This window comes from Pseudomonas sp. A0308 (genome assembly GCF_044218815.1).
Classification (GTDB): Bacteria; Pseudomonadota; Gammaproteobacteria; order Pseudomonadales; family Pseudomonadaceae; genus Aquipseudomonas; species Aquipseudomonas iridis.
On record NZ_CP162581.1, the window covers coordinates 2,406,014 to 2,463,684 of the forward strand.

Consider the following 57,671-nt stretch of genomic DNA (forward strand, 5'->3'; position numbering starts at 1 on the left):
GTCGCCGGTTTCTGCTTGCTGCTTAGCCTGGATGTCCGATTCGGTCATCACGTTCAGGGTCCAGCCAGTCAACTGGCTTGCCAGACGCACGTTCTGACCACCACGACCGATGGCCTGAGCCAGATTGTCTGCGCCAACGGCGATGTCCATTGCATGGGCATCTTCGTCAACGATAATTGCCGCAACCTCGGCCGGGGACATGGCGTTGATCACGAACTGAGCCGGGTTGTCGTCCCACAGGACGATATCAACACGCTCACCGCCCAACTCACCCGACACTGCCTGGACGCGCGAACCGCGCATACCGATGCAAGCGCCTTGCGGGTCGATGCGTTTGTCCTTGGAGCGGACGGCGATCTTGGCACGCGAACCCGGGTCACGGGACGCAGCCATTACTTCGATCAGACCTTCAGCAATTTCCGGCACTTCGATGCGGAACAGCTCGATCAGCATTTCCGGCGCGGTACGCGACAGGATCAGCTGCGGGCCGCGGTTCTCGGTGCGGATTTCCTTGAGCAGCGCACGCAGACGCACGCCGACACGGAAGGTTTCGCGAGAAATGATGTCTTCACGGGCCAGCAACGCCTCGGCGTTGTTGCCCAGATCGACGATCACGTTGTCGCGAGTCACTTTCTTCACGGTGCCGGAGATGATTTCTCCCAGGCGTTCGCGATAGGCGTCGACCACTTGAGCGCGCTCGGCTTCACGCACTTTCTGCACAATGACTTGCTTGGCAGTCTGTGCAGCAATGCGGCCGAACTCGATGGAATCGATTTTTTCTTCAACGACGTCGCCAACGTTGGCACCAGGATGCGTTTCGGCAACCTTGCTCGGCCAGGTTTCGATAGCCGGATCGTCAAGATCATTCTCTTCGACGACCGTCCAGCGACGGAAAGTTTCGTATGCCCCGGTGTGGCGGTTAATTTCCACACGCAGGTCAACTTCGTCTTCAAAACGCTTTTTGGTAGCAGTGGCCAGAGCCAGCTCCAGCGCTTCAAAAATTACGCTTGCCGGTACGCCCTTTTCATTGGATACCGACTCAACAACCAGCAGTACTTCTTTGCTCATCGTACGCCTCGCCTTTCGCAAGCCATTGGATCCGCGGGATCCGCGTCTCAGTCAAAACTGGGAATAATGTTGGCCTTGTCGATCATATCGATCGGCAACAGAAACTCATGGTCATCTACCTGCACCACGACATCCTGTTCTTCTACACCGCGCAGAAGGCCCTGAAAGTTGCGTCGACCTTCAAAAGGCGAGCGCAGCTTGATCTTCACTTGTGCACCGACAAACTGGGCGAACTGCTCGATAGTGAACAGTGGGCGCTCCATGCCAGGCGAGGAAACTTCGAGGGTGTATTCAACGGTGATTGGATCTTCAACATCCAGGACTCCGCTGATCTGACGGCTGACAATGGCGCAATCGTCCACCAGCACACCGCCCTCTTTATCGATATAAACGCGCAACATCGAGTGACGACCTTGAGCCGAAAACTCAATACCCCAGCATTCATAGCCTAGGGCCACGACCACCGGGGCCAGCAAGGCCTGCAACTCTTCTAGCTTGCTCGACACCTGAACCCCCTAGTGCATGTATGTGCATGCTATGCAGAATAAAAAAATGGGCGAAACGCCCATCCTTGAAACGCCGTCGAACAGCGGCGTTGAAAGTGTCCAGCTAACAAAAAGCCCCTTAAAAGGGGCTCTTTAAACTGGTTGCGGGGGCCGGATTTGAACCGACGACCTTCGGGTTATGAGCCCGACGAGCTACCAGACTGCTCCACCCCGCGACAAAGCTGGGGCGGAAGTATACGACCGATCCCTTATAGGGTCAATCTACCTTCCACCTGCAAGAAAGCCCGCAACAGCGGGCTATCCTGACTAATTGGTACCGAGAAGGGGACTCGAACCCCTACACCCTATGGGCACAACCACCTCAAGGTTGCGTGTCTACCAATTCCACCACCTCGGCAAAACTACAATGAAACCCTTCTTACTTTTGCTCTTGAGCTGGAGGTACGTCAGTCGCTGGAGAAGCCGACTTTTGCTCTTGAAGCACCGGGACATCATCAGAAGCCGGTTGTTGCTTAGGTACTTCCAACACTGCTGGATCTGGCAAACCTGCTTGAGTCAGCTGATGAGCTTTCTCTTTAGCAAAGTAACCTAACCCCAAGCTGGTTATGAAGAAACCGGCGGCAAGTATAGCAGTAAACTTACTAAGAAAGGTAGAGGAACCTTGGCTTCCGAAGACAGTATTTGAAGCACCTGCTCCGAAAGACGCGCCAGCGTCCGCACCCTTACCCTGCTGCAGCAAAACCAGAGCAACTACGCCCAATGCACCCAGCAGATGAAAAACGACTACGACTGTTTCCAGCATTTTTTCAGTTTCCCGCGGCGCGACAGATCGCACCGAACTCATCTGCATTCAGGGAAGCTCCACCAATGAGCCCCCCATCGATATCCGGCATGCCGAACAGTTCGACCGCATTGGCCGCCTTCACGCTGCCGCCGTATAGAAGCCGCACACCTCGTGCGACTTCAGAATTCTCTGCCGCCAACTGCTCACGAATGGCTTTATGCACATCCTGAGCCTGCTGCGGCGTTGCGGTCAGCCCGGTACCAATGGCCCAGACCGGCTCGTAAGCTATTACCGCCTTGGCAAAAGCACCTACACCCAGCTCCTCAATAATGCTGCCCAGCTGACGCCCGACAACCTCAAGAGTTTTACCGGCTTCGCGCTGCTCAAGGGTTTCCCCTATACACAACACCGGAATCAAGCCACATGCCTGTGCCGCTGCGAACTTGCGATTCAGCATTCCGTCTCGCTCGCCCATTATCTGACGGCGTTCGGAGTGCCCGACAAGCACCAGGGAACAACCTGCATCCACCAACTGACTCGGCGCAATCTCACCGGTCAACGCACCTTGCATGGATTCCACCGCAGAATTCTGCGCACCGACCGAAATCGACTTGCCTTTCAAGCCATCAATCACTTGATTGATATGCAAGCAAGGCGGGAATACTGCGACATCAACACCGCTTGGCAAGGCCAGATGACGAAGGCCATTGATCAGCTCAGCGACGCTGGCGCGGGTACCGTGCATCTTCCAGTTACCAGCTACCATAGGGCGACGCATGCTGTACCTCGTCGGTCAAAGTGGGCGCAGATGTTACCCAACACAATCATGGCTTGCAAGCCGTATCAGGCAGAAACTTCAGTTACCAGTTTCGCCAGTTCTTCGGCATAGCCGCGAACAAGGGTTTCGTCCTCGCCTTCGACCATCACGCGCACCAGAGGCTCTGTGCCGGACTTGCGCAGGAGCACACGTCCACGCCCCGCCATTGCCTGGGTTACGCGCGCACTGGCTTCCTTGACTGCCGGATGTTCCAGAGGGCTTTCGCCACCGCCGAAACGCACATTGATCAGCACCTGAGGGCACTTGCGCAACGCTTGGCGAGCTAGCGCCAGGCCTTCGTTACGCGTTTTGAGCGCCATCAGCACTTGCAGAGCCGCAATGATCGCGTCGCCCGTCGTGGTGTGATTGAAGCAAACGACATGTCCAGAGTTTTCACCACCGACCAGCCAATTACGCTCCAGCAATTCAGCGATCACATGGCGATCGCCGACATTGGCACGAATGAATGGAATAGAAAGATCGGCGAGCGCCAATTCCAGACCAAGGTTACTCATCAGGGTGCCGACCACGCCGCCCTGCAGCTTTCCACGCTCATGCAAATCACGCGCAATGATGAACAGCAACTCGTCGCCATCGACGATGGCGCCGGTGTGATCGACCATCAATACTCGATCGCCATCACCATCAAAGGCGATGCCCAGGTCAGCGTGCTCTGACAATACTGCCGCCTGCAGCTGACCCATATGGGTCGAACCGCAGTTGTCATTGATATTCAGGCCATTGGGTTGGGCCGATAGAACGACAACGTCTGCACCAAGCTCACGGAAAACGCTTGGAGCAACCTTATAGGTGGCGCCGTGGGCGCAGTCGATGACAATTTTCAGCCCGGAAAAAGTGGTGCCGGTAGGCACACTGCTCTTGCAGAATTCAATGTAACGGCCTGACGCATCGTTGATCCGCGACACCTTGCCGATCTTGCTCGACTCGACCACGGTCATCGGGGTGTCGAGCAGCTCTTCGATCATCAACTCCAGCTCGTCCGGAAGCTTGGTGCCTTTTCCGGAGAAGAATTTGATGCCGTTATCATCATGCGGGTTGTGCGAAGCACTGATCACAATGCCAGCCTCAGCCTGGAACGTGCGCGCCAGGTAAGCAATGGCGGGCGTCGGCATTGGACCGAGCAGCATGACATCGGCACCCGCCGATGTCAGACCAGCCTCGAGGGCCGACTCGAACATGTAGCCGGAAATTCGCGTGTCTTTGCCGACCAATACCTTGCAGGCACCCATCTTGCGGAACGCCATGCCGGCAGCCCAACCAAGCTTGAGCATGAAGTCAGGAGTAATCGGATATTCACCGACTCGACCACGAATGCCGTCAGTACCAAAATATTTCTTGCTCATAAGTGCTCCATCATTCTTATTCGGCTGATTCGACGGCCGCGATCATTCGTACGACATCTATCGTTTGCGCCACATCATGGACACGCAATATACGCGCACCCTTGACCGACGCCAGTGCAGCCAGAGCCAGACCACCATACAAACGCTCGCCCACAGGACGATTCAATGCATGCCCGATCATGCTCTTGCGCGAAACACCCACCAGCAAGGGGCGGCCCAGCTCATGCAGGGCTTCCATATGTTTGAACAAACTTAGATTGTGCTGCAAGGTTTTGGCGAAGCCAAAGCCGGGATCAAGGATGATTCTATCAGCCGGAATACCTGCCAATGCACATCGCGCCATGCGCTCGGCGAGAAACTCGCCCACTTCCCGAGTAACATCATCGTATTGAGGATTGTCCTGCATATCACCCGGCTCTCCGAGCATATGCATCAGGCAGACCGGCAAACCGGTTGCCGCTGCCGCATCCAGTGCCCCATCACGCCGTAGCGATCGCACATCGTTGATCAACCCTGCTCCCAGCCGCGCGGTTTCGCGCATCACGGCAGGTGTCGACGTATCGACCGAGATGATCACGTCGAGTTCGCGATTGATCAGCTCGACAATAGGCGCCACGCGCTCGAGCTCTTCCAGCGGTGACACCGCGCGCGCACCAGGGCGAGTGGATTCGCCGCCAACATCAATTAACGTCGCGCCAGCCGCAACCATGGCTTCGGCGTGACGCAAGGCCTCGTCGAGCTGGTTATATCGGCCGCCATCGGAAAAGGAATCGGGAGTGACATTGAGAATGCCCATGACATGCGTCTGGGCCAAATCAAGAACCCGGTTGCCGCAAGGCAACCGGGTCAGGGACTGAACAGAAGTCATTTCAAACCTTAAACGTCAGCAGCCGGGCCGCCGATCGGTGTTTCCGGACGCTCATCCTGGACAACTGGCGGCGGCGGTGTACCGGTACCCCCCGACCAATCGCGAGGCTCGCGAGGCGTACGGCCAGCCATGATGTCGTCGATCTGTTCAGCGTCGATTGTCTCGTACTTCATCAAAGCATCAGCCATCGCATCGAGCTTGTCACGGTTGTCCGTGAGGATCTGCTTGGCCGTGCCGTAGCACTGATCAATGATACTGCGTACTTCGGAGTCGATCAGCTTGGCGGTATCACCAGAGAAGCTGGCAGCCTGGCCACCACCGCCGCGACCGAGGAACACTTCTCCCTCTTCTTCGGCATACATCAGCGGACCAAGTTTTTCCGACAGACCCCACTTGGTCACCATGTTTCGCGCAATCTGACTTGCACGCATGATGTCGTTGGAAGCACCGGTGGTGACACCGTCGAAGCCCAGGGTCATTTCTTCAGCGATACGACCGCCGTACAGCGAGCAGATCTGACTGATCAACGCACGCTTGGACAGGCTATAGCGATCCTCTTCCGGCAGGAACATCGTCACACCCAGTGCACGACCGCGCGGAATGATCGAAACTTTGTAGACCGGATCATGCTCAGGCACGACGCGACCAACAATAGCGTGGCCAGCTTCGTGATAAGCGGTGTTCTGCTTTTCTTTTTCGGACATGACCATCGACTTGCGCTCGGCGCCCATCATGATCTTGTCTTTGGCCAGCTCGAATTCCTTCATCTCGACGATGCGCTTGCCGCTGCGCGCAGCGAAAAGCGAAGCTTCGTTGACCAGGTTGGCCAGATCGGCACCGGAGAAGCCCGGGGTACCACGCGCGATAACACCTGGAGCGACGTCGTCACCCATCGGCACTTTACGCATGTGAACCTTGAGAATCTGTTCGCGACCACGGATGTCCGGCAGACCAACCACAACCTGCCGGTCGAAACGGCCCGGACGCAGCAGCGCAGGGTCGAGTACGTCAGGACGGTTGGTTGCAGCGATCACGATGATGCCGTCATTCATTTCAAAGCCGTCCATCTCAACCAGCAACTGGTTGAGAGTCTGCTCACGCTCATCGTGACCACCGCCCATGCCGGCACCACGATGGCGACCGACGGCGTCGATTTCATCAATGAAGATGATGCAAGGAGCGTGCTTCTTGGCCTGCTCGAACATGTCACGGACGCGGCTCGCACCGACACCAACGAACATCTCGACAAAGTCAGAACCGGAAATGGTGAAGAACGGCACCTTGGCCTCGCCGGCAATTGCCTTGGCCAGCAAGGTTTTACCGGTACCCGGAGGACCGACCATCAGTACACCGCGAGGAATTCGACCGCCCAGACGCTGGAACTTGCCCGGATCACGGAGGAACTCAACCAGTTCACCAACTTCTTCCTTGGCTTCATCGCAACCGGCAACGTCAGCCAAAGTGGTTTTCACCTGATCTTCGGACAGCAGGCGCGCCTTGCTCTTGCCAAAGCTCATCGGCCCGCCCTTGCCACCCGCACCGCCCTGCATCTGGCGCATGAAGAACATGAACACCGCGATGATCACCAGGATCGGGAAGCTGGCGACCAGAAGCTGGGTCCAGATGCTTTGCTGCTCAGGCTGCTTGCCTTCAACCACAACGTGGTTGTCGACCAGATCGCCGATCAGGCCATTGTCCTGAATAGCCGGACGAATGGTCTTGAAGCTGTCGCCATCGCTGCGTTTGCCGGTAATCACATAACCATCAACGGCTACGCGCTCGACCTTGCCATCCTTGACCTGCTGGATGAAGTCGGAATAGTTGAGGGTCTGCGGCTCGTTAGGGCTGGAGAAGTTGTTCATCACCGTCACCAGGACAGCCGCGATGATCAACCACAGGATCAGATTCTTTGCCATATCGTTCAATTAACTACCCTCTGAAGCAAGCTCCGCTACTGGCGCGCGCTTCGCATGATATTCACCGGCCTAACTTACTACATTACCTACAACTCTGGCAGGCGCCGTCTGTAACCCTTTGTGAAACACTTTCTACACAATATTCGTTAATGCGTCCGGAGCGAAATGCGAAAAACCTATCGCCCTGGTCGAATCACGTCACTTTACTCGCTGCGGCCGCGATATCCCCAAGCCAGCATGTATTGCTCTCTGGAGCTGCCCCGTGACGAGTCCGGCTTGATCATCTGGATCTTGTCGAACTTCTTGCGAGCGTCCTTCAGGTAAACATCGAAACCTTCGCCCTGAAAGATCTTGATAACAAAATTACCACCCGGCTTGAGTATCCGCTCCGCCAAATCAAGAGCCAGCTCGCAAAGGAACATGGCTTTGGGCATATCCACTTCAGGCGTACCACTCATATTGGGGGCCATATCGGAAATCACAAGGTCCACTTGCGAATTACCCACGGCTTCAAGGATGCGCGCGAGCACTGCGTCTTCGGTGAAGTCCCCCTGAATGAAAGTCACGTCAGGAATACTGTCCATCTCCAGGATGTCCGAGGCGATCAGACGCCCCTGACCACCGATCAGCCGGCTAGTGACCTGAGACCAGCCACCAGGCGCCGCACCCAGGTCGACAACGCTCATGCCAGGACGGATCAGCTTGTATTTCTCCTGGACCTCCAGAAGTTTGTAACTCGCACGCGAACGGTAGCCATCCTTCTGTGCCTGCTTCACATAGGGATCATTGACATGTCTTTTCAGCCAACCAAGGCTTGTCTTGGAACGCGCCATTGGGCACCTCGATGATAAGGGTCGTGATTAGTTGGGCGGATCCACGAACCCTCGGGTAAAATGGCCGCCATTTTACAGAATCCAGACGAAAGGGTCAGATTATGCCGCTCACTCCAGAGCAGAAGAAACAGTACAAATCCATTGGCCACCATCTGAAACCAGTTCTGACTGTGGCTGACAACGGTTTGACTGAAGGTGTGTTAGCCGAACTTGAACGCGCTTTGGCGGATCACGAGCTGATCAAAATCAAGCTCAACATCCTCGATCGCGAGTCGCGCCTGGCGTCCATTGCAGAACTGTGCAAGGTCGGCAAGGCTGATCTGGTTCAGGTCATCGGCAAGATGGCACTGCTTTACCGCAAGAACTTCAGCGTCAACAAGCAGCTGTCGAACGTTCATCGCTTCAAGTGATGACAAGGGTCAAGGGTGTGCTTCGCGCACCCTGCCACTCCATCCCGGTACCGGTTGCATCACCAGCACCAGCCCGGAAAACCCCAGCACCAGATAACTGAACACCTGCCAGCGCTGCGCATCAGGCCAGCCGACACGCACTGCGACATACATCGCACACGCGTACAACGCCATCAACAGTACCTGCCCGCGAAAATCCCGCCATAGACTGGCAAGGCCTTCGGCCTGTAAAAGCACCAAAGCCTGAAATATCACGCATGCAGCGGAAAAACCCACCACCAGCACTTCAAATGCACTGGCAACTTCGTCGATCAACAGCGGCGCCAGGCCAATCTTGACCAACGCCGGCTGCAAACCGAAATGAATCAGCCAGAGACCGCCAACCCACAACATCTGGGTCAGCTGCCAAAGCATGGCGCCCGCATGCAGCGGGCGCCCGGTTTCAAATGTGACGGACTTCGACAATCTCGTACTCGATAACGCCGCCTGGCGTTTTCACGGCGACCGTATCGCCCTCTTCCTTGCCGATCAAGGCGCGGGCCAGAGGCGAACCGACCGAAATCTTGCCGAGTTTGAAGTCAGCCTCATCCTCACCCACGATGTGGTAAGTGACGCTTTCATCAGTCTCGACGTTGGCGATTTCGACGGTGGTACCGAAGATCACTTTGCCGGTATGAGGAATGGTCGTGACATCAATGATGACCTGATTCTGAATCCGGCCTTCGATGTCACGAATCCGCGCCTCGACCATGCCCTGCTGTTCGCGGGCGGCATGGTATTCCGCGTTCTCTTTCAGGTCACCCAACTCGCGGGCCGTCCCGATGTCCTGGCTGAGCTTCGGACGGACGACCTTGGTCAGGTGAGTGTGTTCTTCTTCCAGGGCTTTCGCGCCCTGAACTGTCATTGGGTACTTGGTTATGCTCATGCCTTCAATCCTGCGTGTAGATCCTGCAAGCGACGCACGGTCTTTTCCGGACCGAATTTCAGCGCTTCACAGATAGCTTCGCCAGCAGCAATGGTGGTGGTGCAGTAAATCTTGTGCTGCAAGGCATTACGACGAATGGAGTAGGAATCGGCGATCGACTGGCGACCTTCGGTGGTGTTGATGATCAGCGTGACTTCGTCATTCTTGATCATGTCGACCACGTGCGGACGACCCTCGGTCACCTTGTTCACACGACGCACTTTCAGGCCTGCGGCTTCGATCAGCTTGGCAGTACCGGCAGTGGCAACCACTTCGAAGCCCAAGTTGATCAGATCACGGGCCACGCCTGCAACCAGTGGTTTGTCATCGTCACGCACACTGATGAATGCTGTGCCACCGGTTGGCAGCACTTCGCTCGCGCCCATCTGGGCTTTGGCGAATGCTTCACCGAAGGTGTCGCCGACACCCATCACTTCACCGGTCGACTTCATTTCAGGGCCGAGGATCGGGTCAACGCCAGGGAATTTGGCGAATGGGAACACCGCCTCCTTCACGCTGTAGAAGTTCGGGATGATTTCTTTGGTGAAGCCGATTTCTTTCAGGGTTTTACCCGCCATCACGCGAGCCGCGATCATGGCCAGGGAAACGCCGATGCACTTGGATACGAACGGCACGGTACGGGAAGCGCGCGGGTTGACTTCGATGACGTAGATGTCTTCGCCTTGCAGCGCCAACTGCACGTTCATCAGGCCGACAACGCCCAGCTCCAGGGCCATTTTCTTGACCTGTTCACGCATCTCGTCCTGGATGTGCGCCGGCAGCGAGTACGGAGGCAGCGAGCAAGCGGAGTCACCGGAGTGAACGCCAGCCTGTTCGATGTGCTGCATGATCGCGCCGATGACCACGTCTTTGCCGTCGCAGACCGCATCCACGTCCATCTCGATGGCGCAGTTGAGGAAGTGGTCGAGCAGCACCGGGCTGTCGTTCGACACTTTCACTGCGTCACGCAGATAGCGCTTGAGTTCTTCTTCTTCGTAGACGATTTCCATCGCACGACCGCCCAACACGTAGGACGGGCGAACCACCAGCGGATAACCGATCTTGGCCGCAGCGCGAATGGCTTCGTCTTCGCTGCGCACGGTAGCGTTTGGCGGCTGACGCAGGTTCAGGCGCTCAACCATTTGCTGGAAGCGCTCACGGTCTTCGGCACGGTCGATGGCGTCAGGGCTGGTGCCGATGATCGGCACGCCAGCGGCTTCCAGGGCGCGAGCCAGTTTCAGCGGGGTCTGGCCGCCGTACTGGACGATGACGCCTTTCGGCTTCTCGACGCGGCAGATTTCCAGCACGTCTTCCAGGGTTACCGATTCGAAGTACAGACGGTCGGAAGTGTCGTAGTCAGTGGAAACGGTTTCCGGGTTGCAGTTGACCATGATGGTCTCGTACCCGTCTTCGCGCAGAGCGAGGGCGGCGTGTACGCAGCAGTAGTCGAACTCGATGCCCTGACCGATACGGTTTGGACCACCGCCGAGGATGATGATCTTGTCGCGACCCGACGGCGCTGCTTCGCATTCTTCCTCGTAGGTCGAATACATATAGGCGGTATCAGTGGCGAACTCGGCAGCGCAAGTGTCAACGCGCTTGTAGACCGGGAACACTTCCAGCTTGTGACGATGAGTCCGCAGGTTCTTCTCGGTAACACCCAGCAGCTTGGCCAGACGCTGATCGGAGAAGCCTTTGCGCTTGAGCTTGAACATCAGGTCGCGGTCGATCGAGGACAGACCGAGGGTCTTGACCTTCTCTTCTTCCTTGATCAGATCTTCGATCTGCACCAGGAACCACGGATCGATCATGTTCATGCCGAAGATGTCTTCGACCGACAGACCGGCGCGGAACGCGTCAGCCACGTACCAGATGCGCTCGGCGCCCGGCACGGTCAGTTCGCGCTTGAGGATGCTCATGCTTTCCGGGTTGCTCAGGTCGAGCTTCTCGTCCAGGCCGCAAACGCCCACTTCCAGACCACGCAGGGCTTTCTGCAGGGATTCCTGGAAAGTCCGGCCGATAGCCATGACCTCACCCACCGACTTCATTTGCGTGGTCAGGCGTGCGTCGGCTTTCGGGAATTTCTCGAAGGCGAAGCGTGGCAGCTTGGTGACGACGTAGTCGATCGACGGCTCAAAGGACGCCGGGGTCTTGCCGCCGGTGATGTCGTTCGACAGTTCGTCGAGGGTGTAGCCCACAGCCAGTTTGGCGGCGACTTTGGCGATCGGGAAACCAGTGGCTTTCGAGGCCAGAGCCGAGGAACGCGATACACGCGGGTTCATCTCGATCACGACCATACGGCCAGTGTTCGGGCAGATACCGAACTGCACGTTGGAACCGCCAGTCTCGACGCCGATCTCGCGCAGTACCGCCAGGGAGGCGTTACGCAGGATCTGGTATTCCTTGTCGGTCAAAGTCTGAGCCGGGGCAACAGTGATCGAGTCACCGGTGTGCACGCCCATCGGGTCGAAGTTTTCGATCGAGCAGACGATGATGCAGTTGTCCTTTTTGTCGCGGACAACTTCCATTTCATATTCTTTCCAGCCGATCAGCGATTCGTCGATCAGCAGCTCTTTGGTCGGCGACAGGTCCAGACCACGAGCGCAGATTTCTTCGAACTCTTCACGGTTGTAAGCAATACCGCCCCCGGTGCCACCCATGGTGAACGACGGGCGGATGATGCACGGGAAGCCCAGGGTTTCGAGAACCGCGTTGGCTTCTTCCATGCTGTGGGCGATACCGGAGCGCGGGCACGCCAGGCCGATGGATTTCATCGCCTTGTCGAAACGCGAACGGTCTTCAGCCTTGTCGATGGTGTCGGCGTTGGCGCCGATCATTTCCACACCGAACTTCTCCAGAACGCCTTCGCGCTCCAGGTCGAGGGCGCAGTTCAGAGCGGTCTGGCCGCCCATGGTCGGCAGCAGTGCGTCTGGACGCTCTTTCTCGATGATCTTGGCAACGGTCTGCCATTTGATCGGTTCGATGTAGGTCGCGTCGGCCATCGACGGATCGGTCATGATGGTGGCCGGGTTGGAGTTCACCAGGATGACGCGGTAACCCTCTTCGCGCAGGGCTTTGCAAGCCTGGGCACCGGAGTAGTCGAATTCGCAGGCCTGGCCGATAACGATCGGGCCAGCGCCGAGAATCAGGATGCTTTTAATGTCTGTACGTTTTGGCATGGGTTTGTCACTCAAATCCGCAGGTCAGTCGGCAAGCCGTCTTGATCGATTTCTGAAGCCTCGAAGGGGCCGCCGGTAGCGGGGCCACCCTCGAGGGGCTTCTCTCTACAGTCTCAAGGCGAACGCTTAGCGTCGCTTGGCCATCTCGTTGATGAAGCGGTCGAACAGTGGCGCCACATCGTTCGGGCCCGGGCTGGCTTCAGGGTGACCCTGGAAGCTGAACGCGCTCTTGTCGGTGCGCTCGATACCTTGCAGGGTGCCGTCGAACAGCGATTTGTGGATCGCGCGAACGTTGGCTGGCAGGGTTTCTTCGTCTACCGCAAAACCGTGGTTCTGGCTGGTGATCATCACGACGCCAGTGTCCAGATCCTGTACCGGGTGGTTGGCACCGTGGTGGCCGTGGCCCATTTTCAGGGTCTTGGCGCCAGAGGCCAAAGCCAGCAGCTGGTGACCGAGGCAGATGCCGAATACCGGAATTTCGGTTTCCAGCACTTCCTTGATCGCCTTGATGGCGTAGTCGCATGGCTCCGGGTCACCAGGGCCGTTGGACAGGAACACGCCATCCGGTTTCAGCGCCAGTACGTCGGCAGCAGGCGTTTGCGCCGGCACGACGGTGACGCGGCAGCCGCGCTCGACCAGCATGCGCAGGATGTTGACCTTGACGCCGTAGTCGTAGGCAACCACGTGGTATGGCAGCTCGGAGGCTTCGATGGTCGCGTGGCTGTCGGTTTTCAGATCCCAGACTGTCGAGCGCCATTCGTATTGCTTCTTGGTGCTGACAACTTTCGCCAGATCCATGCCCTTCAGACCCGGGAAGCCTTGCGCTGCGGCAATGGCGGCTTCTTCAGAGATGTTGTCGCCGGCCATGATGCAGCCGTTCTGGGCGCCTTTTTCCCGCAGGATGCGGGTCAGGCGACGGGTGTCGATACCGGCGATTGCCACAACATTGTTGGCTTTCAGGTAATCGTCCAGGGACATCGTGTTACGCCAGTTGCTCGCCACGAGCGGCAGGTCGCGGATGACCAGACCGGCAGACCAGACGCGATCCGACTCGGCATCTTCCGGCGTGGTGCCGGTGTTACCAATGTGCGGGTAGGTCAGGGTAACGATCTGTTGGGCGTAGGAAGGATCGGTAAGGATTTCCTGATAGCCGGTCATTGCGGTGTTGAACACCACCTCACCAACGGTTTGACCGTCGGCACCAATGGCTTCGCCGCGAAAAATGCTGCCATCAGCAAGGGCAAGTATGGCTGGCTTAGTCAAGAAGACCTCCCGTAAATAACGCATGAAAGGGCGATCGCAGGTTGTAAAAAAGCGGAATGACGTATGGACACGTCACCCCGCTTGTTCACTGAATTATTCTGCGCGCTTTTAGTGGACACACTAAAGCTGTAGCTTACAGAAAAAGGCTTTTTTGGTCTACCGCCAATGAGCCCGAAAGGGCAGAGAATGCGACAGGGCGTCGCTTGGCGGATAAAACCGGGCTCAAACATGTGGTTTGAACCCGGTTTCTGTAGCACTTAATGCAGGTCGAGCACGTCTTGCATGTCGTAAAGACCCGGCGCGCGACCATCCAGCCACAACGCAGCGCGAACCGCACCCTTGGCGAACGTCATGCGACTGGAAGCCTTGTGCGTGATCTCGAGCCGCTCACCTTCACAGGCGAACAGCACCGTGTGATCACCGACTACATCCCCACCGCGCACCGTGGCAAAACCAATGGTTTCACGCTCGCGTACACCGGTGTGACCTTCACGCCCATAGACCGCAACCTTCTGCAGATCACGATCCAGCGCGCTGGCAATCACTTCACCCATGCGCAACGCCGTACCTGACGGCGCATCAATCTTGTGCCGGTGATGCGCTTCGATGATTTCGATATCCGCATCATCACCCAGCACACGCGCAGCCATATCAAGCAGCTTCAGCGACAGATTGACCCCGACACTGAAGTTGGCAGCGAACACGATGGGAATATCCTTGCCCGCCTCGGCCAACAGATGTTTCTGCGCGGCATCCAGCCCGGTCGTGCCGATGACCATGGCCTTGCCTGCCTTACGACAGAAGGCCAGGTTTTTCAGCATGACTTCAGGCAGCGTGAAATCGATCAGCACATCGAACTCATCCGCTACTGATTCGACATGACCAGACAACGGCACGCCGATTCGCCCCAGCGATGCCAACTCACCAGCATCGACGCCGATCAGCGTGCTGCCAGGGCGAACGATCGCAGCAGTCAGCCCGGTCAGCGGCGCGCGCTGCTGCACGGCCTCGACCAGAATCTTACCCATGCGCCCGGCGGCGCCCATCACTGCAATACGTCGCATGCCGACTCCTTACAAATCGCCGAAGAAGCGCTTTACACCGTCGAACCAACCGGTGGTTTTCGGCGAATGACTGTTGTCATCGGCCAACGAGCTGCGGAACTCTTCCAGCAATTCACGCTGACGACGGTTCAGATTGACCGGGGTCTCGACGGCCACACGACACATCAGGTCGCCCGCACCACCGCCACGCACTGGCGCCACGCCTTTACCGCGGACGCGGAATTGTTTGCCGGTCTGCGTGCCTTCGGGGATTTTCAGTTTGACGCGACCGTCGAGGGTCGGAATCTCCAGCTCACCACCCAACGCTGCATCGACAAAGCTGATCGGTACTTCGCAGAACAGATGCTTGCCGTCACGCTGGAAGATGTCGTGTTCGCGGACATTGATGACCACGTACAGGTCGCCAGTCGGGCCACCCTGAGTCCCCGCCTCGCCTTCACCAGACAGACGGATGCGGTCGCCAGTATCAACGCCGGCCGGTACTTTGACCGACAGGGTTTTGTACTCTTCGACACGACCGTCGCCATGGCAGGAATCGCACGGATCGGAAATGATCTTGCCTTGGCCATGGCAGCGCGGACAGGTCTGCTGAACCGAAAAGAAACCCTGCTGCATGCGCACTTGACCGATGCCGCCGCACGTCGGGCACGTCGAAGGCGACGAGCCTTTCTTGGCGCCCGAACCATCGCACGGCTTGCAATTGACCAGTGTCGGCACGCGGATATTCACCGAGGTGCCGCGCACCGCTTCTTCCAGATTCAACTCCAGGGTGTAGCGCAAATCGCTGCCACGCTGGGCGCCGCCACGAGAACCGCCGCGACCACCGCCGAAGAAATCACTGAAGACATCGCCAAAGATGTCAGAGAAGTTCTGACCGCCGAAACCGGCACCGCCGCCACCCATGCTCGGATCAACGCCAGCATGACCGTATTGGTCGTACGCCGCGCGCTTGCTCGAATCGGATAGCACTTCGTAGGCCTCGTTGGCCTCCTTGAACAGTTCTTCCGATGCTTTGTCATCGGGATTACGGTCCGGGTGATGCTTCATCGCCAGACGACGATAGGCCTTTTTCAGGTCCGCATCAGTTGAGCCACGCTCAACACCCAACACTTCGTAATAATCACGCTTTGCCATAAGTTTTTCGCACTCTTGAGGACGTTCGGCAAACCCCTCCTGAGGTGGCCAAACTCGTTGAGCCCCAATACAGGCCCGGACCCAACTCACGTCAATTCAACGATCCTGGTCTTTGATTCATGCGGTACTTTCGGCGCGAAAAGCAGGAGCATTCCCGGCCATACCACCAACACGCGAACCTTGTCGCATGCTGTAAAAATTCGCGTATTCCAGATACGCCAACGCGGGAGCAAGCTCCCGCGCGGCGACATCCTACCAGTCACCGCCTGAAGGCAGTCAACCGGCCGACCAACAACTTACTTGTGGTCTTTAACTTCTTCGAACTCAGCATCGACAACATCGTCGGCTTTTTCAGCTTTGTCGTCCTGCGGTGCTGCGCCTTCAGCAGGCTGAGCCTGTTCGGCGTACATCTTCTGAGCAACCGGAGCAGATACTTTCGACAGCTCTTCGACTTTCGCTTCGATGGCAGCCTTGTCGTCGCCTTTGACAGCGGCTTCCAGAGCAACCACGGCAGCTTCGATCGCGGTCTTCTCTTCGGCGGTAACTTTGTCACCCGCGTCAGCGATCATTTTGCGAGTCGAGTGAACCAGTGCATCACCCTGGTTACGGGCGCCAGCCAGCTCTTCGAACTTGCGGTCTTCCTCGGCATTCGCCTCGGCATCACGCACCATGCGCTCGATTTCTTCGTCGGACAGGCCGGAGTTGGCCTTGATCACGATCGACTGAGTCTTGCCGGTCGCCTTGTCTTTCGCGCCAACGTGCAGGATGCCGTTTGCGTCGATGTCGAAGGTTACTTCGATCTGCGGCACGCCACGTGGTGCAGGTGGAATGTCGGCCAGGTCGAACTTGCCCAAGGACTTGTTCTGCGTGGCTTGCTTACGCTCGCCTTGCAGGACGTGGATGGTCACGGCGCCCTGGTTGTCGTCGGCAGTCGAGAACACTTGCGATTTCTTGGTAGGAATCGTGGTGTTTTTCTCGATCAGCGCGGTCATCACGCCACCCATCGTTTCAATACCCAGGGTCAGCGGGCTGACGTCGAGCAGCAGAACGTCTTTCACGTCACCAGCCAGAACGGCGCCCTGGATGGCAGCACCCATGGCAACAGCTTCGTCCGGGTTAACGTCTTTACGCGCTTCTTTACCGAAGAAATCGGTAACCAGCTTCTGTACCAGCGGCATACGGGTCTGACCACCGACCAGAATCACGTCGTTGATCGCGCCAACGTCCAGACCTGCGTCTTTCATGGCGATGCGGCAAGGTTCGATGGTGCGCTGAACCAGGTCTTCAACCAGTGCTTCGAGCTTGGAACGCGAAATTTTCACGTTCAAGTGCTTAGGACCAGTGGCATCTGCAGTGATGTACGGCAGGTTAACGTCGGTCGACTGAGCAGACGACAACTCGATCTTGGCTTTCTCAGCGGCTTCTTTCAGGCGCTGCATGGCCAGCGGGTCACCTTTAAGGTTCATGCCGCTTTCTTTCTTGAATTCGTCAACGAGGTAGTCGATCAGACGAATGTCGAAGTCTTCACCGCCCAGGAACGTGTCACCGTTGGTGGCCAACACTTCGAACTGGTGCTCGCCGTCAACTTCAGCGATCTCGATTACGGAGACGTCGAAAGTACCGCCACCCAGGTCGTAAACGATCACGGTGTGATCGCCCTTGGCCTTGTCCATACCGTAAGCCAGAGCAGCTGCGGTTGGTTCGTTGATGATACGTTTAACGTCCAGACCCGCGATGCGGCCGGCGTCTTTGGTTGCCTGACGCTGGCTGTCGTTGAAGTAGGCCGGAACAGTGATCACTGCTTCGGTGACTTCTTCGCCGAGATAATCTTCGGCGGTCTTTTTCATCTTTTTCAGGATTTCAGCCGAGATTTGTGGCGGTGCCATTTTCTGGCCGTTCACCTCAACCCAAGCGTCGCCGTTGTCAGCCTTGGCGATCTTGTAAGGAACCATCTGGATGTCTTTCTGCACAACTTCTTCGTCGAAACGACGACCGATCAGACGCTTTACTGCGTACAGAGTGTTGTGCGGGTTGGTGACTGCCTGACGTTTGGCAGACTGACCAACCAGAATTTCGCCATCGTTGGCGTAAGCGATGATCGACGGCGTGGTACGCGCGCCTTCAGCGTTTTCAATAACTTTTGCTTTGCCGTTTTCCAGCACGGAGACGCAGGAGTTGGTAGTCCCCAGGTCGATACCGATAATTTTGCCCATGTTAACTCTCCCGAAACTTTGGATTTGGATGCCGCAGCAGTGGTGGCTGACTGCGGTAGCACTTAAACGCTTGACTTCTAAATGGGGGCCTTGCGGCTAATTTCAAGCCTGCTCATCAATAGAAGGCGAAACTGGCGCCGGCGCCTTGCTGACCACGACCATGGCCGGGCGCAGCAGGCGACCGTTGAGCTGATAGCCCTTCTGGAACACCTTCAGGACACTGTTCGGCTCGACGTCTGCGCTTTCCTGCATGGCCATTGCCTGATGCTGAACGGCGTTGAACGGTTCGCCATGCGGATCGATCGCTTCAAGCTGATAACGCTTGAGGGTGTCGTGGAACATTTTCAGGGTCAGCTCGATACCTTCGCGCATCGGACGGATGCTTTCGTCGTCCGGGTTCGACAACTCGAGGCCGCGCTCCAGGCTGTCGACGATCGGCAGCAGGTCGCTGGCGAATTTTTCCAGCGCAAACTTGTGCGCCTTCTCCACGTCCTGCTCGGCACGACGACGGACGTTCTGCAGATCGGCAGCAACACGCAGAGACTGATCCTGCGCGGCGGCCAACTGCTCTTCGAGCACTTGTACACGGGTCGCCAGGTCGTCACCCGAACCCTCGGGCGCCTGATTGGCTTCTGGGTTTTGCTTATCTACTGTCTGTTCGTCAGCCATAGAATTCTCCTTTCAATATCGTCCGCGAGTTCGACTCGCGCTTCTGCCCCGATATATGGGGCCGCAAAATCAGTCTTCAAGGGGCTCAAGCATTAACCCTACAAAAAAGTGCTGCTTTTTTTCATTCCTCGATGAGCTAAGCATTTGCATTGCTCAAGCGAATCGACCTAAGCGAGGGCATTGTCAGCCCTGAACAAAACACTGTATAAATAACCAGACCTAAAGCCTGGGAGCGGCCTTTATGCTGGTGCACCTGTCCGTACATAACTACGCCATCGTTGAACATCTCGATCTTGAACTTGATCGCGGGATGAGCGTGATCACAGGGGAAACCGGCGCCGGCAAGTCGATCATGCTCGACGCCCTGGGCCTTACCCTTGGCGATCGTGCCGACAGCGGCGTAGTCCGCCCGGGCGCCGACAAGGCCGATATCCTGGCAACCTTCGACCTGGCCGATATCCCCGAAGCCAGCGCCTGGCTGGCCGAGCGCGATCTGGACATCGACGGGCCGTGCATCCTGCGCCGGGTGATCACTTCGGAAGGACGCTCTCGTGGCTATATCAACGGTACGCCCTGCCCGCTTGGCGATTTAAAGTCCCTTGGCGAATTGCTGATCGATATCCACAGCCAGCACGAACACCAGTCTCTTCTGAAAACCGATACTCATCGTCGCCTGCTGGACGAATACGCAGGGGCGACCGACCTAGCCCGTCAGGTACAACTGGCGGCGCAGCGCTGGCGTCAGACTCGCCAGGAGCTGGAGCGTCTCTCCAATTCCGGCGACGAACAGCGCGCTCGCCACCAACTGCTCAGCTACCAACTCGAAGAACTCGAAAACCTCGGGCTTGGCGATAACGAACTCGAACAGCTGGAGCAGGAACACAAGAATCTGACCAATGCTGAAACCCTGCTCGGCATTTGCCGGCAAGTGGTCGAACAATGCAGCGAAAGTGATTCCGGGAATGTGTTGAATGCGTTGACAGCCAGCCTTAATCGCCTGTCGAGCGTGAACAACTCCGTTGGCGCCCTCGGCGAAGCCAGCAGTTTGCTGACCAGTGCACAGATTCAGGTCGAAGAGGCTGTCGGTGAACTTAATCGCTTCCTCGATAACTTCGATGCCGACCCGGCACGCCTGCAATATCTGGAAGAGCGCCTCGACGCCATTTACACGCTGGCGCGCAAGCATCGGATCCAGCCGACCGAAGTCAGTGAAATGCAGCAAAAACTGCTGGATGAAATCGAAACGCTCAATGCCAATGACGAATCCATTGAGCGATTGGGCGAAGAGCTGGCCTCCTACGCCCGCCACTACCAGGAAAAGGCACGGGAGCTGAGCGATTTGCGCCATCAGGCCGCTGACAGCCTCGCCAGTGCGGTGGAACAGGAGATTCAACGGCTGGGCATGCCGGGCGGTCGATTCACCATCGAGCTGCGCGCCAACAGCAGCGACGAACTCTTGCCTAACGGCCTCGAACAAGTCGAATTGCTGGTGAGCGCCAACCCAGGCCAACCGCTGAAGGCGCTGGCGAAAGTAGCATCTGGCGGTGAACTATCAAGAATCAGCCTGGCAATCCAGGTGATCACCGCACAGACCTCTCGCGTTCCAACCTTGGTGTTCGACGAAGTCGACGTGGGCATCGGCGGCCCGACGGCTGAAATTGTCGGCCAGTTATTGCGCCGACTCGGTGAGCGCGGTCAGGTATTGACCGTCACGCACTTGCCGCAAGTGGCAGCTCAGGGGCATCAGCATCTGTTTGTACACAAGGTACGCGGGGAAGAGGCAACACACACCGCCGTCTCCAAGCTGAGCAAGAACGACCGTATAGAAGAAGTCGCAAGGATGCTGGGCGGTATCGATCTGACCAAAGAGTCTTTGGCACACGCGAAGAAGATGGTCGTCACCGCGAAAGTTTAACAATGGCAGAAAGCACGAAGGCGACCCTTGGGTCGCCTTCGCTCGTTTCGCGAATCTGAAATTCGCGCGACATGCTTACTTTTTCTTGCGTACGTACAGCACCAGATTGTGATCAACCATCTCAAAGCCATGCTTCTCGACGATCGACTTCTGAAGCTTTTCGATTTCTTCGTCGAAGAACTCGATCACTTCACCGGACTCCACGTTGACCATATGGTCGTGGTGGCCACCGTCGGCCAATTCAAACACAGCGTGGCCGCCGTCGAAGTTGTGACGGACCACCAGGCCAGCGGCTTCGAACTGGGTCAGAACACGGTAAACCGTGGCCAGACCGACGTCCTCGCCCGCTTCCATCAACGCCTTGTAGACGTCCTCGGCACTCATGTGACGCTGCTCTGTAGAGTCGAGCATTTGCAGGATCTTGACCCGTGGCAGGGTCACTTTGAGGCCAGCTTTGCGTAGTTCGCTATTTTCAACCATGGTCAGCTTTCTCGCGATGCTGCTTCGCAGCTTCTCTTAATACGGGTATGATCGGCGTTTACGTTGTCCCAGCCAAGATAGTGGAAGTCGCCCACCGATGCAAAACACCAAGCTCTTGCTAACCAGTTTCACCTTTGTGGGACTGCTCGCACTCGCCGGTTGTTCATTCCCCGGGGTTTACAAAATCGACATCCAGCAGGGCAATGTCGTCACGCAGGACATGATAGACCAGTTACGCCCGGGAATGACCCGGCCGCAAGTACGGTTTATCATGGGTAACCCTCTGCTTGCCGACACGTTCCATGCCGATCGCTGGGATTATCTGTATAGCCTGCAACCTGGTGGTGGTGAACGTCAGCAGGAACGCATGAGTGTTATTTTCAACTCAAACGACCAGCTCGTCAGCCTGTCCGGTGACTTTATGCCGGGCGTAAGCCGTGACGAAGCCATTCTCGGCAAGGACAGTGGCACCAACGTGACCGCCCCTGCTGAAAACGCCGAGAAGCCAACACCGGAAAAACCGGTGAAACCAGGTTCCTTGCTGGATCAGATCCAGAAGGACGTCGATGGTGTAGAAACCGTTCCGGTTCCGACGCCAGAGCCGCTGGACACCTCGCCGCAATAATTTGCGACGCAATAAAAAACCCGGAAATTCCGGGTTTTTTATTGCCTGCCGTTTGGCTTCTTAGTGATTTCGAGCTTTCGCCTCAGCTGCCTTGGCAGCACGCAAACGCCGCACCTCTTTCGGATCGGCGAGCAACGGCCGATAAATTTCGATGCGATCCCCCGCCTGAATCAGGCGAACCTCTGGATCAGCGATTACTTTGCCGAAGATCCCTACCGGGCATTCGGCCAGATCAAGCTCAGGGAATTCGTCGCCAATCCCGGACTTGAGCAAGGCATCACGCACAGTCGCCCCTTCGGGGACACTGACCGCGCGCAAGACCTGACGATCAACGGCCGCATACACGACCTCTATCTCGATCACCGACTCAACCATGCATCTGTTTGGCACGCTGACAGAATGCATCCACCAGCGTGTTCGCAGCCTGATTGAACAGCGGCCCCAGCGTGGCTCGCACCAACGGCCCGGCATAGTCGAACGACAGATCCAGGCTAATCTTGCAGGCCTTCTCGTTCAGTACCTTGAATACCCAGACGCCGTGCAACTGATTGAACGGGCCTTCTTCAAGGTTCATCTCGATGGATTGCCCCGGCACCAGCGTATTGCGCGTCACGAAATGCTGACTGAGGCCACCCTTGGCCACGCCGACACTTGCACGCATATGCTCAGGCGAGCTCTCCAGCACCTCGGCAGACGAGCACCACGGCAGAAATTCCGGATAACGCGCCACGTCATTGACCAGGTCGTAGAGAAATTGCGCCGGGTAAGGCAGCAGCGCCGATCGTTGAATATGTGTCGTCATGTAAGCGTTACTTCCAGAGCTGAGCGGCAAACACTACAAGAATGCCGATGGGCGCCACATAGCGCATCAAGAACAGGGACAGGGCGAACAGCGCCGGATTGCGGATCGACAACTCGTCGCGCACTGCTTCACGGCCCATCACCCAGCCTGCAAACAACACGAAACACAAACCACCGAGTGGCAACATGATCCGCGAGGTGAAGAAATCGATCACGCCGAAGAAGTCCAGACCGCTTGCCGCACCCCATTGATAGAGGTGGAACATCCCGCCTTCGTTCACGAAAAACTTGGCTTCCTTCCAGATATTGAAGGAAAACACCGTGCCCAGACCGACGAACCAGCAGGTAAAAGCCAACCAGAATGTCACCCAGGCGCGGCTGATTTTCGTGCGTTCAACCAGGTACGCGACCATCGGCTCCAGCAGGGAAATCGCCGAACTCCAGGCGGCAACCGCCACCAGCACGAAGAACACTACCCCCATCAACTGGCCGAACGCTACGTTACCAAAGGCAAATGGCAGACTGACGAACATCAGGCCAGGGCCTTCGCTCGGGTTCAGGCCCGCGGCAAACACGATAGGGAACAAGGCCAGACCGGCCACCAGCGATACAAACGTATCGAGCAGCGCCACACCGACGACCGTGCCAGAGAGCGACGAATTCTTCGGCATGTAAGCGCCGTAGATCATGATCGAACCGACGCCCACGCTTAGCGAAAAGAATGCGTGGCCCATCGCCGGGAGTAATCCGTCGAGGACTTTTTCCGGGTGGAAGTCGAACATGAAATGCACGCCTTCCATGAAATGCCCAGTGGTCATGCTGTAGCCGAGCAGCACCAGAATCATCACAAACAGTAACGGCATCATGATTCGCAAGCTGCGTTCAAGCCCGGCGACCACGCCTTTGGCGATCACCAGCGCTGAAAGCAGCATAAAAATCGTGTGCCAAAGTGTCAGGCGCCATGGATCAGCGATCACATTACCGAAGTAGGCACCGACCTGCGCGGCCGTGGCACCTTGAAAGTCGCCACGCCCCATATCGATGATGTAATCCAGCGACCAGCCGCCGACCACACTGTAGAAAGACAGGATCAACAACGCCGTGATCATCCCGGCGAACGCGCCCCACGACCACTTGCCCGAATGCCCGGCTTCTACCGCCAGCACCTTCAAAGCGTTGGCCGGACTCTGCCGCGCACGCCGCCCGATCAGGGTTTCAGCCAACATGACCGGGATCCCGATCAACGCGATACATGCCAGAAACATCAGCACAAAGGCACCGCCGCCGTAGACCCCGACCATGTACGGGAACTTCCAGATACTACCCAGTCCCACGGCCGAACCGGTCGCGGCGAGTATGAATACCCAGCGGCTAGCCCAACTGCCGTGGACAGAAACCTTGTCTGTCGACATCGTTTATCACGCCCAAGCGTTAGAAAAAGAGGCCGCATTGTCCGGGATTCACTCAACCTGCTCAAGCACGCAGCATCACCGTAGCCGACAGCCGTTTATCTCCATATAATGCCGCCCCTATGGCTAAACAGAAGAAACACCCAACAGGGACCATCGCGCAGAACAAAAAGGCGCGACACGATTACTTCATCGAGCATAAGTTCGAGGCTGGTCTGGTCCTGGCCGGCTGGGAAGTAAAAAGTCTGCGGGCAAGCAAGCTGCAACTGGTCGACAGTTACGTGCTGCTCAAGGATGGCGAAGCATGGCTGCTCGGCAGTCATATCACGCCTCTGATGACCGCCAGCACCCACGTCATCGCTGACCCGACGCGCACGCGCAAGTTGCTGCTCAACCGCCGAGAGCTGGAAAAGCTCGCCGCGGCAGTGCAGCAAAAGGGTTACGCCTGCGTATGCCTGTCCTGGTATTGGAGCAAGCACATGGTCAAGTGCGAGATTGCTCTGGGCAAGGGCAAGAAGGAATACGACAAGCGTGACACCGAGCGCGAACGCGACGCCGGTCGTGAGTTGCAGCGTGCTGTGCGTAACAAGGGCAAGGAAGACTAGTCTTCCCCCCAAAAAGCAAAGATCGTCCGATCGCGGCCGCCGCAGGCTCGGGCCGTGATCGGACGATTTTTTGCTTTAAAAATCACATCCCCTTGCGCCGCTCCGCCCGAGCCATGCGCTGAACTTCCTGCCGCACCTCTTCCAGCACTTCCTGCACATACAAGATGTGTCGACTGGAAACTTCCCGCGCCTGCTCCGCACGCCCCTCAATAATCGCCAGATACAATTCCCGATGCTGGGTGATCAGCATGTCGCGGGTTTCCGTGCGTTGTTTGTACATGCCGCCGATGTTGGTCACAACGTTACGCTTGAGCAAATCAAACAAACCGCGAATCGTGTGCAACAACACCGCGTTATGACTGGCCTCGGCAATCGCCAGATGAAACTTCGCATCCGCCGCGCCCTCTTCCACCCGACTCACTTCGTCATGACGCGAATAGCAGTCCTGTAACTCTTCGAACGCCGCAGTCAGCCGTTCGCGATCCACATCGGTTGCGCGCAATGCAGCGTAATAGGCGCACGATGCCTCCAGGGTATGCCGGAACTCCAGCAAATCGCGCTGCGCCTCAGGATTGCTTTCGAGCAGTTGCAGCAGCGGATCGCTGAAGGTCGAACCGAGCGATTCCACCACGTAGTTGCCACCGCCCTGCTTGCTGACCAGCAACCCCTTGGCCGCCAGTTTCTGAATCGCTTCGCGCAACGATGGGCGTGAAACCCCGAACTGCTCAGCCAGCGCGCGCTCAGCCGGCAGCCGCTCACCGGACTTCAACGTGCCCTCGAGGATCATCCCCTCGAGCCGCTCGACAATATCGTCAGACAAACGGCGCTGACGTATCTGATCAAACCCCATAACTCACTTCTCCACGAGCCCGACCGCTCGCCGGGCTCTCTATTCTGGCCTATTGGCGCCATCACGACACCTACCAGACGACACCGCCCGAACCGAATCAGATGACGTCTGCACCGCTCATTCGACAAAAGTTTCAGGGCGACAAATTGACACACCCACATCAAGGCTTTTACCCTAGCCAACAGCGATTGTAAATTGGTCTTACCAATTAACCAAGAACGCTGACAGTGCCTGACCAACAACAATTAGGGGCCACCCCATATGCAAACCTGGCAACAGATCTACAGCCCGCTCGGCAGTCTTGGCGTTTCCGCTCTCGCGGCCGTCATTCCCATCGTTTTCTTCTTCCTCGCGTTGGCGGTGTTCCGCCTCAAAGGTCATGTGGCCGGCAGCATCACGCTTGCCTTGTCCATCGCTGTGGCTATTTTCGCCTTCCAGATGCCGGTCGACATGGCGTTTGCCGCTGCCGGGTATGGCTTCGCCTATGGTTTGTGGCCGATAGCCTGGATCATTGTCGCGGCGGTGTTCCTGTACAAGCTGACAGTCAAAAGTGGTCAGTTCGAAGTTATTCGCAGCTCCGTACTGTCGATTACTGATGACCAGCGCCTGCAAGTGCTGCTGATCGGCTTCTGCTTCGGTGCGTTCCTGGAAGGTGCCGCCGGTTTCGGTGCGCCGGTCGCGATTACTGCGGCACTCCTTGTAGGCCTGGGCTTCAACCCGCTGTACGCCGCAGGCCTGTGCCTGATCGCCAACACCGCGCCGGTTGCGTTTGGCGCTCTGGGGATTCCGATCATCGTGGCCGGCCAAGTCACCGGTATCGACGCCTTCAAAATCGGCGCCATGACTGGTCGCCAGCTACCGCTGCTGTCGCTATTCGTGCCGTTCTGGCTAGTGTTCATGATGGACGGCATGCGCGGCGTACGTGAAACCTGGCCGGCCGCGCTGGTGGCGGGCCTTAGCTTTGCCATCACTCAGTACTTCACTTCGAACTTCATCGGCCCGGAACTGCCGGACATCACCTCGGCCCTGGCCAGCCTGATCTCCCTGACCCTGTTCCTGAAAATCTGGCAGCCAAAACGTACCGCTGGCGCGCAAATCGCCGGCGCGACTTCCAGCGCCGCCATCACTGGCAGCGTCGGCGGTTTCGGCCAGAAGCGCGCCACCGCGGTTTCGCCTTACAGCCTCTGGGAAATTTTCATCGCCTGGTCGCCGTTCCTGATCCTCACCGTGCTGGTGACGATCTGGACGCTCAAGCCTTTCAAAGCAATGTTCGCTGCCGGCGGCTCGATGTACGCGTGGGTGTTCAACTTCGCGATTCCGCACCTTGATCAATTGGTGATCAAGACTGCACCCATCGTGGCCGCACCAACCGCCATTCCAGCCGTGTTCAAACTTGATCCGATTTCCGCGACCGGCACGGCGATTTTCTTCTCCGCACTGATCTCGATGCTGGTGCTGAAGATCAATTTCAAAACTGGTCTGACCACTTTGAAAGAGACCTTCTACGAACTGCGCTGGCCTATTCTGTCGATTGGCATGGTGTTGGCGTTCGCGTTCGTCACCAACTATTCCGGCATGTCCTCGACCATGGCTCTGGTACTGGCGGGTACTGGCGCAGCGTTCCCGTTCTTCTCACCGTTCCTGGGCTGGCTGGGTGTATTCCTCACCGGTTCCGACACCTCGTCCAACGCCCTCTTCAGTTCGCTGCAAGCCACCACCGCGCACCAGATCGGCGTCAATGACACTCTGCTGGTCGCGGCAAACACCAGCGGCGGCGTCACCGGCAAGATGATCTCGCCACAATCGATCGCCGTGGCCTGCGCCGCGACCGGTCTGGTCGGCAAGGAATCGGATCTGTTCCGCTTCACCCTCAAGCACAGCCTATTCTTTGCAACGATCGTCGGTCTGATCACGCTGGCTCAGGCCTACTGGCTCACCGGCATGCTGGTGCACTAAACCTAAAAGAAGACTGCAAACGACATTGAAATAACCGACGCCGGTTCGTGATTCCGGCGTCAGCAATTCACAACCCGGTCTGTAAGGCTGCTGAAAGCAACACTCTTTATATTCAGCAGCCTCAGCGGACGGATAACCGGGACAACCCGGAGACACGCCTGATGAGCGAGCTTTTTTACAACGCCGTGCCGAACGCGACCCGCGTGGCACCGCCACTGCCCGAACCTCGGCAATACCCCAGCGAGAAACCGTCGCGGGTCTATCTGTTCGGGACGTGCGTGGTTGATCTGTTCTACCCCGAAGCCGGGATGGACGCGATCCATTTGCTGGAGCGCGAAGGGATTCGGGTCGAGTACCCGCAAGGGCAAAGTTGCTGCGGACAACCGGCCTACACCTCCGGTTACACCGAGCAAGCGCGGACGGTGGCGCGCTCGCAACTGGCACTGTTCGCCGGGGATTATCCGGTGGTGGTGCCATCGGGCTCCTGCGCTGGCATGTTGCGCGAGCACTACGCCGACTTGTTCAAGGATGAGCCAGAAACCTTGAAACAGGTTCAGGCCCTCGGGGCACGAACCTACGAATTGGCAGAGTTTCTGCTGTTCGTCTGCAAAGTGCAGCTCAAGGACGGTGGCGAGCCGGTAAAAGTCGCGCTGCACACGTCGTGTTCTGCGCGTCGCGAGATGAACACCCACCTGCACGGTCGCGAGTTGTTGGCGCAGTTGAGCAATGTGGAACGGGTCAACCACGACCACGAAAGCGAATGCTGTGGCTTCGGCGGGACATTCAGCGTCCGAATGCCAGACATTTCCGGCGCGATGGTGGCTGACAAGACCCGGGCGTTGAAGGAATCCGGCGCACACAGGATTTTGAGTGCCGACTGCGGCTGCTTGATGAACATCAACGGCTCGCTGGAGAAACAACAGGAAGCGTTGCGCGGCCAACATCTGGCCAGTTTCCTGTGGCAACGAACCGGAGGTGCGCAATGAGCACTTCCGCGATTATTCCTACGGTCGCCGTAGAAGAAGATTTCCGCACCCGGGCGCACAACGCCTTGGGTGATCCGCAGTTACGGAACAATTTCCGCACTGCCATGGATTCACTGATGACCAAGCGGGCAGCGGCTTTTGGCGATGCCCACGAAAGAGAACATTTGCGCGCACTGGGCAACTCGATCAGAGCCCGCGCGCTCTCCAAGTTGCCCGACCTGCTCGAGCAACTGGAACAGAACCTGACCCGCAACGGTGTGACAGTGCACTGGGCGGAAACGGTGGACGAGGCCAATGGCATCGTCTTATCGATCATCCGTGCTCACGAGGCGCGGCAAGTGATCAAGGGCAAATCGATGGTCAGCGAAGAGATGGAGATGAACCATTTCCTCGAGGCTCAAGACATTGAATGTCTGGAGTCCGACATGGGGGAATACATCGTCCAGCTCGACCACGAGAAGCCTTCACACATTATTATGCCGGCGATCCACAAGAATGCCGGTCAGGTCGCGTCCTTGTTCCACGACAAACTTGGCGTGGAATACACCAAGGACGTTGACCAACTCATTCAGATCGGTCGCAGAGTCCTGCGGCAGAAATTCTTCGAAGCGGACATCGGCGTTTCCGGCGTCAACTTCGCCGTGGCCGAAACCGGCACCCTGCTACTGGTGGAAAACGAAGGCAACGGCCGGATGACTACCACCGTGCCGCCGGTGCACATCGCCGTCACCGGCATCGAAAAAGTCGTCGAAAATCTGCGCGACGTGGTGCCGCTGCTATCGCTGCTGACCCGCTCGGCGCTGGGCATTCCGATCACCACTTACGTCAACATGATCTCCGGCCCGCGCAAGGAGCATGAACTCGACGGCCCGCAAGAAGTGCATCTGGTGCTTCTCGACAACGGTCGCAGCCAGGCCTTTGCCGACAGCGAATTGCGTCAGACCCTGAACTGCATTCGCTGTGGCGCCTGTATGAATCATTGCCCGGTCTACACGCGAATCGGCGGCCACGCCTATGGGGAGGTTTACCCCGGCCCTATAGGAAAAATCATCACCCCACACTTGGTCGGCCTGGCCAAAGTGCCGGATCATCCGAGTGCGTCTTCGCTGTGCGGTGCCTGCGGTGAAGTGTGTCCGGTAAAAATTCCTATCCCCGCGCTGCTACGTCGCCTACGCGAAGAAAACGTCAAAGCCCCGGACAGTCCTCATCAAGTGATGCGCGGTCAGGGCAGCAAGTATTCGCGCAAGGAACGCTTTATCTGGAACGCCTGGGCCAAGCTCAATAGCTCGCCAACGCTGTATCGGCTGTTCGGCTTTTTCGCCACGCGCTTGCGCGCCCTCACGCCAAACAATGTTGGCCCATGGACGCAGAATCACAGCGCACCCAAACCCGCCGCCCGCTCACTGCACGACATGGCCCGCGAGCACTTGGCCAAACAGGGAGACCGCTGATGAGCGCCAAGCAAAATATCCTCGGCAAACTGCGCAAAAGTCTGATCGGCGCCACGCCGATTGCCGACGATTTCGATGTAGAACTGGTAACTCAGCCGTACACCTACAGCGCCGAACAGCGCATTCCGCAATTGCGCAAATTGATGGAGGCGGTCCATACCGAGATCCATCTGACGTGCGATGAGGAATGGCCTGCACTGCTCGCACAATTGCTGCACGACCGTCAGTTGCCAAGTCTGTTGATCGCGCCGACGACACCTCACGGTGCAAAAATCACCCAACACTGGGCGAACAATCCTGATCTGCCGGCGTTGAAATCCTACGACCGGCCGATGGAAGAATGGAAAGCCGAGCTGTTCAACGATACTCCGGCCAGTCTTACCGGCACCCTGGGTGCCATTGCCGCCACGGGCAGCCTGATTCTCTGGCCAACCCGCGAAGAACCGCGCCTGATGAGCCTGGTGCCGCCCGTACATTTCGCCCTGCTCAAGGCCAGCGAAATCCGCGACAACTTCTACCAGGTGCAACATGAACTTCAATGGGCCCAAGGCATGCCGACCAACGCGTTGCTGGTGTCCGGCCCGTCGAAAACAGCTGACATCGAGCAAGTGCTGGCCTACGGCGCCCACGGCCCGAAAGACCTCGTGGTGCTGATCCTGGAGGACCAATGACGCTTCCGGCGAATTTTCTGCGTGATGCGCAACAACTGATTCCGGCGGATCGCCGCTTCGACGATCCGCTGTCGACATTGGCCTTCGGCACCGACGCCAGTTTTTATCGACTGATTCCGCAACTGGTGATACGCGTTGAATCCGAAGATGAAGTGGTGAAGCTGTTGCAATTGGCACAGCGCGATCATGTGCCGGTGACCTTTCGCGCGGCCGGCACCAGTCTCTCCGGTCAGGCGATCAGCGATTCGGTGCTGATCGTGCTTGGGGATAACTGGAACGCTCGCGAAATACGTGGCCAAGGCACACAAATCCGTCTGCAGCCGGGGGTGATCGGCGCGCAGGCCAATGCGTGGCTGGCGCCATTCGGACGCAAGATCGGCCCGGACCCGGCCTCGATCAACGCCTGCAAAATCGGCGGCATCGTCGCCAACAACGCCAGCGGCATGTGCTGCGGCACCGCACAAAACACTTATCACACGCTGGCAGGCATTCGCTTGGTACTGGCCGACGGCACGCGACTTGATACTGAAGACGCCGCCAGCGTCGCGGCGTTTCGTGCAAGCCATGGTGATCTGCTTGATCGCTTAGCGACGTTGAGCCGCGAGACCCGCGCCAATGCCGAACTGGCTGCCAGAATCCGCCACAAATATCGTCTGAAAAATACCACCGGCCTGTCGCTCAACGCCCTGGTGGATTTCGACGAGCCTGTGGATATCTTGAGCCACTTGCTGGTCGGCTCCGAAGGCACACTCGGTTTTATCAGCGCGGTGACTTACGACACCGTCATCGATCATCCGCACAAGGCTTCAGCGCTGATCGTATTCCCGGATGTGGAAACCTGCTGCAACGCGGTCACCGTGCTGAAAAGCCAGCCAGTGTCAGCGGTAGAACTGCTGGATCGACGCAGCCTGCGCTCCGTGCAGGACAAACCGGGCATGCCCGCTTTCGTACAGCTGCTGTCGAACAATGCCTGCGCTCTGCTGATCGAATCCCGCGCCGCCTCTTCCACGTTGCTGCAGGAACAACTGGCGCAGATCATGGCGTCGATCAGCAGTTTCCCGGTAGAAAAGCAGGTCGACTTCAGCGAAGACCCCGTTGAAAACGCACGCCTCTGGGCGATCCGCAAGGACACCTTCCCCGCCGTCGGCGCCGTGCGTAAAACCGGCACCACGGTGATCATCGAGGACGTGACCTTCCCGGTTGAACAACTGGCGATCGGCGTAAACCGCTTGATCGAACTGTTCGAAAAACATTCCTACGACGAGGCGATCCTTTTCGGACATGCGCTGGAAGGCAATCTTCACTTCGTCTTCACCCAAGGCTTCAACAACCCGGAAGAAGTCGCACGCTATCAAGCGTTCATGGACGACGTCGCGCAACTGGTGGCGGTGGAGTTCGGCGGCTCGCTCAAGGCCGAACATGGCACCGGACGCAACATGGCGCCGTTTGTTGAGCTGGAATGGGGCAGCGACGCCTACCAACTGATGTGGCAGCTCAAACGCCTGCTCGACCCTAACGGCATTCTCAACCCGGACGTGGTGCTCAGCGAAGATCCGCAGATCCACCTCAAGCATCTGAAACCGCTGCCGGCGGCTGACGAGATTATCGATAAGTGCATCGAGTGCGGCTTCTGCGAACCGGTCTGCCCGTCGAAAGGCCTGACCCTGAGCCCGCGCCAGCGCATCGTGATATGGCGCGATATTCAGGCGAAAAAACGCGCTGGGATCGACACCACTGAACTGGAAAAAGCCTACGAGTACCAAGGCATCGAGACCTGCGCCGCAACGGGTCTCTGCGCACAACGCTGCCCTGTAGGCATCAATACCGGCGAGCTGGTGAAAAAGCTTCGCGGCCGACACGCAACGCACAAGAAAACCGCTGACTGGATCGAAGGAAATTTCGCCAAGACGCTGCAAGGCGCGCGCTTCACGCTGCATGTGGCGAATGGAGCGCGGATGCTGCTGGGGGCGCCGCGTCTGGCGAAGTTATCGGCAACGCTGACACGCTTGTCCAAGGGCCAAGTGCCGTTGTGGACGAACGCGATGCCACAACCGGAAAGAGCCATTCGCTTCAGTCCGAATGTGTCGGACGAACGCCCTCGAGTGGTTTATCTGGCTGCGTGCGTCTCGCGGGTCATGGGGCCGGCGGCGGGTGACAAAGAGCAGATGTCGCTGTACGACAAAACCCGTGGACTGCTGGAAAAGGCCGGTTACCAAGTGGTCTTCCCCGACAATCAGGACAACCTTTGCTGCGGCCAACCATTCGCCTCCAAAGGCTATGCCGAACAGGCCGAGCATAAGCGTCAGGAGCTGATCAGCGCGCTGCTCCACGCCAGTCGCGGCGGGCTCGATCCGATTTATTGCGACACCAGTCCGTGCACGCTGCGGTTGGTGCAGGACGTGGGAGATGTTCGCCTGGATCTGTACGACCCGGTGCGTTTCATTCGTACGCATCTGCTCGATCGGCTGGATTTCACGCCCCAGGAAGCACCGATCGCCGTCCACGTGACGTGCAGCACTCAGCATTTGGGCGAAAGCCAGGCGTTGATTGATCTGGCGCGCAAGTGCAGTAAGAACGTGGTGATTCCGGAAGGCATTCATTGCTGCGGTTTCGCGGGGGACAAGGGCTTTACCACGCCGGAACTGAACAGCCACTCGCTGCGCACACTCAAGGACGCGGTGCAGCATTGCAGCGAGGGGATTTCCACGAGCCGGACGTGCGAAATCGGACTGACGCAACATGGCGGGATCGACTATCACGGCCTGGTTTATCTGGTGGATCGGGTCACCCGAGCGAAGGCCTGCTGAAGAAAATCAGAACCCTTGAGCGGGACGGTAGTCCACAGAACAGGCCTCGAACAGTCGGGGCCTGTCCTTCTTTCGTTGACCCTACTCACGGTCAGCGAAGTCCGGATTCCTCAGTGCAAGGAGATTCCCATGAAGCGTTCTGTACTGTTCGGTCTGTTCGTTACTGCCTCGATGATGGCGTCCACTTCGTTCGCCGATAGCAAACCGTCCAGCTTGTGCGATGCGAATTTGCAGACAATCGACAACTCCAAGGCCCAATACCAGACGTCACCGGATCTGAATGCGCGCGTCTCGGCGAGTGTCAGCAAAGCACAGGCTCTCAAGGCCCAAGGCAAAACAGACGAGTGCCTTGTTGAAACCCAGCAGACCCTTCTGGAAATCCAGAAGTCTACGGGTGACACCAAGAAATGACCACGGACCGACTGGGTCGGCCTCATCGACATGTTTTGGTGAACCAACCTTTTCATACCATGTGTAAAAAAAAACCGAATTCCTGAGCGCAGCTATAGTCGATTGATCAAGCCCCAAGCAAACGAGGCTTGTAACGACCTCGGAATAGCCGCCAGACCGCCCGGCAGCACCGAGACCAACCGTTCTAGGAGATACCTATGAAGCATTCTGCAATTGCTGGATTGTTCATCGCTGGTGCCCTGCTGACGTCGCCGGTATTTGCGGCAGACAAAGACCTTTGTGCCGGGAATCTTCAAATTATCAAGGACTTCGAAACCAGCCAGCCGGCTCTTTCGGAAAATACCGACGACAACATCAAAGCTGCCCGGGAAAAAGCCGAAATGGCTCAAAAAGCCGGGAATGACAAGGAATGCGTTGCGATCACTTCCAACGTAGTCACCAAAATACAAACTCGCAATCCTGAAAATAAATGACGTACCAGAAGGCCAACCTTCGGGTTGGCCTTGTCCGCCGATTGGCGTACACTGCGCAGGCTTGTTGCTCACCAAGATGTACAGAGCAATGAGTTCGGGGCCGTTTAGGATTCGACGCCGGTTGCGAAACTTTAGGTGCATGCCGAGTTGGTAACAGAACTCGTAAATCCACTGTTGCAACTTCTTATAGTTGCCAATGACGAAACCTACGGGGAATACGCTCTCGCTGCGTAAGCAGCCTTAGCCTTCCCTTCTGGTACCTTCGGGTCCAGCAATCATCAGGGGATGTCTGTAAACCCAAAATGATTGTCATATAGAACAGAATCGCCGTGCAGTACGTTGTGGACGAAGCGGCTAAAACTTACACAACTCGCCCAAAGCACCCTGCCCTTCGGGTCGCTGAGGGTTAACTTAATAGAAACGGCTACGCATGTAGTACCGACAGCGGAGTACTGGCGGACGGGGGTTCAAATCCCCCCGGCTCCACCACTTCATCATCTAAAGACGTCCACGGACGTCTTTTTTTGTGCCTGGAATCCAGTAAATACGGGGGTTTCAGGGCTATTGGGCTCCACAGCGCTTCATGCAGATCCATTTTGAAATGTATTCCAAGACGTATTCCAAGCCCGTGACTGATAAATTTTGGAATACACAAACAGCGTTGGAGTACCCATGGGAGCCCGAGCCACAAGCCTTTCAGACATGAAAATCAAAGCCGCCAAGCCCAAGGACAAGGACTACACATTGACCGACGGCGACGGCCTTCAGTTACGAGTCCGAACCAACGGTTCGAGGCTTTGGAATTTCAACTACATCCATCCCGTGACCAAGAAACGGATCAACATGGGACTGGGGACATTCCCGGAACTCAGCCTGGCTCATGCGCGAAAACGCACGATTGAAGCCAGGGAGCTGGTTGCCCAAGGACTGGACCCGAAAGAGCAACGCGATGCAGATCGCCAAGCGAAAAAAGCTGCGACAGAGCACACCTTTCAAAACGTCGCGACAGCCTGGTTTGAACTGAAGAAAGACTCCGTGACAACCGCCTACGCTGAAGACATCTGGCGCTCGCTCACGCTGCACATCTTCCCGGATCTACACGCCACCCCGATTTCTGAAATCAGCGCGCCTCAGGTCATCAAGTTGCTTAGGCCACTTGAAACCAAAGGCAGCTTGGAAACGGTCAAGCGCCTGACCCAACGCCTCAACGAAATCATGACTTACGGGGTGAACTACGGACTCATTCATGCCAACCCCCTGAGCGGAATTCGATCGGTATTCAAAAAACCAAAGAAGAAAAACATGGCGGCATTGCCCCCCGATGAGCTCAATGAACTCATGGTGGCAATTGCCAACGCCAGCATCAAAAGAACCACCCGATGCCTCATCGAATGGCAGCTCCACACGATGACTCGGCCCGCAGAAGCTGCGACCACACGATGGGCTGATATCGACTTCCGTAAGAAGATCTGGACGATCCCAGCGGAGCGCATGAAGAAACGCCGCACACACATCATCCCGCTCACAGAGCACGCTTTGGCGCTTCTGGAAGCGATCAAGCCCTACAGCGGACACAGGGAATACGTGTTTCCCGCCGACCGTAATCCCCGCACTCATTGCAACAGCCAGACCGCCAACATGGCGCTGAAACGGATGGGGTTTGAGGGGCGACTCGTAAGCCACGGAATGCGCTCCATGGCGAGCACCATCTTGAATGAACACGGGTGGGATGCTGAGCTGATCGAGGTCGCGCTTGCGCATGTGGACAAAGACGAAGTCCGTAGCGCCTACAACCGGGCGGACTACATAGAGCGAAGACGCCCGATGATGGCTTGGTGGAGTGCACACATCCAGCAAGCGGCAACCGGGAGCTTGTCGGTTTCAGCCGTTCAGAGCGCCAGGGGCCTTAACGTAGTCTCGGTGAGATAGACGCAATAACGCTCGTCTCGTATTCACCACTGACGCACTCGCCTGCCGAATCACCCGAGATCTTTAACACAGCCTTCTAGTTCACTCCCCAGGTACCAATCATCACAAAGGCCAAACAATGTGTCCGTAGCAGAGATCGCATTGTTGGCTGACATACGGAACAGTCCTAGATGAGATGTCGAGTAACAGGCCAACGTGGCCCAGACCTCGGAGACACCTCATGACCAACCAACACTCCTCCCATACCTTGCAGGCTCAAGACGCTCCGCGCTCTGCGGTCCTATCGCTTATGGTCGATAACCGCCTGACACCTCTGGATCGCAATTGCTGGCACGTGATGCACTCGCTACGGTCGGCTGGAGGTCTGTACACCTTGGCAGGAATGGGTCAATTGCGCTCATACCTCGCGTGCGCCCCGCTGGCGAAACGAGCTTCTTACGAAACCGCCTCGCGAGCGCTAACAGTTCTGCGCCTAACTGGTTGGATAAGCTTGGTCGGCCAGAATAGCGACCTCATTACGGGCAACGTTCTGAACGAGCTATACCAGATCAACGAGCGTGCCCTGAGCTTTCACGAAGCCTGCGCTTTAGACACCACCCTGCCAGCGCTTCTCGAGAACTGCATCGGCCATAAGCACACCCATCTCGATTGCATCGCGAAGCACATCGAAGTTACGCGGAAGCAAACGTCCAAAGACAATCCCTCACACACGCCATCACAACGTGACGAGGACGATGAGCCGCCACTCTCAGGAAAACGCCCGCTCTCCACCAGAAAACCTGTACCGAGTCATCCCGCAACAAGAACCTCCGTCACGCAGCAGACCGACCAGAAACACCTCAGCACCGGCGACAATACGTATAAAAACAAATATAAAAAAATACGTACGTACCGCACACGCGCACGTGAGGAGCGCCATTTGACACAAGGGCCAGTGACACTGCCGCAATGCCTGGCAAACGCCAAAGCTGATCAACAACAAGACGTGCTGGCAGCCCTGACTCGACTGCCACCGCAACATCGCCAGCAAGTGCTGGACGAACTCCAGGCGCGCAGTCAACGTGGGTCGGTGCGTAACGTCGTCGCCTATTTCTTCGGGTTGATAAATCGAGCATTAGCCGGCGAGTTCCGACCGTGGGCAGGCCGTAAAAAAGAGCAGAAAACTGTCGACCCCATTACGCCCCCTCGAGTGGCCTCGGCTGCCGCTGAGGTCAAACAAAAGCCCATCACAAGATCGAAGACAATTCAGCAGGGCCTGCCGCACTTTGCCGAGATACGCAAGATAATGAAGGGGCCAAGGATTGCAGACGATCTGGCTGCACAGGTCATGAAAAGCTTGGCCTGCCAGCCGCTTCCTGTCTAAAGCATGCGTCAGTAATCCCTGCGCAACTGGTTATCAAGCAGTCGGGGAACATTAGGAAATCCCGAATAACCGTTTTCGGATTTACAGCGAACACCGCAGGGAGCAACTTCACATCTCGTCTCGCTGATGTGATCAGCACCCAAAAGCCGCCAGGATCTGCAAGACGGCGCTGCGGTTTCCCGCAGGATCCTCCCGAATGACCGCATCGCTTCCGGCAGCGCGGACAGTCGACATCAATGTCGATGGAAGCATGTTATTCCCCCCCACCCACGACGGGCCTTTCCCGTCCGGGCAAGGCCTTTCTTATTATTCGGAGGCCTTAATGAACATTCGACTGGCACTGTATCAAGCACTGAAAGCGATCGACGTGCCTGAGCCAAAAATCGATGCTGTAATCCAAGCCATGGAGAATGCGTTGCAGTCACCTCATACCGTTAAATCCGATCCAGACGTAGAACACTTTCGGACAGAGCTATCTCGCGTCGCATCTGATCTCACCCTCAACATTGGCACAATGATGTTCCCGTTGGTGGCAGCGGTCTTCGTCTTGATGGCGATGACTGATTAACGATCTACTTTTTCGGCAGTACCGAGAACCACCTACCCTATGGCAGGTGGTTTTTCTTGTGAACCAGAAAGCTAAGCGTGTAGTGCCGCGCAAGCGAGCGAGCGACAGCACTCGTCTTTGCCTTTAACCAAAGGCAGAAGGACACCCGGTTAAAATCGGGTACATCTAAATTAATCGTTCATGACATCTGCGCTGACTTGATGGGCTTGCTGACTGATGGCCACTCGAAGGGATTGGCTATGTCCATGAGAGGGACTTGCGCTGCCCCCTCTAATCGTGGTGTTCACGACACAGCTCACCATTATCAGCGCCCTATACCGATGCTGGGCATGGTTGGTTTCTACGGGTTACGACGGGCAGAAGTCGGCCAGAAGCGGACGTTGGCAGGCGATCGCTACCGGCCAAAATCGGTCCTGTGGGGGCTCAAATCGTACCTACTTCGAAAGCCCGTTTGCGCCGTCGTCGACCTCCCACAAAATTCTCTCGAGCTCAGGCCGCGTCCACCTCTTCCAAGGAAATACGTCCCGGTCGTCGTCGCTGTGCCAATACTCGCATGCATCAAATGCCTGGTAGATAGAGAATGCCGGCTGGGGCATATCCGCATGCATGGACAAGCCGACGATATCGCTGACGACAGTATTCATCACCTCATCACAGTGATGAAAATCGCGGGGGCCTGTAAAAAACAGTCTTGCTACTGAGATCGCCAACTGATTCAAAAGATCGCGATTGTCGATCTGTAGTTGCTCACACATCACACCTAACTCGGTGTTTGGGGCACTTTCAATAACCGCAAGTACGTAATTAAGGTTGGCATCACTCAGACCTTTGTCCATGAGATGACAGTACTCTTCAATTCAGTTACTCGATGGATTCAGCGCAGCCCTGTTAGAAAACATATTGCCAGTTGTGCTGCCGAGCGTCCGCCTTTCGTAATCCCCTTTTGTACGATCACCTAGCGATGTCACGTGGTATGGAGGGGCATTTGAATTACATTTTCACCCCAGCACACCGCCGAACCGAGGCCTGCTCCAATCCCTGTCATGAGTGATATCTGTTTGATACCATAGGTTGTCCGTCAATCCGGGGGCCGCTATCGCGGTTACCGCCGGTAAGCGGATGATCTTTTATCATTCATTTGTTGGCAGGAGAAAGACGTTGAGTGAAGGAAATGGGAGCGGAAAGGCGCCATTGTCGAAGGGAATCATCATCACTCGGTCATCGGTTTGGGCTACGTATGAGGTGCTTCTGACGTTGATGCCTGTGCTTATTTGGCTTTTCATCATCTATTTTTCGAAGCCCGAGTTTGAGATTTCCCTGCAGTTTCCGGCGTTCTCTTTTTTCTGTGTTTCTATCTGGGCGGCTTGCATTAGGGAAATTCCGAGAACACTCGTCGGGGGGGATCCGGTTCAAGACAAATTTGAACGGGAGTGCTCGTTGGCCATTGCGATTCTAGGATTCGTGATTTCGCTTTTGTGTCTCGTCTTCGCTGCGCTCAGGAGCACCGGCAGTATTCCTAATATTTGGGGGGCTTTTTCCGTGGTTGTGGCGACTGCCGGAGGGCTCGGTATCCTCATGCTTTTCGTGATGATCTCGATAAAAATCCAGCGAGTGGAATATGGGCGCTACAACATCCGTCGTGCGATCAAAGAAAAAGGGACTGATTTAGTTTCTGAGAAATAAATCAGTCCCTTTTTTTCCAAAGCTCGTGTTTATGCACGTTGTTGTGCGGCAAAGGCATTTTTTTCCGTTTTAAGTGTTGCTTGCAGCACAATTTGAATTTTTAGAACCTCTGGAGGGATGCAGTGGTTACTTATACACAGAATGTAAAAGAAAAAAGCAGAGTAGAAATATGGACCAGGGCTGTTAGAAAACTGACTACTGACAGGGAAAAACATAGGATTTTAAAGCCGAATTATATAAGACGCCTTTGGGATTACGCTTTTGACGAAGTTCTACAAGATGAAAGTCCTAACGAGGATTTTATTGAGTCCTGGACTAGATTTTCAAACAATCTTTACGAGACCAAGCAACCGCAAAACTTGAAAATTGCATACTTTTGCGGGCCGGAGCCTGAAAATGATTTGCGAATTATAGTGGCGCTAGGTGTTCAGATTGAGAATGTTTGGGCTATTGAGTCAGATAGAAAAATGTACTCTTCGGCACTGATTAAGGCACAAAAAAAATATCCAACCTTAAAGATATTCAATGGCGCAATATCTGAGCTCATGCGAGTCACTTCTTTTAAGTTTGATATAATTTACCTTGATTTCACTGGCCCTCTTTTTAGTCAGCAGTCAAAGCCGCTTCTAACTATAAACGCTGTTTTTGAAAACAGCTCTCTGAGTGATTTGGGGATTCTGGTAATAAATAGCTCTCTCCCCGAAAAAACCGAAGAAAATATTGAGTTCTTGTCTTCTTATTTTCGTAGTCATCCATTTCTAGAGAACTGTATCCGTTCAGGTGACACTAAAGATACTGGCTTTTGGGAAGGGGTCGATTGCTATGGGTTTGTTGACAAGGCCTACCAAGAGGAGCTTGAGGCCCTCGGCGAGCCTTGCGAGGAACGTTTGTTTGAGGACTTGATAAGCTCGCACTTCGACTCTGCATACAGTGCATTCTCAACGCATTATCCAACAATCTTTGCTAGCTACATAAGTCCGATGCTTAAGGTTGGTAGTAGCCCAGCCTTAAAACGCATGTTTTTGAAAATGGATGAAGCTCAAATAAAATCCATTATTAAAAAAATGTCCACCCCCCAAAACTATGATTTCGAAGATGGACAGGTTGATGAGGCCACCCTCAAAGATTTGGATTTGTCAGGAGGTGAAATTTTCGAGCCGCCCGAAGACTTTCCAATTTGGAATTTCTTGCTAAGGCTGAAGGAATCTAAAAGTAAGCTGGGGCAGTACTGGTACGAGCAGTTTTCAAAAAAGAATGGGGCTCTGTCATATCTAGATAGCGTGCAACTTTATGATTTGCTTAGATACGCACAGTACTCATATAAAAGCACTCTGTCGGAAAGCTTGTCTCGATCGATAAAAGAAATAATTAAATCTCTTCCTGATCCGTGCGGAGGCGTTTTTTGTGATGTACCGATGCCGCATTTATGGATAGAGCTTGCTTTAAATCACCTTGGGAATACGCACCACATAAACACGGACGCGCATTGGCGAGCTAGGTATAAAGCAAAAGAACGGGAAATGTATCTTGATATGTTTGTTTTTGATAACTGCAGATCCCTGTATGACTGGCTTCCGATGGTGGATCTTTATGGAAAAGACACTGCGACCATAGAGAGGCAGATAATTATTCGTGCTTGTATGGATGCTATCACTAAGCAGAACCATTATTCGTCATTTTTTAGCTACTATGGCGCCAATCTAATTGGAGTCAATACAAAGAGATGGTCAGATTTTGGTGAGCTGAAAGAGCGATTTGATTTGAATGACTAGTGTTGAAGATAAGCATCAGAAAAATTATTTGCTATGCGGGCGTTCCATCATGAGCACCTAAATTTCCCGAGGCTGACTGATTTGAATGCCTGTTGAGCTCCTTGATGATTCCACTGACGCTTTTGGCCGGTAGCGGTCGGCTTCCCAATGTCCGCTTCTGGCCGTTTTCTGCCCGTCGCGAAACGGTAGAAAAAGCCCCTAACTACCCCATTGTGACTGCTAGTTATCATACGCCCCAGACCTTCGGCAGAAAGCTCTCGGTCAACCTGTATATCAATGTTGTCGAATTGCACGCACATGCGATTCACGGCATCGATCGGTAAGGCAACTACGCACTCCGCCTTTCCCACAGCTCCCTGCGCAGGCGTGGCTTGGGGACCATGCCGCCCCTGCGCAGGGAGCCGACAAGGCCGAAGGCCGCGTCAGCACCACAGGCAATCGATGCATATGCACCTATCACAGCGGCTGCCCCTGCCCAATGAAGCGCAACTCATGAGATGGGCCGTCACTGCAAACCGCAGTGACGGCCCCGCCGACGCCTCAACATCACGGGCAAATTCTGAATCCTAAAACGTGCGGCATACATGATGATGCCCCCATACACTGGCCCAGCAAAAACCTAAGACGACAGGTTCGAGAGTCGTCACCCCAACAGCGCAAGACTCCTGCGAGCGCTGATCCAACAGGATGGAGTTAGCCAGGTATGCAAGGCTCCAGAAGCATACCGACCCATACCCATGGGACGGAGCCGCCTTTGTCTGTAGACCTATTCCCTAATATGCCGCTACTACGCTGTCCCAAATAGCGGACCTTTGCGCAATAGCGATGCCTCCACTTAACAATCCCATCCATTCCTTGGAGTACTCATCAACATTAAAAACTAACTCATCCCGCTCCACCTCCGTCCGACCTTCCAGCAGGAAGAAAGACGGACGTCTCAGCCGAGACACCGGTGTTTCCTGAACACCACGCCCCCTGCCCCTTCGGGGATCTCGCATAGCGAGTTGGCACCAACACTTACCAATGATTTTCAGGAAAGGACAACAGCACAAAACAAAGCTATTGAGTGGATGGGATATGGACGATTTGACCTACACCCTGCGGCAACTTTGCCGGCGCAATCGCGATGGCAGTCACAACACTCAGGCCGACCGTATCCGCTCATTGGGGCTGATCGCTCGCCAGCTGCGTGAGGTTGGCTTCCGCCAGATGAAAGCCCCCTCGCTCAAGGGCAAACACGTACTGGCACTGCTGGATCGATGGCAAGGCGAAGGCCTGTCAGTAGGCACCATCAAAAATCGGCTTGCGCACCTTCGATGGTGGGCTGAAAAGATCGGCAAGGCTGGCATTCTCCCCTCGGACAACACGCAACTGGGTGTGGCCGAACGGCGCTTCGTCACTAACATCAGCAAAGCTCAGGAACTGGGAACAGACCTTGGCAAGATCACCGATGCCCATGTGCGCATGAGTCTCCAGCTTCAGTCGGCGTTTGGATTACGCCGTGAAGAAGCGATCAAATTTCAGCCTAGGTATGCGGATCAAGGAGATCACATTCTCCTCAAGGGCTCATGGACAAAGGGTGGGCGTGATCGCTCTGTTCCGATCACTACTTCGCAACAGCGCGAGGTGCTGAACGCGGCACATCAGTTAGCGGGAGCCAGCTCATTAATCCCGGCCCAGAAAACGTATATCCAGCAGAGAAACACCTACGATGGTCAGTGCAAGGCAGCAGGCCTGAGCCACATGCATGGGCTGCGTCATCATTATGCACAAAGCCGTTACGTAGCTTTGACAGGATGGAAGGCACCGGCGGCAGGAGGAATATCGGCCAGGGAGTTGACCCCAATGCAGCGCTCTCAAGACCGTACTGCTCGCCAAATTATCAGCCGTGAACTCGGGCATGAGAGAACACAAATTACCGCGACTTACCTCGGTCGGTAGTTCAGTGCGTTCGACGTCAATACTCAACACCCCGAATCTGAAGGTGGTGGTGAGCGCAGACAGGGAGAAGCCTCATACAACATTAGGAAACAGTCGAAAACCGATTACCGGATTGACAGCTAAAGGCCTCAGGGGCATTTTTGCTATGCATCTAGTTGATTCGTTCAGCACCCCAAGCCGCCAGGATCTTCAAGACGGCGCTGCGGTTCTCCGCAGGATCCACCAAATGACCGCATAGCTTCCGGCAGCGCGGACAGTCGACTTGAATGTCGATGGAAGCATGACTTTCCCACCCACGACGGGCCTTTCCCGTCGTGGGGAAGGCCTTTTTTTATTTTTGGAGGCCTTAATGAAAATGGAACTGGCGATGTATCAGGCACTGCGTGCAATCGACGTACCTGAGCTCAAAGCCGAAGCTGTTATCCAAGCATTGGAATCTGACATGCTCACACTACTCGCGACGAAAAGTGATCTCGCAAGTCTCGCTGCCGAAATCGGCAAGGCGACTGCTGAAATCGCTAATACTAATCATCGGCTGACTGCAGAGATCGCTAAATCTGATCTCAAGTTGTCCATTCGTATGGCTTCCATGCTCGCCGTGACGATCGGCATCTTGATCGGGGCGATGAAAGTCTTCTTATAGTGTTCTTAGCGATTACATAAACCACGAAAATCACCTGTCTTTCGACAGGTGATTTTTTTGCGAGTCTTGGCTACGGATAAAACAAGGAGTTTGACTAATCATCCCTCTAGGCTCCCTTGCCCACCGTCATCTATCTGAGCATCGCTTTCTCTTGGGGATGAACCGGCTCGGTTATGCCAGCTTAGTAGACAAGCTTGCCCTGTTGGCCCGTGCCTCCGTTGGCCGCCGAAAAAAAACGCCAACAGCGTTTTTTTGACATCAGCAAATTCAAGGGCAACCTATCATCGGCGCATGCTATTTTTCGATTACTTTTCACCGATGTAGGTCAGGGTGTCTCAATGCCGGAGCTCACCACAGTTGACATTTCACTTGACAACTGTTTAGATTCTTAAAGATAGTGCTTTAATGCGTTAAAGGCTCACCAGCTACCAACAGGACGGCTGGCTACGCCAGCCGTCCTGTTGGTAGCTGGTGAGCGAAAAACAACCTTTTTCGCACAGAATGTTCGCAGGGCGATACATTTCGTCGGTTAAAGCTTTGCAATTACAGCCCTTCTCCTGTAAATGCGCAGACTGAATGTGCTAACCTCAAATTCAAGTCCATTTCACCCGTATGGGTACATTCGCCATGATCAGCGGCCACCAGCATTCAAATGACCTTAGCTTTGCGGAAATGATGAGCCTCAAAAGCAGCTCACGTGACCGTCAGGTTGATGCTGTCTATGCAGCTGACCCTCAGATGCTTGAAATGGCTGCTGCCCGTGCCAAAGCTGTCCTTCGTGGCCACTCTGCTTCAATCGCTCGCCCCCAACGATTCTCTGCGCTAAGTAACTGATGCCCGAAACGGTAAACGAAGACGCTCCGTTCGCCCTACTTGAACGTTCAGAGCTCTTCGCTTTCCTGCTCGATCTAATTCAGCGTGTCTACCGCCCCTCAATTCAATCAGCTGTCACCGATTACGGCCTTGTGATCGTTGGCGGGCAATCGCTTACGCTTTGGGCCCGGCAATACCTCATCGACGAAATGACAGGTGAGGATGTCGGATTCGTCACCAGCGATGACTTGGACTTTATCGGCAAACCCAACTCTATTGATTATTGCGCCGAGATGATGGGGGTTCCTTTTCGCAGGGCGAAGATGGACGACAACACGATAAATATTGCCGCCGCGTACATTGACTGGGATGACGGTAAAGAGGTCATCGTCGATATCCTGGAAATGGACAGCGTCGGGGGCGCGCCCAAGAAAGAAATTTTCAAGTACTTATCCGTTCTGGATATCGAAGGCGTGCAAGTCGCCGTCATCGACCCCATCACATGCCTAAAGTCTCGCCTGTTCAACCTATTTGCTTACTGGCAGGATCGGCGGCACAGGGAATCCGTGCGGGTGACGATCGCACTTCGCGCCTCGAACCATTACCTGCGCGACCTGCTTGTACATGACGGATACCGAGCCATATCAGAACATATCCGACGAATTAAGGCTTTGGCCCTGACACCGCTCGGCAAACGTGTTTATGTCGAATATGGAATCGACGTGCTGGACGCCATTCCCTATGATCCGGCGCTGTATCCAGCTGCCTACACGGACCGGGAGCGACCGAACATGCTTCACCAAATTGGCGATGTACGCCGACGAAAGTTAATTCAATACCAACGATTCGCTTGCGGTCCTATTCACCCTAGCCATCTTCAGCCCGCCGCAGTAAACGATCCTAGATAAAGGATTCGGACAACGCGAAACTTGCGCTTTGTTATTGCCTCAACTCATCTTACCCACAGCTTCAGCCACCAAAGTCTGATCTTCCACCGTGCCATCATCAAACAAGGTACATTTACGCCCATCGAGCACGATCAGCAGTGCCGGAATGGAGCGACCAGGCCGGCTTGAAAGGGAATTGGGGTTATGGACAAAAAGTCGCTTTCCGAGCGGGACATATGCAGCAAATACATCGCCCCAGCCGTTCAACAAGCTGGATGGGACATGCACAAGCAGGTGCGCGAGGAAGTCAGCTTTACCAAAGGCCGCATTATCGTCCGAGGCAAACTTCACAGCCGTGGTGAAGCACGCCGCGCAGACTTCATCCTCTACCACCAGGCCAACCTACCTATCGCTGTAATCGAGGCGAAGGACAACAAGCACTCCGTTGGCTCCGGCATGCAGCAAGCCCTAGGTTATGCAGAGGCGCTGGACGTACCGTTCGTGTTCTCCAGCAATGGAGATGGCTTCTTGTTTCACGACCGCAGTGGCACAGGCAGCCAGGTAGAAACCGAACTCACCCTTGATCAATTCCCCAGCCCTGCCGAACTTTGGCACCGCTACTGCCAGTGGAAGGGGCTGGATACAACAGCTCAACACAAGATCGAAGCACCCTACTACGACGACGGTTCCGGGCGCATGCCGCGCTATTACCAGATGAATGCCATCAACCGCACCGTCGAGGCAGTGGCGCGCGGCCAGGACCGAATCCTGCTGGTGATGGCCACGGGTACCGGAAAAACATACACCGCCTTCCAAATCATCTGGCGGCTGTGGAAATCAAAACAGAAGAAACGCATCCTGTTTCTGGCCGACCGTAACATCCTGGTCGACCAGACCAAGAACAACGACTTCAAGCCCTTCGGCCAGGCGATGACCAAAATCGCCAAACGCCAGATCGATACCTCCTACGAGATCTACCTGTCGCTCTATCAGGCCGTCACCGGCACTGATGAAGAGATGAACATTTACAAGCAGTTCTCCCGCGACTTCTTCGACCTGATCGTGATCGACGAATGTCACCGTGGCAGCGCCTCCGAGGATTCCGCCTGGCGCGAAATCCTCGATTACTTCTCCAGCGCCACCCATGTCGGCCTCACCGCCACACCGAAGGAGACCAAAGAGGTATCGAGCATCACATACTTCGGTGAGCCGATTTACAGCTACACCTTGAAGCAGGGCATCGATGACGGCTTCCTCGCTCCCTATAAAGTTGTGCGCATCGACTTCGACAAAGACCTGCAAGGGTGGCGTCCGCCCAAGGGCATGCTCGACAAAAACGGCGAACTGATCGAAGACCGTATCTACAACCTCAAGGACATGGATCGCACCCTAGTCATTGAGGCGCGCACCCAACTGGTGGCACAGAAGGTTACCGAGCTCCTCAAAGCCACCGATCCGTTTCAGAAAACCATCGTCTTCTGCGACGACATCAACCATGCGGAGCGCATGCGCCAAGCTCTGGTCAACCTCAACCCTGAACGTGTATCCGAGAATCGCAAGTACGTTATGCGTATCACCGGCGATGACCAGGAAGGTAAGGCCGAACTGGACAACTTCATCAACCCGGAAGAGCGCTACCCGGTCATTGCCACCACCAGCAAACTAATGACCACCGGCGTCGATGCTCAGACCTGCAAGCTGATCGTGCTCGACCAGCACATCAAATCAATGACCGAGTTCAAGCAAATCATCGGTCGCGGCACTCGCATCAACGAGGACTACGGCAAGTACTGGTTCACCATCATGGACTTCAAAAAAGCTACCGAGCTATTTGCCGACCCGGCCTTCGATGGTGATCCAGTAGTGATCTTCGCCCCCGACGTTAATGACTCGCCCGTGCCACCAGACGATCCGCAGGGAGATGAAGACGGCATCATCGCCGGCAACGATAACAACGGTGATGGACTGGAGTTTACCGGCGAGGAAGATGGCAAAAAACGCATTAAGTACGTGATCGACACCGTCCCAATTTACGTCGTTGCCGAGCGCGTGCAGTACTACGGTCCGGATGGACGACTCATTACCGAATCGCTCCACGACTACACCCGCACTTGTGTAAAAAAGCAGTTCACCTCGCTAGATGACTTCCTCCGGCGCTGGAGTGATGCCGAGCAAAAGAAAGTCATCATCGAGGAGATGGCCATACAGGGCGTGATGTGGGAAGCCTTGGCCGAAGAAGTGGAAAAGAAACAGGGTAAACCGCTCGATCCGTTCGACCTGATCTGCCACGTCGCCTTCGATCAGCCGGCCCTGTCACGCCGCGAGCGAGCCGAGCAGGTGAAAAAACGCAACTATTTCGCCAAGTATTCTGGCGCAGCCCGCCAGGTTCTAGAGGCCTTAGTGGATAAGTACGCCGATACTGGCGTCGAGCATATCGAGGACATCAAAATCCTGCAGCTCGACCCATTCAGCCAGTTCGGCGCGCCCATGGAGTTGGTCAAAGCCTTTGGCGGCAAGGCTGGCTACAACAAAGCTATCCACGAACTGGAAGACGAGCTTTACGCAAGCTAAGGGCTACGCACCGACGACATGCCAAAGCAGCAGTCCACACTATCCGGTAGAATTTCGCCCCCCCTTGCGGCACGCGTTGAGAGAACTTCATGTCCATTAGCTCCACCATCAAGTCCATCCAGGACATCATGCGCAAAGACGTTGGCGTAGACGGCGACGCCCAGCGTATCGGCCAGTTGGTTTGGCTGCTGTTCCTGAAAATCTTCGATGACCGCGAGCTGGAGTGGGAGCTGATGGACGACAACTACCGCTCGCCCATTCCCGACAGTTGCCGCTGGCGTAACTGGGCCGCCGATCCGGAAGGCATGACCGGCGATGCGCTGAAGGACTTTATCGACAACAACCTGTTCCCCCAGTTACAGAACCTGCACGAGTACAGCAATACGCCATCGGCCTTCGTGGTGCGCAGCGTGTTTGAAGATGCCTACAACTACATGAAATCCGGGCAACTGCTGCGCCAGGTGATCAACAAAATTCAGGAAGGCGTGGACTTCAACAAGGCCCAGGAGCGCCACGAGTTCGGCAATCTCTACGAGCAACTGCTGCGCGACCTGCAGAACGCCGGTAACGCCGGCGAGTTTTACACCCCTCGTCCGGTCACCGAATTTATGGTGCGCATGGTCGATCCGAAGTTGGACGAAAAGGTCATGGACCCGGCCTGCGGCACCGGCGGCTTCCTCACCTGTGCCATCGAACACAAACGCAGCCGCTATGTAAAAACCGCCGAAGACGAACGGACCCTGCAGGCCAGCATCTTCGGTGTGGAGAAAAAGCCGCTACCGCACCTGCTTGCCACTACGAACATGATCCTGCACGGCATCGAAGTGCCGAATCAGATTCGCCACGACAATACCCTGCGTAAACCACTGATCAGCTGGGGACCGAGTGAGCGCGTGCACTGCATCGTCGCCAATCCACCGTTCGGCGGCATGGAAGAAGACGGCATCGAAACCAACTTCCCAGCGGCCTTCCGCACTCGTGAGACGGCAGACCTGTTTTTAGTGTTGATCATGCAGTTGCTGAAAGACGGTGGCCGCGCCGCCGTGGTGCTACCCGATGGCTTTCTGTTTGGCGAAGGCATCAAAAGCCGCATCAAGGAAAAACTGCTGACCGAGTGCAACCTGCACACAATCGTTCGCCTGCCAAACGGCGTGTTCAACCCCTACACCAGCATCAAGACCAACCTGCTGTTCTTCACCAAGGGCACACCGACTAAACAGGTGTGGTTCTACGAACACCAGTACCCGACCGGCGTAAAGAACTACTCCAAGACTCGCCCCATGCGTATCGAAGAATTTGCCGTGGAACAAGACTGGTGGGGCAATGAGGTCGATGGTTTCGCCGCGCGGGTTGAGAACGAATTTGCCTGGAGGGTCGGCATTGAGGAACTGCGGGCGCGCAACTGGAACATAGACTGCAAGAATCCGCATATCGGCGAGCAGATAATCCATAACCCAGACAAGCTGCTGCGTAACTACGCAAGCTTGCAAGGCGAAATTAGCGACCTCCGCGAGCAGCTTAAATCCGTGCTGGCTGAAGCCTTGGAGCGCCAGGTATGACGGCGTTGCTGACCGATAACTTGCTACTGTTGGCCGGTGCACCGAATGGCATCAAAAAGCTGCGTGAGCTGATTCTAGAGCTGGCGGTTCGCGGGAAACTGCTTGCGCAGAACTCAGATGATGAACCTGCCTGTCAGTTGCTTAAGCGTATTGCCAAGGAAAAGGCGCAGCTTGAAGTTTCGGGGAAAATTAGAAAGCAAAAACCACTGTCACAGATTTCTGAAGAAGATCGGCCATTCGAGTTACCGGCAGGATGGGCTTGGATTCGCCTTGCTGACATCGCATTCTCGCAGGCTGGGTTCGCTTTCAAATCTAATGGTTTCAACCAAGCTGGCCTTGGACTGCCTCTGATTAGAATTAGGGATGTAGGGCAAGTTTTTTCTGGAACCTATTACGAGGGTGATTACCGGTCAGAGTTTCTGGTTGAACGCGGTGATTACCTAATAAGTATGGATGGAGAATTTCGCGTTGCTGCTTGGGAAGGTGAAGCTTCACTTCTGAATCAACGAGTCAGTCGCTTGGTTTTCTTTGGTAAAGAAATTGCCTGTCGATTCATCGCAGAGTCTTTACAGGCCCGACTGCTAGAACTTCAGGGCGTCAAGGCTTATACGACTGTTGACCACCTTTCAGGCGGACAAATTTCAGAGTCGGTTATTGCGCTGCCGCCGCTCGCCGAACAACACCGCATCGTCGCCAAAGTCGATGAACTGATGGCCCTATGCGACCACCTGGAAGCGCAGCAGACCGATGCAGAAAGCGCCCATGCCCAACTGGTGCAGGCACTGCTCGACAGCCTGACTCAAGCCAGCGACGCGACCGACTTCGCCACCAGTTGGCAACGCCTTGCCGAACACTTCCACACCCTGTTCACCACTGAACCCAGCATCGACGCCCTCAAGCAAACCATGCTGCAACTGGCTGTTATGGGAAAATTGGTACCCCAAGCCCCCAACGATGAACCGGCCAACGAGTTGCTTAAGCGGATTGCTGAAGAGAAAGCGCGGCTAGTGGCGAAGGGCAAGATCAAAAAACAAAAACCTATCGCCATGCTATCTGAGAAGGAGCAAGCATTTGGCATTCCAGCAAGATGGTCTTGGGCACGACTTGGCGATTTAAGCGTCTTGATAACGAGCGGCTCACGCGGTTGGAATGAGTACTACTCGGACTCAGGCTCTACTTTTATCCGTTCGCAAGACATTAAGACTGACAAACTGAAGTTCGATAATCGCGCTTTCGTTCGTCTCCCTAAGTCGGCCGAAGGTATTAGGACAAGAGTTGAGCTGGGCGATCTTTTAATTACCATCACTGGCGCCAACGTAGCTAAGGCAGCAATAGTTGAGGATTCTCTTGATGATGCATATGTGAGCCAGCATGTGGCTTTGATAAGGCTTGCTAATCGATCATTTGGAGTATTCATACATAAATGGCTTACTAATTCGCATGGTGGTAGAGCTTTGCTACTCGAAAATAGCTACGGAGCCAAACCGGGTCTTAATTTGAATAATATTCGAGATCTGCCGGTGCCGGTGCCCCCTATAAGCGAACAACACCGCATCGTCGCAAAAGTCGACCAGCTAATGGCCATATGCGACCAACTCAAAACTCGCCTAACCCAGGCCCGTCAGTTGAACGAGCAGTTGGCAAACACCCTAGTCGAACGAGCCCTTGCCGACGATGCCCAGCAGGCTCCCGTTGCCACGGAACAAAAAGCTGCTCGCACCCTGCTCGCTGCCGAAGTCACTCACAGGCTTCACGCCCAGCGCACCTTTGGCCAGCGCAAACTGCAGAAGGTGGTTTACCTAGCCGAGCATGCAGCTAGGCTCGCTACGATTCAAGGCAGTTACTTACGCAACGTGGCTGGCCCCCATGATCGCCAACTGATGAACCAGATCGAGGGTGAGCTGCAAAACCATCAATGGTACGAACGCATCGAGCGAGAGACCGTCGGCCATGCCTACCGCCCGCTTTCGCAGGCGGGACAACATCGCCAGGCGTACACCAGCGCTTGGTCAGCCACTGAGCGAGCCGCCATTGAGCAAATCATTGAGCTGATGCGGGACTGGGATACGGATCGCTGCGAGATGACAGTGACCCTCTACGCCGCCTGGAACGACTTTATTCTCGAAGGCCGCCCGGTTTCCGATGAAGCCATCGTGGACGAAGTCATGCATCGCTGGAACGACACCAAGCTGCGCTTTGGCAATTCCGAATGGTTGGCCGTACTCGCAGAGATGAAGAAGCAAAAAATCTTAATGCCCACCGGTTTTGGCAAACGCACCACAGGTGGCATGCTCAGCTTGCCCGGTTTCGAGTAAAGAAAAGCCTTTTAGCCGTGCTCTGAAAGATTCGGGTACAAAGCATGCGGCTTATTCCATCTCCTCGCGCTATTCCAGTTGGTATTCCAAAAAAATTTACAAACTCACATTAGTCAATTAAATCAAATATCTAAGAAACCAATTCAAATTACCCCGGCCCACCAACTCAACGACAAAGCCCGCCCAGTGCGGGCTTTGTCGCATCTGGAGATCGGGATTTGATCACCCGCTCGATTGGACGCGCGTGCCGCCCCGGATCTATGCTTCGGAGCACACTGGCAATAACCCAAGGAATCTCATGAACATCTGGCTCGGCGCCGTACTGGCTGCCCTACTTTCACTGTCTGCCCACGCCGCGACTACCGACGTCTCGCCAAGAATCCAGCAGGTCAATTACAAAAGCGGCTATGGCAGTGTGCAGTTCAAACAGTCGATCAAGGGCTATAAAACGGCTGAGTACAAACTCAACGCCAAGGCTGGGCAGATACTGACCGTGGACTTCAAGCCCACCAACACGTCTGCCTACTTCAACATCACCGCCAAAAACTCCGATTACGCTTTGTTCAACGGCTCGATGATGGGCAATCACTTTCTCGGCTCGCTGCCCGCCGATGGCGAGTACACGGTGCAGGTCTATCTGATGCGCAATGCTGCCCGGCGCAATGAAGTGGCCGATTACGCGATTTCACTGAGCCTCGCCAACGGCGACGCTGTGGATAACAACGCGGCATTCGACCAGAACCTGGAGCTGCAGGGCATCCACTTCCATGTAAAAGCGGATCAGGTCGATGGCAAATCCATCGTGCGTATCGAACCCAAGGGCCTGGAAATCGATAACACGGTGCAAACCCGTCCGCTCAACGGCAACATCGTCCGCGCCGAGATTGGCGACCTGAATAACGACGGCTCACCTGAGATCTACATTTTCACCCGTACGCCTGGACGCAGTATGCCGGGCGAACTGATCGCCTACTCCGCCAACAACAAAAAATCCCTGAGCGAAATCTATCTGCCGCCCATCAGCGAAAACCCGAAAATCGCCGACGGATATCAGGGTGAAGACTCATTTGCCGTAGTGGAGAACACGCTGGTGCAGCGCTTCCCGGTTTACAACAACGCCGACGCGGGTGCGGGCCGGACGGGGAAGATGCGGCAGGTTCAGTACAAGTTGGTGGCGGGAGAGGCCGGGTGGATTTTGCGTGAGGATAAGGTGACGGAGTATTGAGCCAGGCGCTCTTTCCAGTCGACAAGAAAGAGCTCGCTGCAACGAGCGTTTCTAAACTCACAGCCCCCGGCAGTTATCCATTCATCGCTCTCACTTCCTACATTTCACGTCCTAGGAAATTTCCCTCAACACGCGTCGACTTTCATGAACTGGTGCACCAATTTCCACGGCGCTACCCTCCACGCTTCGCTGCCATCCAGCGGGCGGTTTGCCAGGCCGCAGCCGCCGAGATCGTTCACTCCACGGAGCTACGTCATGAAAAAAATCACCCGACTTACGCTTGTCGGTCCGGTCCCGGCCGACGCGCCAACGCCCGGCCAGAAAACCCACGCCAGCGTCACAGGCTCAAACCAAAGAAAACCCCGCCGTACCGTGCCACTCAAGCAAATGTTCAGCGTGCGCGAAGATGTCGACACGATGACTCTGCTCACGCATGCCAGTGATCTTCTCGAATCCCTCGCGCTCATCAGCGCAAACTTTGCGGATGAGTGCGACGGCTCCCAGCGCCATATTGCGGTGGCCATCAAGCAATTGAGCGCATTGGCCGAGATTGTGGTTTGCCGGGCACGGGATCAAGTTGTGCAGCAGGGATCGCCCGCTTCACCGCCCCCTGAAGTGCGCCATTGATGATTGAAGTGGGCGCGGACCGACCGCTGATCAGACCGGGTCAGGGCAGCTCATCGAGATGAATTTTTCTTCACTGCTGCGACTCAGCCAACGTTGTAAAGTCCGCTCGCTCATTCAAGAAACTACGGTTCGCCCGCGGCTCTCCCGCGGGCTTTTTTTTGCCTGTTGTCTGGCTCCCTTCAGAAAACCGACTCACCTGAGATCCCCCCACAACTTTCCGTGCAGGAGCAGGCAATTCACAACCCGTTTGTATTTTCCGGCGCCCCGGGCAATTCTGTCCTTTGACACCCCTGCCCGGAGCGACCGATGCCGTTGTTGACCCTGCCCTGCCAACGCCTGACGCTCGCCATCCTTGCCCCGGATCAGGCAGAACTGGAAAGCGATTTCTATCAACGCAACCAGCGCCACCTCGCGCCATGGTCGCCTATTCGTACGACCGACTATTTTTCCACTGCACAGATTCGCAGTCGTCTCGAAATCCAGGCCAGCGCCTTCGACGCCGGGTTGGCGATGCATTTCGCGCTGCTGAGCGCGGACGGCCAGCGGATGATCGGCGCCTGCAATTTCAGCGGCATCATTCGCGGGGCGTTTCAGGCGTGTTATCTGGGGTACCACATCGACGCAACTGAGCAAGGCCAGGGCCTGATGCAAGAAGCGCTGGAGACCGGTATTAGTTACATGTTCGAGACCCAGAACCTGCACCGGATCATGGCCAATTACATCCCCGGCAACGAGCGCAGTGCACGGTTGTTGGAGCGACTGGGCTTCGAGCAGGAAGGCTACGCCAAGGCGTATCTGAACATTGCCGGACGTTGGCAGGATCATGTGCTGACTGCGCTGGTCAATCCGGGCTTCGAAGCACCGGATCAGCGCTGGTCACGGCGGCTGGGGTGAGATTCACAATTTGTTCAGCATTGGCGGCTTATGGTCGGGCGGCGCGCTGATTCGTCAGCGACTGAATCAGTGTGGCGAGGGAGCAAGCTCCCTCGCCATCGCTTATCCGCTGGTCAATTGAACGGCATTTCCAGACCTGACGGGGTTTGGGAGGGCAGACATTGTTCATGTTTCTGCAACACAGGTCTCTCCAACCGCGCCCGCCCATAAAACGCCAGCGCCGTCAGCAAACACGCGAACCAGACAAAGATTGCGGCCCAGAACGTGTGGGACATGTAGTGCCAGCCCTGCAGAACTCGCGTCGTGCCGTAGATGAAACCAAGCAACAACAAGCCCCACAACAGCGAGCTGGAAAAGCGCCATTGATACCGGCGCCCCACAAAGTACAGCGCCAGCATGGTGAAGCCGCCAGAGGCGTGCCCGCCCGGCCAGCAGCGGCCGCTACCGGCTTCATGGAACAGCTGAAAATTGCTGTACCACTCGATGTGGGCCATTTTGCCGCCGTACAACGTCGTCTCGATCGGGCAGTAAACGCTGGTGTGGGATTTGAGGAAATGGATTACGCCCGTGCAGACCGCAAACGCGACCACCACAAACAGAAAATCCCTACGGTGATCAGCGGCAAATCGCAACACGGGAGCGACTTTGCTGCGTTCCAGAAATGCGCCAAGTCGCTGATGCTTCTGCGGATTGACCAGCGGCCAGACCACCGACAGCATGGCGCCGATCAGGGCAATTTCGGCGGTCCAGTTGGGGATGATCCGCGCCCATTTGTGGGTGATTTTTTCGAACAAGTGAATCTTGTCGAGCGGAAAGGTCTGGGTCAGCGGATCGAACAGAAGGTTGCTGAAGGCGATGTCGATGCGGGTCATGTCGAACAGTAAAAACACCAGCGCCGCACAGGCCAGCGGGATGCCGAAGTTATAAGCGTAAAAACGAGCGTTCATCGGTTGGTCACCGTGCGCCAGTCGGAGGCTTCAATAAAACCGAGCATCTGTGGAGCCGCCGGGTTGGCAGCGGAGACGAACAACGAAGCGCCGTAACCGAGATCGGAGCCCGCTACTTTCAGATCTTTTTCCAGTTGTTCCATGCATTCGCTGTGCGTCACCAGAATCAGATTGCGACCGGCGATCTTGTGGGCAAGCGCATCGCGCAACATGCGACCCTTGCAGTTGATCAGCCAGTCGTCGCCAGTGGCGGCATGGTTGAACATGTAACCGGCGGTCTGCACGGTACGCATGGTCGGGCTGTTATAGATATCGGCGTTAGTCAGGCCCAAATGCTCGAACTGCGCACCGACGCTAACAGCTGCACTGCGCGAGCGGTCGGTGATGCCATCACGGCCACTCAGACACGGCGCTCTGGAGTGATCGCAGCGCTCGACGTGGCGCACCAGCACGATCATGTCGCCCTCTGCCCATCCCCGCGCCAACGCCTGCGCGCCGGCGATGTTGCCGTGGGCAAGATCCGGCACCGCGGCCGGTGCGAGCAGCCACAGGGTCAAGGGAATCACCAGCACCGATGCCGCCAACACCACCCAGGTGTTTCGAAAACGGGCCAGACCACTCAGATCAATCGAGCGATTGACGCCAAACAGATTCAGTCTCAATTCCACAAAAGCCGCCTCGCTAGCATGCATCACTTGTCATTCGATGCGACAAAACTACCGACGCCCGCGTGGGCAGCCAGTGAAACCCATGTGAAAAAAGTCTTGGGATAGCTTGTTACAAATTCTGTCCGACAAAAAACCTTTCAGCTCTCGCGTTCGCTGCCGATACAGATCTGCTAACACCCTTGCTGGCTCAAAAAACAACAATCTTCCAGCTTACCGACGATCAAGAAACACAAGTTTCTGGAGGATATTGTGATGAATAGCTGGTTCGGCAACATCAGCGTGAACATGAAACTGGGCCTGGGCTTCGGCCTTGTCCTGGCACTGACCTGCGTTTTGGCCCTGACCGGCTGGACCAGCCTGGGCGGCCTGATTGACCGCAGTAACTGGATGAGTGACATCACCCAGCTCAACTCCGGCCTGACCAAATTGCGCGTGGTGCGCCTGCAATACATGCTGACCAACGGCGACGAAACCGCTGCGCAGAATGTACAGACCACCCTCGACGGCTTCGCCGCGCAACAGCAGAAGCTCCTAAGCAGCTTCAAGAGCCCGGAAAACGTCAAACTGCTCAAGGAGCAGGCGGCGACCATCGCCGAATACCAGACGTCCCTGAACAAAATGCGTAACGCCTATCGCACCGGCAACACCGCGCGCGACACCATGAGCGTCAACGCCGAGAGCGCGTACAACCTGATCGAATCGATCAGCAAGCGCGTTCAGCAAATGGACATGAGCGAGCAGCGTTTCGAGCAGTTCCAGGCCATCAGTGCCGCC

General features: G+C 55.9%; 50 protein-coding genes, 2 tRNA genes, 1 other RNA gene and 1 pseudogene (2 of these 54 running past the window's edge). 28 read left to right on the plus strand and 26 right to left on the minus strand.

The window, feature by feature from the left end; all coding sequences use genetic code 11:
• The 10 genes from nusA to rlmE all read right to left on the minus strand — a co-directional run.
• On the minus strand, positions 1-1,068 hold the 5' portion of the coding sequence (nusA, locus tag AB4P92_RS11225) for a transcription termination factor NusA (protein WP_042557594.1). The gene continues 414 nt to the left of window position 1, outside the view; the window shows 1,068 of its 1,482 coding nt (coding positions 1-1,068); its start codon is at positions 1,066-1,068; its stop codon lies beyond the left edge, outside the window.
• 47 nt (positions 1,069-1,115) lie between these two features.
• Entirely contained in the window at positions 1,116-1,574 is a 459-nt protein-coding gene (gene rimP / locus AB4P92_RS11230) for a ribosome maturation factor RimP (RefSeq protein ID WP_042557593.1), read from the minus strand.
• A 138-nt stretch (positions 1,575-1,712) separates the two neighbouring features.
• Positions 1,713-1,789, minus strand: a tRNA-Met gene (locus AB4P92_RS11235).
• Between the two features lie 96 nt (positions 1,790-1,885).
• Positions 1,886-1,971, minus strand: a tRNA-Leu gene (locus tag AB4P92_RS11240).
• A 21-nt stretch (positions 1,972-1,992) separates the two neighbouring features.
• Positions 1,993-2,376: a preprotein translocase subunit SecG gene (gene secG, locus AB4P92_RS11245; RefSeq protein ID WP_123418240.1), complete on the minus strand. Its 384-nt coding sequence runs from the start codon at positions 2,374-2,376 to the stop codon at positions 1,993-1,995.
• Between the two features lie 4 nt (positions 2,377-2,380).
• The gene (gene tpiA, locus AB4P92_RS11250; protein ID WP_042557591.1) at positions 2,381-3,136 is read right to left on the minus strand and encodes a triose-phosphate isomerase; all 756 of its coding nucleotides are present in this window, start codon (positions 3,134-3,136) and stop codon (positions 2,381-2,383) included.
• A 65-nt stretch (positions 3,137-3,201) separates the two neighbouring features.
• Positions 3,202-4,539 (minus strand): phosphoglucosamine mutase, encoded by a 1,338-nt coding sequence (gene glmM, locus AB4P92_RS11255; RefSeq protein WP_395599372.1) that lies wholly within the window; start codon positions 4,537-4,539, stop codon positions 3,202-3,204.
• 16 nt (positions 4,540-4,555) lie between these two features.
• Positions 4,556-5,407, minus strand: coding sequence for a dihydropteroate synthase (gene folP / locus AB4P92_RS11260; RefSeq protein ID WP_261736779.1), 852 nt, complete (start codon positions 5,405-5,407; stop codon positions 4,556-4,558).
• A gap of 8 nt (positions 5,408-5,415) precedes the next feature.
• Positions 5,416-7,323: an ATP-dependent zinc metalloprotease FtsH gene (ftsH, locus tag AB4P92_RS11265; protein WP_042557588.1), complete on the minus strand. Its 1,908-nt coding sequence runs from the start codon at positions 7,321-7,323 to the stop codon at positions 5,416-5,418.
• Positions 7,324-7,526: 203 nt separating this feature from the next.
• Complete coding sequence (gene rlmE, locus AB4P92_RS11270; RefSeq protein WP_042557587.1) at positions 7,527-8,156, minus strand: 23S rRNA (uridine(2552)-2'-O)-methyltransferase RlmE; 630 nt, start codon at positions 8,154-8,156, stop codon at positions 7,527-7,529.
• Positions 8,157-8,257: 101 nt separating this feature from the next.
• On the opposite strand from rlmE, the gene AB4P92_RS11275 reads away from it, so the two are divergent.
• Complete coding sequence (locus AB4P92_RS11275; RefSeq protein ID WP_042557586.1) at positions 8,258-8,566, plus strand: YhbY family RNA-binding protein; 309 nt, start codon at positions 8,258-8,260, stop codon at positions 8,564-8,566.
• 9 nt (positions 8,567-8,575) lie between these two features.
• Here AB4P92_RS11275 and AB4P92_RS11280 read toward each other — a convergent pair whose 3' ends face one another.
• The 8 genes from AB4P92_RS11280 to grpE form a co-directional block, all read right to left on the minus strand.
• Positions 8,576-8,980, minus strand: a complete 405-nt coding sequence (locus tag AB4P92_RS11280; protein WP_042561952.1) for a hypothetical protein — start codon at positions 8,978-8,980, stop codon at positions 8,576-8,578.
• A 28-nt stretch (positions 8,981-9,008) separates the two neighbouring features.
• Entirely contained in the window at positions 9,009-9,485 is a 477-nt protein-coding gene (gene greA, locus AB4P92_RS11285) for a transcription elongation factor GreA (RefSeq protein WP_042561951.1), read from the minus strand.
• Positions 9,486-9,487: 2 nt separating this feature from the next.
• Positions 9,488-12,709 (minus strand): carbamoyl-phosphate synthase large subunit, encoded by a 3,222-nt coding sequence (carB, locus tag AB4P92_RS11290; RefSeq protein ID WP_042557585.1) that lies wholly within the window; start codon positions 12,707-12,709, stop codon positions 9,488-9,490.
• A 126-nt stretch (positions 12,710-12,835) separates the two neighbouring features.
• Positions 12,836-13,972 (minus strand): glutamine-hydrolyzing carbamoyl-phosphate synthase small subunit, encoded by a 1,137-nt coding sequence (carA, locus tag AB4P92_RS11295; protein ID WP_047299697.1) that lies wholly within the window; start codon positions 13,970-13,972, stop codon positions 12,836-12,838.
• Between the two features lie 257 nt (positions 13,973-14,229).
• Positions 14,230-15,036 carry a 4-hydroxy-tetrahydrodipicolinate reductase gene (gene dapB, locus AB4P92_RS11300; RefSeq protein ID WP_042557583.1) on the minus strand — a complete coding sequence of 269 codons (807 nt, stop codon included), beginning with the start codon at positions 15,034-15,036 and terminating at the stop codon, positions 14,230-14,232.
• 9 nt (positions 15,037-15,045) lie between these two features.
• Complete coding sequence (gene dnaJ / locus AB4P92_RS11305) at positions 15,046-16,170, minus strand: molecular chaperone DnaJ (protein WP_042557582.1); 1,125 nt, start codon at positions 16,168-16,170, stop codon at positions 15,046-15,048.
• Positions 16,171-16,466: 296 nt separating this feature from the next.
• Positions 16,467-18,383: a molecular chaperone DnaK gene (dnaK, locus tag AB4P92_RS11310; RefSeq protein WP_042557581.1), complete on the minus strand. Its 1,917-nt coding sequence runs from the start codon at positions 18,381-18,383 to the stop codon at positions 16,467-16,469.
• Between the two features lie 102 nt (positions 18,384-18,485).
• On the minus strand, positions 18,486-19,052 hold the full coding sequence (grpE, locus tag AB4P92_RS11315) for a nucleotide exchange factor GrpE (protein WP_042557580.1): 567 nt from the start codon (positions 19,050-19,052) through the stop codon (positions 18,486-18,488).
• Between the two features lie 241 nt (positions 19,053-19,293).
• Here grpE and recN point away from each other — a divergent pair, with 241 nt between their 5' ends.
• Positions 19,294-20,967 carry a DNA repair protein RecN gene (gene recN, locus AB4P92_RS11320; protein WP_210702659.1) on the plus strand — a complete coding sequence of 558 codons (1,674 nt, stop codon included), beginning with the start codon at positions 19,294-19,296 and terminating at the stop codon, positions 20,965-20,967.
• A gap of 75 nt (positions 20,968-21,042) precedes the next feature.
• Here recN and fur read toward each other — a convergent pair whose 3' ends face one another.
• Complete coding sequence (gene fur, locus AB4P92_RS11325) at positions 21,043-21,447, minus strand: ferric iron uptake transcriptional regulator (RefSeq protein ID WP_016771770.1); 405 nt, start codon at positions 21,445-21,447, stop codon at positions 21,043-21,045.
• Positions 21,448-21,544: 97 nt separating this feature from the next.
• On the opposite strand from fur, the gene AB4P92_RS11330 reads away from it, so the two are divergent.
• Positions 21,545-22,072 (plus strand): outer membrane protein assembly factor BamE, encoded by a 528-nt coding sequence (locus tag AB4P92_RS11330; protein WP_042557578.1) that lies wholly within the window; start codon positions 21,545-21,547, stop codon positions 22,070-22,072.
• 60 nt (positions 22,073-22,132) lie between these two features.
• On the opposite strand, the gene AB4P92_RS11335 is transcribed toward AB4P92_RS11330, so the two are convergent.
• From AB4P92_RS11335 to AB4P92_RS11345, 3 genes are read right to left on the minus strand one after another with little or no spacing between them, the layout of a single operon-like run.
• Positions 22,133-22,447, minus strand: a complete 315-nt coding sequence (locus AB4P92_RS11335; RefSeq protein WP_395599373.1) for an RnfH family protein — start codon at positions 22,445-22,447, stop codon at positions 22,133-22,135.
• Entirely contained in the window at positions 22,440-22,874 is a 435-nt protein-coding gene (locus AB4P92_RS11340; protein WP_016986510.1) for a type II toxin-antitoxin system RatA family toxin, read from the minus strand. The genes AB4P92_RS11335 and AB4P92_RS11340 overlap by 8 nt, the downstream gene beginning before the upstream one ends.
• 7 nt (positions 22,875-22,881) lie before the next feature.
• Positions 22,882-24,285 (minus strand): sodium-dependent transporter, encoded by a 1,404-nt coding sequence (locus tag AB4P92_RS11345; protein ID WP_042557576.1) that lies wholly within the window; start codon positions 24,283-24,285, stop codon positions 22,882-22,884.
• A 119-nt stretch (positions 24,286-24,404) separates the two neighbouring features.
• On the opposite strand from AB4P92_RS11345, the gene smpB reads away from it, so the two are divergent.
• A complete protein-coding gene (smpB, locus tag AB4P92_RS11350) occupies positions 24,405-24,887 on the plus strand; it encodes an SsrA-binding protein SmpB (protein ID WP_007900551.1) in 483 nt (160 codons plus the stop codon).
• 82 nt (positions 24,888-24,969) lie between these two features.
• Here smpB and AB4P92_RS11355 read toward each other — a convergent pair whose 3' ends face one another.
• On the minus strand, positions 24,970-25,737 hold the full coding sequence (locus AB4P92_RS11355; protein WP_042557575.1) for an FCD domain-containing protein: 768 nt from the start codon (positions 25,735-25,737) through the stop codon (positions 24,970-24,972).
• A 261-nt stretch (positions 25,738-25,998) separates the two neighbouring features.
• Between AB4P92_RS11355 and AB4P92_RS11360 the strand changes: the two genes are divergently transcribed.
• The 11 genes from AB4P92_RS11360 to AB4P92_RS11410 all read left to right on the plus strand — a co-directional run bounded on the left by AB4P92_RS11360 (position 25,999) and on the right by AB4P92_RS11410 (position 38,352).
• Positions 25,999-27,693 (plus strand): lactate permease LctP family transporter, encoded by a 1,695-nt coding sequence (locus tag AB4P92_RS11360; RefSeq protein WP_047299695.1) that lies wholly within the window; start codon positions 25,999-26,001, stop codon positions 27,691-27,693.
• Positions 27,694-27,854: 161 nt separating this feature from the next.
• Complete coding sequence (locus AB4P92_RS11365) at positions 27,855-28,679, plus strand: (Fe-S)-binding protein (protein WP_261736782.1); 825 nt, start codon at positions 27,855-27,857, stop codon at positions 28,677-28,679.
• Entirely contained in the window at positions 28,676-30,130 is a 1,455-nt protein-coding gene (locus AB4P92_RS11370; RefSeq protein WP_210624799.1) for a LutB/LldF family L-lactate oxidation iron-sulfur protein, read from the plus strand. The genes AB4P92_RS11365 and AB4P92_RS11370 overlap by 4 nt, the downstream gene beginning before the upstream one ends.
• Positions 30,130-30,801 (plus strand): lactate utilization protein, encoded by a 672-nt coding sequence (locus tag AB4P92_RS11375; RefSeq protein ID WP_047299692.1) that lies wholly within the window; start codon positions 30,130-30,132, stop codon positions 30,799-30,801. The genes AB4P92_RS11370 and AB4P92_RS11375 overlap by 1 nt, the downstream gene beginning before the upstream one ends.
• Complete coding sequence (locus AB4P92_RS11380) at positions 30,798-33,608, plus strand: FAD-binding and (Fe-S)-binding domain-containing protein (RefSeq protein WP_042557570.1); 2,811 nt, start codon at positions 30,798-30,800, stop codon at positions 33,606-33,608. Before AB4P92_RS11375 ends, AB4P92_RS11380 begins: the two co-directional genes overlap by 4 nt.
• Before the next feature lie 129 nt (positions 33,609-33,737).
• The gene (locus AB4P92_RS11385) at positions 33,738-34,019 is read left to right on the plus strand and encodes a hypothetical protein (RefSeq protein ID WP_047299691.1); all 282 of its coding nucleotides are present in this window, start codon (positions 33,738-33,740) and stop codon (positions 34,017-34,019) included.
• Positions 34,020-34,216: 197 nt separating this feature from the next.
• Positions 34,217-34,492 (plus strand): hypothetical protein, encoded by a 276-nt coding sequence (locus AB4P92_RS11390; RefSeq protein ID WP_042557568.1) that lies wholly within the window; start codon positions 34,217-34,219, stop codon positions 34,490-34,492.
• A 96-nt stretch (positions 34,493-34,588) separates the two neighbouring features.
• Positions 34,589-34,981: a transfer-messenger RNA gene (gene ssrA / locus AB4P92_RS11395) on the plus strand.
• Between the two features lie 183 nt (positions 34,982-35,164).
• Positions 35,165-36,421, plus strand: a complete 1,257-nt coding sequence (locus AB4P92_RS11400; RefSeq protein ID WP_395599374.1) for an integrase domain-containing protein — start codon at positions 35,165-35,167, stop codon at positions 36,419-36,421.
• A 220-nt stretch (positions 36,422-36,641) separates the two neighbouring features.
• Positions 36,642-37,784 (plus strand): hypothetical protein, encoded by a 1,143-nt coding sequence (locus tag AB4P92_RS11405; RefSeq protein ID WP_395599375.1) that lies wholly within the window; start codon positions 36,642-36,644, stop codon positions 37,782-37,784.
• 196 nt (positions 37,785-37,980) lie between these two features.
• Complete coding sequence (locus AB4P92_RS11410; protein ID WP_395599376.1) at positions 37,981-38,352, plus strand: hypothetical protein; 372 nt, start codon at positions 37,981-37,983, stop codon at positions 38,350-38,352.
• A 434-nt stretch (positions 38,353-38,786) separates the two neighbouring features.
• On the opposite strand, the gene AB4P92_RS11415 is transcribed toward AB4P92_RS11410, so the two are convergent.
• Positions 38,787-39,188, minus strand: coding sequence for a hypothetical protein (locus AB4P92_RS11415; RefSeq protein ID WP_257356994.1), 402 nt, complete (start codon positions 39,186-39,188; stop codon positions 38,787-38,789).
• A gap of 322 nt (positions 39,189-39,510) precedes the next feature.
• Here AB4P92_RS11415 and AB4P92_RS11420 point away from each other — a divergent pair, with 322 nt between their 5' ends.
• From AB4P92_RS11420 to rimJ, 12 genes are all read left to right on the plus strand, one after another.
• Complete coding sequence (locus AB4P92_RS11420) at positions 39,511-40,035, plus strand: hypothetical protein (RefSeq protein ID WP_395599377.1); 525 nt, start codon at positions 39,511-39,513, stop codon at positions 40,033-40,035.
• 122 nt (positions 40,036-40,157) lie between these two features.
• A complete protein-coding gene (locus tag AB4P92_RS11425) occupies positions 40,158-41,807 on the plus strand; it encodes a hypothetical protein (RefSeq protein WP_395599378.1) in 1,650 nt (549 codons plus the stop codon).
• 104 nt (positions 41,808-41,911) lie between these two features.
• Entirely contained in the window at positions 41,912-42,130 is a 219-nt protein-coding gene (locus tag AB4P92_RS11430; protein WP_395599379.1) for a hypothetical protein, read from the plus strand.
• Between the two features lie 754 nt (positions 42,131-42,884).
• A complete protein-coding gene (locus AB4P92_RS11435) occupies positions 42,885-43,748 on the plus strand; it encodes a phage integrase N-terminal domain-containing protein (protein WP_395599380.1) in 864 nt (287 codons plus the stop codon).
• A 349-nt stretch (positions 43,749-44,097) separates the two neighbouring features.
• A complete protein-coding gene (locus tag AB4P92_RS11440; RefSeq protein WP_024617742.1) occupies positions 44,098-44,391 on the plus strand; it encodes a hypothetical protein in 294 nt (97 codons plus the stop codon).
• A gap of 833 nt (positions 44,392-45,224) precedes the next feature.
• Positions 45,225-46,112 carry a hypothetical protein gene (locus AB4P92_RS11445; protein ID WP_395599381.1) on the plus strand — a complete coding sequence of 296 codons (888 nt, stop codon included), beginning with the start codon at positions 45,225-45,227 and terminating at the stop codon, positions 46,110-46,112.
• A gap of 183 nt (positions 46,113-46,295) precedes the next feature.
• Positions 46,296-48,662 carry an EcoAI/FtnUII family type I restriction enzme subunit R gene (hsdR, locus tag AB4P92_RS11450; RefSeq protein ID WP_395599382.1) on the plus strand — a complete coding sequence of 789 codons (2,367 nt, stop codon included), beginning with the start codon at positions 46,296-46,298 and terminating at the stop codon, positions 48,660-48,662.
• 89 nt (positions 48,663-48,751) lie between these two features.
• Positions 48,752-50,221, plus strand: coding sequence for an N-6 DNA methylase (locus AB4P92_RS11455; RefSeq protein WP_395599383.1), 1,470 nt, complete (start codon positions 48,752-48,754; stop codon positions 50,219-50,221).
• On the plus strand, positions 50,218-52,536 hold the full coding sequence (locus AB4P92_RS11460) for a restriction endonuclease subunit S (RefSeq protein WP_395599384.1): 2,319 nt from the start codon (positions 50,218-50,220) through the stop codon (positions 52,534-52,536). Before AB4P92_RS11455 ends, AB4P92_RS11460 begins: the two co-directional genes overlap by 4 nt.
• A 298-nt stretch (positions 52,537-52,834) precedes the next feature.
• A complete protein-coding gene (locus AB4P92_RS11465; protein ID WP_395599385.1) occupies positions 52,835-53,761 on the plus strand; it encodes a hypothetical protein in 927 nt (308 codons plus the stop codon).
• Positions 53,762-54,016: 255 nt separating this feature from the next.
• Positions 54,017-54,388, plus strand: a complete 372-nt coding sequence (locus AB4P92_RS11470) for a DUF6124 family protein (RefSeq protein WP_047299677.1) — start codon at positions 54,017-54,019, stop codon at positions 54,386-54,388.
• 306 nt (positions 54,389-54,694) lie between these two features.
• Positions 54,695-55,282, plus strand: coding sequence for a ribosomal protein S5-alanine N-acetyltransferase (gene rimJ, locus AB4P92_RS11475; RefSeq protein ID WP_395599386.1), 588 nt, complete (start codon positions 54,695-54,697; stop codon positions 55,280-55,282).
• 113 nt (positions 55,283-55,395) lie between these two features.
• Here the strand turns inward: rimJ and AB4P92_RS11480 are convergent, their stop codons facing one another.
• The gene (locus AB4P92_RS11480) at positions 55,396-56,229 is read right to left on the minus strand and encodes a phosphatase PAP2 family protein (protein WP_395599387.1); all 834 of its coding nucleotides are present in this window, start codon (positions 56,227-56,229) and stop codon (positions 55,396-55,398) included.
• On the minus strand, positions 56,226-56,897 hold the full coding sequence (locus AB4P92_RS11485) for a histidine phosphatase family protein (RefSeq protein WP_200611419.1): 672 nt from the start codon (positions 56,895-56,897) through the stop codon (positions 56,226-56,228). Before AB4P92_RS11485 ends, AB4P92_RS11480 begins: the two co-directional genes overlap by 4 nt.
• Before the next feature lie 387 nt (positions 56,898-57,284).
• Here AB4P92_RS11485 and AB4P92_RS11490 point away from each other — a divergent pair.
• Positions 57,285-57,671 (plus strand): annotated as a pseudogene (locus tag AB4P92_RS11490) (methyl-accepting chemotaxis protein); its annotated part runs 540 nt beyond the window's last position; the annotation flags it as partial.

Excerpts from the sequence above, each read along its gene's own strand:
- AB4P92_RS11380 (WP_042557570.1), top strand. The coding sequence starts at position 30,798 with ATGACGCTTCCGGCGAATTTTCTGCGTGATGCGCAACAACTGATTCCG.
- glmM (WP_395599372.1), bottom strand. The coding sequence starts at position 4,539 with ATGAGCAAGAAATATTTTGGTACTGACGGCATTCGTGGTCGAGTCGGT.
- AB4P92_RS11330 (WP_042557578.1), top strand. The coding sequence starts at position 21,545 with ATGCAAAACACCAAGCTCTTGCTAACCAGTTTCACCTTTGTGGGACTG.
- AB4P92_RS11275 (WP_042557586.1), top strand. The coding sequence starts at position 8,258 with ATGCCGCTCACTCCAGAGCAGAAGAAACAGTACAAATCCATTGGCCAC.
- AB4P92_RS11445 (WP_395599381.1), top strand. The coding sequence starts at position 45,225 with ATGCCCGAAACGGTAAACGAAGACGCTCCGTTCGCCCTACTTGAACGT.
- AB4P92_RS11370 (WP_210624799.1), top strand. The coding sequence starts at position 28,676 with ATGAGCACTTCCGCGATTATTCCTACGGTCGCCGTAGAAGAAGATTTC.
- rlmE (WP_042557587.1), bottom strand. The coding sequence starts at position 8,156 with ATGGCGCGTTCCAAGACAAGCCTTGGTTGGCTGAAAAGACATGTCAAT.
- fur (WP_016771770.1), bottom strand. The coding sequence starts at position 21,447 with ATGGTTGAAAATAGCGAACTACGCAAAGCTGGCCTCAAAGTGACCCTG.
- dnaJ (WP_042557582.1), bottom strand. The coding sequence starts at position 16,170 with ATGGCAAAGCGTGATTATTACGAAGTGTTGGGTGTTGAGCGTGGCTCA.
- secG (WP_123418240.1), bottom strand. The coding sequence starts at position 2,376 with ATGCTGGAAACAGTCGTAGTCGTTTTTCATCTGCTGGGTGCATTGGGC.
- AB4P92_RS11365 (WP_261736782.1), top strand. The coding sequence starts at position 27,855 with ATGAGCGAGCTTTTTTACAACGCCGTGCCGAACGCGACCCGCGTGGCA.
- AB4P92_RS11440 (WP_024617742.1), top strand. The coding sequence starts at position 44,098 with ATGAAAATGGAACTGGCGATGTATCAGGCACTGCGTGCAATCGACGTA.
- AB4P92_RS11400 (WP_395599374.1), top strand. The coding sequence starts at position 35,165 with ATGGGAGCCCGAGCCACAAGCCTTTCAGACATGAAAATCAAAGCCGCC.
- AB4P92_RS11385 (WP_047299691.1), top strand. The coding sequence starts at position 33,738 with ATGAAGCGTTCTGTACTGTTCGGTCTGTTCGTTACTGCCTCGATGATG.
- AB4P92_RS11410 (WP_395599376.1), top strand. The coding sequence starts at position 37,981 with ATGACCGCATCGCTTCCGGCAGCGCGGACAGTCGACATCAATGTCGAT.
- AB4P92_RS11435 (WP_395599380.1), top strand. The coding sequence starts at position 42,885 with ATGGACGATTTGACCTACACCCTGCGGCAACTTTGCCGGCGCAATCGC.
- dapB (WP_042557583.1), bottom strand. The coding sequence starts at position 15,036 with ATGCGACGTATTGCAGTGATGGGCGCCGCCGGGCGCATGGGTAAGATT.
- AB4P92_RS11345 (WP_042557576.1), bottom strand. The coding sequence starts at position 24,285 with ATGTCGACAGACAAGGTTTCTGTCCACGGCAGTTGGGCTAGCCGCTGG.
- AB4P92_RS11415 (WP_257356994.1), bottom strand. The coding sequence starts at position 39,188 with ATGGACAAAGGTCTGAGTGATGCCAACCTTAATTACGTACTTGCGGTT.
- AB4P92_RS11465 (WP_395599385.1), top strand. The coding sequence starts at position 52,835 with ATGAACATCTGGCTCGGCGCCGTACTGGCTGCCCTACTTTCACTGTCT.
- tpiA (WP_042557591.1), bottom strand. The coding sequence starts at position 3,136 with ATGCGTCGCCCTATGGTAGCTGGTAACTGGAAGATGCACGGTACCCGC.
- ftsH (WP_042557588.1), bottom strand. The coding sequence starts at position 7,323 with ATGGCAAAGAATCTGATCCTGTGGTTGATCATCGCGGCTGTCCTGGTG.
- AB4P92_RS11405 (WP_395599375.1), top strand. The coding sequence starts at position 36,642 with ATGACCAACCAACACTCCTCCCATACCTTGCAGGCTCAAGACGCTCCG.
- rimJ (WP_395599386.1), top strand. The coding sequence starts at position 54,695 with ATGCCGTTGTTGACCCTGCCCTGCCAACGCCTGACGCTCGCCATCCTT.
- AB4P92_RS11280 (WP_042561952.1), bottom strand. The coding sequence starts at position 8,980 with ATGCTTTGGCAGCTGACCCAGATGTTGTGGGTTGGCGGTCTCTGGCTG.
- AB4P92_RS11340 (WP_016986510.1), bottom strand. The coding sequence starts at position 22,874 with ATGACGACACATATTCAACGATCGGCGCTGCTGCCTTACCCGGCGCAA.
- AB4P92_RS11430 (WP_395599379.1), top strand. The coding sequence starts at position 41,912 with ATGATTCCACTGACGCTTTTGGCCGGTAGCGGTCGGCTTCCCAATGTC.
- hsdR (WP_395599382.1), top strand. The coding sequence starts at position 46,296 with ATGGACAAAAAGTCGCTTTCCGAGCGGGACATATGCAGCAAATACATC.
- AB4P92_RS11390 (WP_042557568.1), top strand. The coding sequence starts at position 34,217 with ATGAAGCATTCTGCAATTGCTGGATTGTTCATCGCTGGTGCCCTGCTG.
- AB4P92_RS11460 (WP_395599384.1), top strand. The coding sequence starts at position 50,218 with ATGACGGCGTTGCTGACCGATAACTTGCTACTGTTGGCCGGTGCACCG.
- smpB (WP_007900551.1), top strand. The coding sequence starts at position 24,405 with ATGGCTAAACAGAAGAAACACCCAACAGGGACCATCGCGCAGAACAAA.
- AB4P92_RS11335 (WP_395599373.1), bottom strand. The coding sequence starts at position 22,447 with ATGGTTGAGTCGGTGATCGAGATAGAGGTCGTGTATGCGGCCGTTGAT.
- grpE (WP_042557580.1), bottom strand. The coding sequence starts at position 19,052 with ATGGCTGACGAACAGACAGTAGATAAGCAAAACCCAGAAGCCAATCAG.
- carB (WP_042557585.1), bottom strand. The coding sequence starts at position 12,709 with ATGCCAAAACGTACAGACATTAAAAGCATCCTGATTCTCGGCGCTGGC.
- AB4P92_RS11470 (WP_047299677.1), top strand. The coding sequence starts at position 54,017 with ATGAAAAAAATCACCCGACTTACGCTTGTCGGTCCGGTCCCGGCCGAC.
- AB4P92_RS11480 (WP_395599387.1), bottom strand. The coding sequence starts at position 56,229 with ATGAACGCTCGTTTTTACGCTTATAACTTCGGCATCCCGCTGGCCTGT.
- AB4P92_RS11360 (WP_047299695.1), top strand. The coding sequence starts at position 25,999 with ATGCAAACCTGGCAACAGATCTACAGCCCGCTCGGCAGTCTTGGCGTT.
- AB4P92_RS11375 (WP_047299692.1), top strand. The coding sequence starts at position 30,130 with ATGAGCGCCAAGCAAAATATCCTCGGCAAACTGCGCAAAAGTCTGATC.
- recN (WP_210702659.1), top strand. The coding sequence starts at position 19,294 with ATGCTGGTGCACCTGTCCGTACATAACTACGCCATCGTTGAACATCTC.
- AB4P92_RS11355 (WP_042557575.1), bottom strand. The coding sequence starts at position 25,737 with ATGGGGTTTGATCAGATACGTCAGCGCCGTTTGTCTGACGATATTGTC.
- dnaK (WP_042557581.1), bottom strand. The coding sequence starts at position 18,383 with ATGGGCAAAATTATCGGTATCGACCTGGGGACTACCAACTCCTGCGTC.
- AB4P92_RS11455 (WP_395599383.1), top strand. The coding sequence starts at position 48,752 with ATGTCCATTAGCTCCACCATCAAGTCCATCCAGGACATCATGCGCAAA.
- folP (WP_261736779.1), bottom strand. The coding sequence starts at position 5,407 with ATGACTTCTGTTCAGTCCCTGACCCGGTTGCCTTGCGGCAACCGGGTT.